Origin of the sequence: Variovorax sp. Root318D1 (assembly GCF_001424835.1) — a bacterium.
Taxonomy (GTDB): domain Bacteria; phylum Pseudomonadota; class Gammaproteobacteria; order Burkholderiales; family Burkholderiaceae_C; genus Variovorax.
Genome location: NZ_LMCQ01000024.1, coordinates 359,688 through 414,761, shown reverse-complemented (window position 1 = coordinate 414,761; position 55,074 = coordinate 359,688). Strand labels below are relative to the sequence as shown.

Below are 55,074 nucleotides of genomic sequence, written 5' to 3'. Positions count from 1 at the left end.
GCTCATGACCACGGCGTCTTCGCGCTTGTTGTCATGGGCCGGGTAGTAGCCCTTGCGCACGCCGACACTGCGGAAACCCTGGCGCACGTAGACGTCGAGCGCACGCTGGTTGCTCTGGCGCACTTCGAGCCAGAGCCATAGCGCGCCTTCGCCGCGCGACCATCCGGTCAGCGCGGCGAGCATCAGCGGCGCCCATCCCTGGCGCTGGAACGCCGGCGCCACCGTGAAGTTGAGCAGATGCACTTCGTCCACGCCCTTCATGGCGACGAAATAGCCGATCAGCGTTTCGCCGAGCATCGTCACCGGCGTGTTCAGCTCGGGCACGGAAACGGGCGCCAAGAGGCATTGGCAGTGGTAGCCCACCGCCATGGAATCGATGAAATTCGCCCGGGTCCACGGATGGCTGTAGGCCGTCTGTTCGACCGCGCAGACGGCATCGAGCCGCTCGACAGTGAGCGGTTCGAGGCGGGCTTCGACAGGCTGAAGAACGGCGCTCATGGTTTGACAACAGGTGGTGAAACCGCGACGGCAGCCGCCTTGATGGCAGCACGCTCATCGGTCGTTTGCGCCACTTTATCGCGAACATAGAGCGGCCAGGCATGTGCCGCGTCCACTGTGCGGCCGGCAGCCAGCAGCGCGGGCGCGAGGCGAAGCATGGCGGCGGCGGTCGGCAGTACTTCGTGGCGCGCCGCGGCGGGCGCCAGGCGCGTGCCGTAGGCGGCAAAAGCGTTGCCGGCAAGGCACCAGCCGGCGGGCACGTCGAGCGCTTCGGGCGCGAGCAGCAGCGGCTCGCCGCCATCGCCTTGCAGGGCGCCGAGCGCACCGCCACCGTCGAAATCGTAGCGCGCGGCATAGAGCTGGTCCATGCGCGCGTCGAGCGCGGCCACCACCTGGCGGGCGCCGAACGTGTGACGGGCCTCCTCGGCCACAGCCAGCAGCGTGTCGACAGGCAGCAGCCGCACGCCGGACCCGAAGGCCAGGCCCTGCGCCACCGAGCAGGCGGTGCGCAGGCCCGTGAAGGAGCCCGGCCCGCGGCCGAAGGCAATGGCGTCCAGCGCGGCCAGTTCGAGCCCGGCCTCGGCCAGCAATTGCAGGATGAGCGGGATCAGCGTGCTCGACGCCTGGGCGCCACCGGCGCCGCTGTGCGTGAACAGGCGTTCGCCGTGGCGCACCGCCACGGACAGGTGTTCGGTGCTGGTGTCGAAAGCCAGGAGCTTAAGCATCGCGTCGTCCCATGCCGGTGACTGGAACCGCGGGCATCGCGGCATGGCGGGCGCCGGAATTTGCCGATTTCTGCACGCCGAACAGGATGCCGGCGGTCACCAGCAGCAGGCCGGCCATCAGGTTCCATTGCAGCGGCTCGTCCAGCCAGATCACTGCGCCGAAGGCCGAGAGTCCGGGCACGAGCGCCGTGATCATGGTGCTGCGCACCGGTCCGAAGTACTGGATCATCTTCGTGAACGTGATGCCCGAGATGACGACCGAGCCCACGCCCTGGAACAGCATCTGGAACGCCACCTCGCCCCACGGTGCCGAACCGATGCGGCTCGCCACCGCACCGCCCGCCACCAGCAGGCTGTACACGGGCACATAGGTCAGCAGCGCGAAGACGGTGATGGCGATGGTCGCGCGCACGGCGTCGAGCCCACGGCGGCGCGCCACCACGCTGTAGCAGGCCCAGCAGAACGCGGCCGACATGAAGAGCAGGTCGCCCTTCCATACCTCGCCGCCCTCGAAGGCATGCAGCAGGCTGCGCCCGCCGACCACCAGATCGCCGGCCACGATCAGCGCCAGCCCGAAAGCGCGGGCGGGCGTGATGCGGTCGCGCAGCACCAGCGCGGCCAGCAGCGTGGTCCACAGCGGCAGGCTGCCGGGCATCAGCACCGAGGCGTGCCCGGCCGGCGCGAAGAAGAAGCCGCTGTAGGCCAGCGCGGCATAGGCCACGCCGCCTAAGATGCCGGCGCTGGCGGTCACGCGCAGCGACAGGGGCGAGAGGCCGAAGAGCGAGGAGGCAGTGGTGCCGTCCTTTTGCCGGAGGTCTTTCATGACCATCCAGGCGCCCCAGGGCACCAGCACCAAGCTGGCGCCGCAGATGCGCGCCAGCGCCAGGTCGAACGGGGTGAGCGAGCGCGCGGCCGAGGCCCGGGCGATCACGATGAAGGCCGTCCAGACCAGCACGGTGACCACGGCCGCTCCGATGCCGAGCGTGCGGGGCGAGAGGCGGGGCATGGCGGGCATCCCCCATTATCGAGGGCCCGCCCTTGGCCGCGCCGGCCAGGGGCGAATCGTCGCCGAATGCGGCGATCAGCCGCCGTCGCTGCGAAGGATGTCGAGCCCCGCCTTGCGCAGCGGCGCCAGCGCGGTCTCCGGCGTTTCCGGCGACACCAGCAGGCGGGTGGCCGCCGACACGGGGTTGACCATCCAGGCCGAGGCGGCGCCGATCTTTTCCGACGAGGCCAGCACCACCGTCTCGGCCGCGGCGGCCATGAGCGCGCGCTTGATCGCGGCCTCCTCGGCATCGCCGGTGGTCAGCCCGGCTTCGGCATGCACGCCGGTCACACCCAGGAAGCAGGTGTCGGCGTGGATGCGCGAGATGGCGTCCATCGCCGCCGCGCCCACCGCCACCATCGAATGCCTGAAGAGGCGCCCGCCGATCAGCACCACCTCGACGTCGGCGTGGCCCACCAGCTCGACCGCGACCGACGGGCTGTGCGTGACCACGGTGGCGCGCAGGTTCTTCGGCAGGTGCCGCGCCATCTGGACGGCCGTGGTGCCGCCGTCGATGAACACCACCTGCCCAGCCCGCACCAGGCGCGCCGCGGCACGGCCGATGGCCACCTTCTCCGCCGTTGCGAGGTGCAGCCGGCCCGCGAAATCGGCTTCGGCCCTGGCGAGCGGCAGCGCGCCGCCATGCACGCGCTGCAGCAGGCCCTCGGCCGCCAGCTCGCGCAAGTCGCGGCGAATGGTGTCTTCCGACAGCGCAAGCTCCTCGCTGAGCGACTTGGCGACGACGTTGCCGTCGCGCTGCAGGACCGAGAGGATGTGTTGCTTGCGCTGGCGGGTGAGCATCGGCCGATGGTAGCGGGCAAGCCCGCAAATTGCACGAATTTTCTTGTTTCTGCACGAATTTGCGCATAAGCTGCGTGCCATGAAACTTCAAGACCGCGTCCGGGTGCACGAAGTCACCCTGCTTTCCAACAACTGGTACACGCTGAAGACCACCGCCTTCGACTGGCGGCGCAACGACGGCCAGTGGCAGCGCATGCACCGCGAAACCTACGACCGCGGCAACGGCGCTACGCTGCTTCCATACAACCTGGCGCAGCGCACAGTGCTGTTGACGAAGCAGTTCCGCTATCCCGCCTTCGTCAACGGGCATGAAGACCTGCTGATCGAGGCGGCGGCCGGCCTGCTCGACAACGCCGCCCCCGAGGAGCGCATTCGCGCCGAGGTGGAGGAAGAACTGGGCTATAGGCTCGGCGCCGTGCACAAGATCCTCGAAGCCTTCATGAGCCCGGGCTCGGTCACCGAAAAGCTGCACTTCTTCATTGCCGAATACGACCCTTCGATGCGTATCGGCGACGGCGGCGGGCTGGCCGACGAGGGTGAGGACATCGAGGTACTGGAGCTAGGCATCGACGAAGCGCTGGCCATGGTGGCGGACGGTCGAATCGTCGACGCCAAGACGGTGATGCTGCTGTATCACGCGCAGTTGCATGTATTCGCGCCGAGATAATCGGCCGATGCGTCTTCTTCGCCGCTCCTTCCTTCGTACCGCCTGCGCCCTGTCCTTGACCGCATGGGCAGCCTCGAGTGCCTTTGCCCAGCAAGCTTTCCCGACCGAAGTGGAGACTGCCCTCGCGCGCGCCAAGGTGCCGCGCGATTCGGTGACGATGCTTGTTGCCGACGCCGACGGCGTGCGCCCGCCCCGGCTGGCCTGGCGCTCGCAGGTACAGGTCAACCCGGCATCGATCATGAAGGTGGTGACCACCTATGCCGCGCTCGACCTGCTGGGTCCGGCCTACAGCTGGAGCACGCCGGTCTACGTCGACGGCACGGTGAGCAACGGCGTGCTCAATGGCAATCTCTACATCAAGGGCCAGGGCGATCCCAAGCTGGTGCTGGAACGCGCCTGGCTGCTGCTGCGGCGTGTGCAGGGCCTGGGCATCACCACCGTGAGCGGCGACATCGTGCTCGACCGCAGCGCCTTCGAGAACACGATCGAGAACGACCCTGGTGCCTTCGACGGCGAGCCGCTGCGGCCCTACAACGCCTCGCCCGACGCACTGCTGGTCAACTTCAAGTCGGTCAACATGACCTTCACGCCCGAACGCGGCGGCCAGCAGGCGCGCGTGAGCTACGAGCCACCGCTGGCCAGCGTGTCGATGCAGCCCACAGTGGCGCTCGCGCCGGGCGAATGCGGCGACTGGCGCGCGGCGATCAAGCCCGACTTCAGCGATCCGAACCGCATCCGATTCACGGGTGCGCTTCCGGCCGCCTGCGGCGAAAAAAGCTGGGCCGTGGCGTACGCCGACCCGCGCACCTACGGCCTGCGCGCCATCGGCGGGCTGTGGGCCGAGATGGGCGGCCGCGTCGGCGGCCAGATGCGCGAAGGCCGGGTGCCAGCGGGCCTCCGGCCGGCCTTCGAATTCGCATCGCCGCCGCTCGCGGAAGTGGTGCGCGACATCAACAAGTACAGCAACAACGTGATGGCGCAGCAGCTGTTCCTCACGATCGGGCTCACGCAGAAGAACCGCGGCAGCTTCGAGGCCTCGCGCAGCGCACTGGGCCAGTGGTGGCGCGACCGCATCGGCACTGGCGAGGCGCCGCCGGTGTTCGACAACGGCTCCGGCCTGTCACGCGACGAGCGCATCAGCGCGGCGGCGCTCGGCAAGATGCTGCAGGTGGCGTGGCGCTCGCCGGTGATGCCGGAGCTGGTGTCGTCGCTGCCCGCCTCGGGCGTGGATGGCACGCTGAAAAGGCGCGCGTTGCGCTCGGGCGGCGCGGCCCACTTGAAGACGGGCTCTCTGCGCGATTCGGCCGGTGTGGCCGGGTACGTGCACGGCGCGAGCGGCCGGCGCTACGTGCTGGTGGCCATTGCCAACGGCGAGAACGCGGGGGCTGCGCGCGCTGCGTTCGACGCGCTGGTCGACTGGGCCTCGCAGGACAACTAAGCCGCCGGCCAGCGGCCGTGTACTGAAAAATTCTCCTAGGTATACGTGCCGCTTGCGTGCGTCGATGGTGCTGCACAGAATCGGACGCCCGTTCGGTTCGACTGACAAAACACCAAGAGGCACGCCTTGAACCAGCCCCAACGACCACCTTCGTCTCCGCTGCATCGGCTTTCGGCGCTCGTCGGCGTCACCTTGCTGCTGGCCGCCTGCGGTGGCGGTGGAGGCGGCGGCATCGGCATCAACGCGGGATTCCCGCCGCCGGCCGGCGACACCGGCCGCGGATCGGTCGTCACCGACCCGCCCGAGCAGACCGCCAAGCTGACGGCCGACCAGTTCAGGACCAACCTGCAGGCCACCGACCAGGGCAAGGCCTTGCTGCAGGTGGCCGGCACGCCCAGGTGCGGTGTCGAAGTACGCTACCTCGAATACCGCACGGTGGGCGGCAAGGGCGAGGCCACCAACGCGACGGCCGCGATCATGCTGCCGTCAGGGACCGACATCGGCTGCAACGGCGCGCGTCCCGTGGTGCTGTATGCGCACGGCACCAGCGCCGCACGCAACTACAACCTCGCCAAGTGGACCGATTCCACCCAGCCGGCCGCCGGCGAAGGCCTGACCATCGCCGCGATGTTCGCGGCGCAGGGCTACATCGTGGTGGCGCCCAACTACGCGGGCTATGACAAGTCGACGCTGCCCTATCACCCGTATCTCAACGGCGACCAGCAGGGCAAGGACATGGTCGATGCGCTCACGGCGGCGCGCAAGACGTTTCCGGGCATTGACGCGGCGGACGCGGGCTCGCTTCTGATCACCGGCTATTCGCAGGGCGGCTACGTTGCGATGGCGGCGCACCGCGAGATGCAGGCCACGGGCAGGGCGGTGACGGCATCGGCGCCGCTCTCGGCGCCCTCGGCCATCGGCCTGCTGGCGGACTACACCTTCCTGGGCTGGCCGGCGCTCGGCAGCACGCTCTTCGTGCCGCTGCTCTCGGCCAGTTGGCAGCAGCAGTTCGGCGACGTGTACGGCAGCACCGCCGACATCTACGAAGCGCAGTACGCCATCGGCATCGACACACTGCTGCCGAGCCTGACGCCCCTCACCACCCTGTATTCCAATGGCAAGCTGCCGCAGCTCGCGCTGTTTCCCGCTGGCGCAACGCCGGGGCCGGTGAGTCCGGAGCTGTCGATCTTCTATGGCCCCAACAACCTGATCCGCCAGACCTACCTGACGCAGGCCGCCGGGGACGTCCTGGCGAATCCCTGCCCCGGCAACGCGCTGCCCGCCACGGCCGCCTCGCTCAGCACGACGTCGCCGCTGGACTGCAGGCCAGCCGTGGGCTTCCGCAAGGCGGCGCGCGCCAACGACCTGCGCAACTGGCTGCCCGCCAGGCCGGTGCTGATGTGCGGCGGCGCCAACGACCCGACCGTCAATTTCCTGAGCACCCGCGCCACGGCCGGCTACTTCCGCGCACGCGGCATGCCCGCCGCCGCGCTGACGGTGATCGACCTGGAAGACACGGCCGCCACTGACGCCTACTCCACCGCGCGCGCCGGCTTCGCGCAGGCCAAGAGCATCCTCGCGCAGAACACCCCCGGCAGCGACGCCGACAAGCGGCAGGCCGTCACCCTGGCCTACCACGGCACGCTCGCAGCGCCGTTCTGCCTGGCCTCTGCCCGAGGTTTCTTCCAGGGCGTGCTGGCCGCCGGCGGTTAATAGGGGCTCGCTTCCAGAAATGGCGTGGAACCGGCTCTGCCGGGCCACTGGCATTGCCCCGGGGGGAGTTAGCCCATTGCGGCGCGCTGCAAGCGGTCGCGTACGCCTTCCCATTCGGGCGTATCGGGCGGCGTCTCGACCCAGATCAGCTTGACGCCCTCCGCGTCGAACTGGCGCAATACCGCGAACAGCTGGTGCGCACTGGCCACTGCATCGTCAGGCATGCGCCGCTGCAGCACGCGCTGCGAGGGGCTGCGCAGCTCAGTGCGCGACCACACCGCGATGTTGGCGGCGCCAGCGCCGAGCACGTCGAGCGCGGTCTGGATCGCCTTGGCGTCCATCAACCGCAGCTTGGCGTTGGGCGCGTAGTGGGCTTCCAGCGTGCCGGGGGCGCGCGGTTCAGGCGTCTCGAGCACCTCTCGGTTGCTCAGGCGCTCACCCAGGGCGGCCTCGATTTGCGCACGCGTGATCAGGCCCGGGCGCAGCAGCACCGGCGCGCCGCGGCTGCAGTCGACGATGGTCGATTCGATGCCCACCTCGCAGGCGCCGCCGTCGATCACCGGCAGTGAGTCGCCAAACTCGTCGACGACGTGCTGCGCCGTGGTCGGGCTGACGCGGCCGAAGCGGTTGGCGCTCGGTCCGGCAAGGCCCGGCACGCCCTGCTCGGCGCAGGCTTCGAGCAGCGCCCGCGCGACCGGGTGCGAAGGGCAGCGCAGGCCGATGGTGTCCTGCCCGCCGGCCGCCGCGGCAGCCACGCCGGGCTGGCGCGTGACGATCAGCGTCAGGGGGCCGGGCCAGAAGGCCTGCACCAGCTTCTGCGCGAAGGGCGGCAGCGGCTGCGCAAAGCGCGACAACGCTTCCGTGCCCTTGATGCCGGCCGCCACGTGGACGATCAGCGGATGGTCGGCCGGCCGGCCCTTGGCCTTGAAGATTCCACCCACGGCCATGTCGCTGGTGGCATCGGCGCCCAGCCCATAGACGGTTTCGGTCGGAAACGCGACCAGCCCGCCCGCGCGCAGCACGCGCACGGCTTCGGCAATGGCGTGGGGATCCTGCCCGTCGAGGATCATGCGAAATCGGCCGCCGTAAGGGGCGGCAGGCCGAGCAGAGTGGCGGCCTGGGAAGCCGCGGCGCGCACGCTTTCGAGCGTGGCGCCGGTGAGCGTCAGGTGGCCCATCTTGCGGCCTCGGCGCGGTTCGATCTTGCCGTACAGGTGCAGGTGCACGCCGGGCAGCGCGAGCACCTCGCTCCAGCGCGGCGAGGCCGGTTTGGTGCCGCCCGCGGTGAACCACAGGTCGCCGAGCAGGTTCAGCATGATCGCCGGGCTGTGCTGGCGCGGCTGGGCCAGCGGCAGGCCCGCGAGCGTGCGCACCTGCAGCTCGAACTGCGACACGTCGCAGGCCTCCATGGTGTAGTGGCCGCTGTTGTGCGGCCGCGGCGCCATTTCGTTCACCACCAGCGAGCCGTCGGTCAGAACGAAAAACTCGACGCACAGCACGCCGACGTAGTTGAGCCCGGTGGCAATGCTCTTGGCGGAATTGACGGCCGCCTGCGCCACGGTCTTGGGCATGTTCTGCGCATGCACCTCGGTCACGGCCAGGATGCCGTCGCGGTGCAGGTTGCGCTGGGGCGGAAAGTGCACGATCTGCCCGTCGCGGCCGCGCGCGACGATGACCGAGCATTCGAACTCGAGCGGCAGCATTTTCTCGAGTACACAGGGCACGCAGTGCGCAGCCTGCCAGGCATCGACCAGCTCGGCGCGCGTGGTCACGCGCTGCTGTCCCTTGCCGTCGTAGCCCAGGCGTGCGGTCTTCAGGATGCCGGGCAGCAGCCCGTCCTCACCGGCCGCGAGCTGGGCCGCGGTCTCGATGACCGCGTACGGTGCGCAGGCCACGCCGCAGCGCGTGAAATGGGCCTTTTCGGCGATGCGGTCCTGTGCGATGGCAATGGCGGCGGCATCGGGCGACACGGGCCGAGCGGCCGACAGCTTGTCCAGCGAGGGCGCCGGCACGTTCTCGAACTCGGTCGTGACCGCATCGGCCAGGCCCGCGAGCCGCGCCAGGCCGTCGACGTCGGCGTAGTCGGTGTGAATGTGGTGATGGCTCACCCGGCCGGCCGGGCTGTCGGCATCGGGGTCGAGCACGGCCGTGAAATAGCCCATGCGCTGGGCGGCATGGGCGAACATGCGGCCCAGCTGGCCGCCGCCGAGCACGCCGAGCGTGGCGCCGGGAAGAATGGGCAGGCCGTTGTTGGTCATAGCGCACCTCCGCCCTGCGGCGAAAAGGGGGATACGGCGGCGCCGTCCACCGGCGGCGGCAGCGCCATGGCTTCGGCCGCGGCCGTTTGCGCGGCGCGGAAAGCATCGAGCCTGGCGCGAAGCGCGGGGTCGTTCACCGCCAGCATCGCTACCGCGAACAGCGCCGCGTTGGCGGCCCCCGCATTGCCGATGGCAAAGGTGGCCACCGGCACGCCCTTGGGCATCTGCACGATGCTGTAGAGCGAATCGACACCCTGCAGGTGGCGACTGGCCACCGGCACGCCGAGCACCGGCACCGTGGTTTTCGAGGCCAGCATGCCCGGCAGGTGGGCCGCGCCGCCCGCGCCCGCGATGATGGCGGCAAGCCCGCGCCCGGCGGCGCTTTCGGCGTACGCGAAGAGCGCATCGGGCATCCGGTGGGCCGAGACCACCTTCGCTTCGTGCTGGATCCCGAATTGCTGGAGAATCTCGACCGCGTTGCGCATCGTCTCCCAATCGGAGCTCGAGCCCATCACTACACCGACCTGAATGGTTTCGTTCATGGTTTCAATTTTACGTTTCACCCCCAGCTGGTTCCGATGATCGACATCACTCTCGAAAATTTTCAGGCCGAACTGATCGAAGGCTCGGTCGCCACGCCAGTGCTGCTCGACATCTGGGCCGAGTGGTGCGGGCCGTGCAAACAGCTTGGCCCGGTGCTCGAAAAGCTCGAAACCGAGTACGCCGGTCGCTTCACGCTGGCCAAGCTCGACGCCGACAAGGTGCCGCAGATCTCGTCGCAGCTGTCCGAAATGTTCGGCGTGCGCAGCATTCCGTTCTGCGTGATGTTCAAGGACGGCCAGCCGGTCGACGGCTTCGTGGGCGCCATTCCGGCCGAGAAAATCCGCGAATTCCTCGACAAGCACGTGCCCGGCGCCGACGAAGCCGAGGCGGTTTCCGAGGGCGCGGCGGCCCAGGATGCCCTGGCCGAAGGCGATACCGAAGGCGCGCTGGAGCGGCTGCAGCATGCCGTGGCCACCGACCCGGCCAACGACGATGCCCGCTTCGACTACGTCAAGCTGCTGCTGCAGATGGGCCGCATCGACGAGGCCAAGGTGGCCTTTGCGCCGGTGATTGCCAAGACCACACTGGTGCGCCGCTTCGACTCGCTGCAGCGCTGGATGGACGCCATTGATTTTGCGGCGCCGCCATCGGGCCCCGCGCCTGAACTGGCCGACTTCGACGCCAAAATTGCCGCCACCAAACGCGACTTCGACGCCCGCTTCGGCCGCGCGCAGCTGCTGATGGATGCCCAGCGTTGGACCGACGCCATGGACGAGCTGCTCGAAATCCTCATGCGCGACAAGAGCTGGAACGAAGAACTCGCGCGCAAGACCTACATCGCGATCCTCGATCTCATCGAGCCGCCGAAGATCAAGGTAGCCGACGGGCAAATTCCACCGGACGATCCGGTGGTGGCCACCTACCGCCGGCGCCTCAGCAGCGTGGTGCTGAGCTGATCGACAAATTTGCGCATATTCGAATGCGCAGCTCTTAAAAGGCGACTCCCGAGTCGCTTTTTTTGTTGATTTCAATTCGCCGTCGACATCAGTCAGCGTACGCAAGGTCGTCCGCACCATAGTGGCAGGCGGCGCCGCCTTGGCGAGCCCAGGCGGCGTCGCATACGATGGCGCCGATTCAACTTGTTGCAATTGAGAAGGAAAAATCGGCCATGCGCTCCCTCGCCCGTCTCGCGCTCCCCGCCCTCGCGACCGCAATGCTGGCCGCCGCCCTGTCCGCCTGCGGCAGCGGCATCAGCCTCGACGAGCCGATCGAAGGTCCGGTCTGGCGTCTCGCGCAGTTGGGCGGCGAACCCGTGGCGACCGGCGGCGATGCGCAGATCCAGTTCGACCGCAGCAGCGGCCGCGTCAGCGGATCGGGCGGCTGCAACCGCGTTTCGGGTTCGTTCACGCGCAGCGGCATCACGCTGCGCATCGGCCAGCTGGCATCGACCCGCATGGCCTGTGCCGATCCGGTGCGCGGCGCCAACGAGGCGCAGTTCATGTCGGCGCTGCAGACCACCGCGAGCTACCGGCTCGCCGGTCCCGGGCAGCTCGCGCTGCTCGACGCGAGCGGCCGGACTGTGGCCACGCTGAACGCGGCAACACGCTGAACGTTGCTGCTGGGAGCGCTCTTCGCGCTCCTTTTCTTGCTCAGCCGGTGAGGCGTTCCAGCGCTTCGCGGTACTTGGCCGCGGTCTTCTCGATGACTTCGGCCGGCAGACGCGGCGCCGGCGGGGTCTTGTCCCAAGGCTTGCCATTGATCTTGGTGGCTTCGAGCCAGTCGCGCACGAACTGCTTGTCGTAGCTCGGCGGATTGGCGCCGGCGGCCAGCGCGGCCTGGTAGCCCTCAACCGGCCAGTAGCGCGAGCTGTCGGGCGTGAGCACTTCGTCCATCAGCACCAGCGTGCCGGCTTCGTCCAGGCCGAACTCGAACTTGGTGTCGGCGATGATCATTCCCTTGGCCAGCGCGATCTGCGCGGCGGTTTCGTAGATCTCGAGGCTGGTCTCGCGGATCTGCTGCGCCAGCTTGGGGCCGACGATCTCGACCACGCGGTCGTAGCTGATGTTCTCGTCATGCTCGCCGGCCGCGGCCTTGGCGGCGGGCGTGAAGATCGGGCGCGGCAGCTTGCCTGCGTTGGTGAGGCCCTCGGGCAGCGGCACGCCGCAGACCGAGCGGCTTTCCTGGTATTCCTTCCAGCCGCTGCCGGCCAGGTAGCCGCGCACCACCGCCTCGACCGGGATCGGCGTCAGGCGCTTGACCAGCATCGAGCGGCCGGTTACCTGCGGCACCTCTTCAGGCGTGACCGCGCTTTCGGGCGCGTCGCCGGTCAGGTGGTTGGGGCACAGCTGGCCCAGGCGGTCGAACCACCAAAGCGCCATTTTCGTGAGGATTTCGCCCTTGCCTGGGATCGGCTCGCCCATGATCACGTCGAAGGCGCTGAGCCGGTCGCTCGCAACCATCAGGATGCGGTCTTCGCCGACGGCGTAGTTGTCGCGCACCTTGCCGCGCGCAAGCAGGGGCAGGCTCTGGATGGAGGAGGTGTGGACGGTGGTCATGGGGCGTGCTGTGCGAAAACGGGTGGCGTGACGGGAAAAACGGATTGTGCGCGCAGAAAAAAGCCACCGCGAACGGTGGCCTGCGAATCGCGAAAAAAGTTTCTTTAGACGACTTCTTGCGCGAGCTCGCCCTTGGCGTATTTGGCGGCCACGACCTGCAGCGTGTCGCCCTTGATCTTGGCGCCCTGGCCTTCGCAGCCGAACTCGATGTAGCGCTGCTTGCAGATCAGCTTGGCGGCTTCGCGCGCGGGCTTGAGCCATTCGCGGGCGTCGAACTTCTCGGGGTTCTCGGCCAGGAACTTGCGCACCGCGCCGGTCATCGCCAGGCGGATGTCGGTGTCGATGTTGATCTTGCGCACGCCGTGCTTGATGGCTTCCTGGATTTCCTTCACGGGCACGCCGTAGGTTTCCTTCATGTTGCCGCCGTACTGGCGAATGATGGCCAGCAGTTCCTGCGGCACGCTTGACGAGCCGTGCATCACCAGGTGGGTGTTGGGAATGCGGCGGTGGATTTCCTTGATGCGGTCGATCGCCAGGATGTCGCCGGTGGGCTCGCGCGTGAACTTGTAGGCGCCGTGGCTGGTGCCGATGGCAATGGCCAGCGCGTCGATCTGGGTGCGCTTCACGAAGTCGGCGGCCTGCTCGGGATCGGTCAGCAGCTGCTCGCGCGTCATGGTGTCGTCGGTGCCGTGGCCGTCTTCCTTGTCGCCCTTCATGGTTTCCAGCGAGCCCAGGCAGCCGAGCTCGCCTTCGACGGTCACGCCCAGGCGGTGGGCCATGTCCGACACCTTCTTGGTGACGTCCACGTTGTAGTCGTAGCTTGCAATGGTCTTGCCGTCGGCCTCGAGCGAGCCGTCCATCATCACCGAGCTGAAGCCCAGGTCGATGGCGCCCTTGCAGACGTCGGGGTTCTGGCCGTGGTCCTGGTGCATGACCAAGGGGATGTTCGGGTACTGCTCGATGGCGGCCTGGATCAGGTGCTTGATGAACGCTTCGCCGGCGTATTTGCGGGCACCGGCACTGGCCTGCAGGATGACGGGCGCGCCGGTTTCCTTGGCGGCCTCCATCACGGCCTGGACCTGTTCCAGGTTGTTGACGTTGAAGGCCGGAATGCCGTAGCCGTTGGCGGCTGCGTGGTCCAGCAGTTCGCGCATCGAGACGAGTGCCATGGGAAATACCTCGCGGAAATAGGGGAAAAAGAAGGCGGAAAGACGAGAGAAAACTGCCGCAATTCTATCGAGCCCCCTTGTGGGACGGCACTGACAGGTACCTCAAGGTACCGGAAAGGGCGTGGCGGACGCCTCTAAATCGGCAGTTGCGTCGTCGACAGCACCTGCTTGAGCACCACGAAAGTCCGGATCTGACGCACGCCGGGCAGGTACAGCAACTGCTCGGCGTGCAGGCGGTTGAAGCTGTCGTTGTCGCGCGTTCGCACGAGCATGAAGTAGTCGAACTCGCCCGTGACCACATGGCATTCGAGGCAGCCGGACACCTTCTGCGCGGCCTTCTCGAAATCGGCGAACGAGTCGGGCGTCGAACGGTCGAGCACCACGCCGATCATCACCATCATGCCGAGCTCCAGGGCCTTGGCATCGAGCAATGCCACGATGCCCTGGATGAGCCCCGCGGCCTTGAGCCGCTCGACCCGGCGCAGGCAGGCCGGCGCGCTGAGATTGACCTTGGCCGCCAGCGCCACGTTCGAGACCGAGGCATCGCGCTGCAGGGCGCGAAGAATTGCGCGATCGGTCCGATCGAGCTCCACCGTCGCTTCGGCCGCCTGCGCCGGCGTGGTACGCAACTTTATTGTGCTCATCTCTTATTCTTTAAACCAAAAACACTCGGTCTGTCGATCTTGTCTTTTTTTTGCTCTCATTTCCATTGAAATTTGCAACCACGTTTCTCCGCCTTCTTTCTACGATCGATCTCATTCCTCCTCCCTTTTTCATTTCCTCTGGAGCACATCGATGAACCTCAAGAAATTTCCCCGCCATACCCTAACCTTCGGTCCCACGCCGATCCATCCGCTCAAGCGCCTGAGCGCGCACCTGGGCGGCGAAGTCGAGCTCTACGCCAAGCGGGAGGACTGCAACAGCGGCCTTGCCTTCGGCGGCAACAAGACCCGCAAGCTCGAATATCTGATTCCCGAGGCGATCGAGGGCGGCTACGACACGCTGGTGTCGATCGGCGGCATCCAGTCGAACCAGACGCGTCAAGTGGCCGCCGTGGCCGCGCACCTGGGCATGAAGTGCGTGCTGGTGCAGGAGAACTGGGTCAACTATTCGGACGCGGTGTACGACCGCGTCGGCAACATCGAGATGTCACGCATCATGGGCGCCGACGTGCGGCTGGACAACGCGGGCTTCGACATCGGCATCCGCAAGAGCTGGGAAGAAGCCATGGACGACGTGCGCAAGTCCGGCGGCAAGCCCTTTCCGATTCCGGCTGGCTGCTCGGAGCACCGCTACGGCGGGCTCGGCTTCGTCGGGTTTGCCGAGGAAGTGCGCCAGCAGGAAGCCGAGCTGGGCTTCAAGTTCGACTACATCGTGACCTGCTCGGTCACGGGCAGCACGCAGGCCGGCATGGTGGTGGGCTTTGCGGCCGACGGCAGGGCCGACCGCGTGATCGGCATCGACGCATCGGCCAAACCGCAGCAGACCTTCGAGCAGATCGTGCGCATTGCCCGGAGCACGGCCGAACTGGTCGAACTGGGCCGCGACATCACCGACAAGGACGTGGTGCTCGACCGCCGCTTCGGCGGTCCCGAATACGGCTTGCCCAACGAAGGCACGCTGGAATCGATCCGCCTTTGCGCACGCCTGGAAGGCATGCTGACCGACCCCGTGTACGAGGGCAAGTCGATGCACGGGATGATCGAGAAGGTGCGCCTGGGCGAATTCCCGGCTGGTTCGAAGGTGCTGTACGCGCACTTGGGCGGCGTGCCGGCCCTGAACGCCTATAGCTTCCTCTTCCGCAACGGCTGAGCGAACTCGGCTCGCGCGGCAGACACCCGCCGAGCCCGTCTCGTCTAGCCTTTCGACGATTTGTGCCGCTCCGTCAGCGGGGTTTGACGCGCACATACTCCCCAGAGGGCTTGGCAGACTTGTCTGCCCTGACACACAAGTGTCCGTCGCACAGCGTGACATCGGCCTCGTTGTAAGCCTTGAGCAATGTGGCAGAAATTTGGTTCTTTGCGATCTCGTCGTAGTAGTGACTTGATAACCAAACACCGCCCCCCAGCATCAACACCAGGCTGCCCAACGTGATGCCTGCAACCTTCCAGATCAGATGGCGGTGCAACGCCTCGGCACGTCGGAACTGCGCGCTCAAGGCAAGAGAAGCCTGATGGATTTGTTCGCCTGCTTCGCGCAGGCGCCGTTCATAGTCGGAAACCGGCCGCTCGATACCGCCGCGAACATCGGCAAGCACTGCCTCTGGCAGCCGGCTCAGCTGTTCGTTGACGGCCTGGCGCACCACGGCCGGCACCTGCTGGGAAAGTGTCCGCAGTTCCGAGCCGGATTGCTCGCATTGGCGCTCGAACTTTTCGACCAGTGCGCTCATCTTGCTGGCCAAGGCCAGCATGGATTGATCGTTCACTTTTATTTGGCTCGCCTGTTCCGCGCATCGATGGGTTCAATGGCGCATGACCATCACCGGCGCCTCCATTGCAGGCTGCTGCTGCGCTTGCGCCTGTTGTTGCGCAACCCATTGCTCCTGCCGATTCACCTCCGCGATTCCCTCTGCAATCACCTCTCGGCCCGGCGGCAGGTCCGCCAACGTCTGCTGCATTCTTCTGAAGGTGGCGACATCGGCGCTCAGCATGCGATCCAGAAACGCGGACAGGTCGTCGGTGGGTGAGGGCTCCTTGGATGGCGTCTGCGGCGTGCGTTGCGCTTCGCCTGTTGCTTCTGCAGGCGCGGCGCCAGGCAGCATGCGGCTCGCCGCGGCGTCACAGAATTGGCCGTAGGTTTGCCTGGTGTTCGATGTGATGTTGCCCCTGTTGTTCTGAGCCAGCGCAAAGGCGGCCGCCTCCATGACCTGGGTGGCCGTCATGTGGCCGGGTTCTTCCCGGGCGGCATCGGAAATGCGTCTGGCGATCAGGTGGTCGTGGCCTTCGCCGCGGCTGCCGTGCACCCCTTCACCGCGCCAGCGGGATTCCAGTTGGACTTCATGTTCCGTGAGGGGCCGTTGTTCGAGTTCGGCAGCCAAGCGATTGGTTTCCAGGATCTCATCGCGCACTTTGACTTCGTTGTAGTGGGCGTAGCCTTCGGTCAGGTGGCAGGCGCTCTCGTAAGCGGCCTTGTCTTTTCCCGTCAGGGCGTTGGAGCGCGCGGTCGCGATGGCGGCATTGGGTTCTTCAACGCGAAAGTGCCCGAGTTCGTGGGCCAGGATGCTGACCGTGCCTTCGGGGGTGTCGAAGCGGTCGGAGGCGATGTGGAGGTAGCCTGGGAAGTCCTTGCTCATCGGCGTGCTGTACTCGCCCGCACCGGTCCTGGGATTGACCTCTGCGGCGACGGTGTAGTCACTGGCTGCGTAAGCGCGCATGTCGGCCTTGAGGGTTTCCGACCTGTTGATCATCGCGAGTGCGTCCGGCGAAATGTTGTACGCCTTGAATTTGTTATTTTTGTCGGCCATCCACTCTGCTGTGATGGCTGTGGTAATCGTGCTCATTTCTTGCCTTCCTCCCTCTGATTTTTCAATGATTCGAGGTCGCGCTGGACGGTAATGCGTCCCACGCATTCGTAGTAGCTGAAATCGAATTCAACTCGCCCGTTGCTGGGCCCCTTGAAGAAGCGGGGAGTGACATAGAAGATGCCCTGGAGCTTTCCTGTTTGAAAGGGCGGCGATGGCACCACCCCTGGCAACGCCACAGCAGGCGCTACGGTACGGTGTGGCGAGACGGTAAAGCCATCGCCGAAGGTGGCGATCACATCCGCCAGTGTCACGCATGATTTCCTGATGTCGACGGCAAAGCTGAAGTACCTTTCCCCCCCAAACCTTGGCCTGTCGTCATCTGCACGCGTGTAGTAAAAGTTGCTGACCCCCGCTGGCAAATGTTGAATCTCTTCTGCCTTCCCCGCCCCCGCCGAGATTCGCCAAGGAACATTTCTGGACTCGCTGTAGTCCCGGTCGTTCTTGATCCCCAGGGTTTCATAAAACAGGTGGCTTGGATCGGAGAGGTCATCCGTCCGTGCGATGCACCAGGCCAGTTCGACGATCGGGTGCTTCGGCGGCCGGGCTTCGGCACTCTGAACCGCGCATGACGCTGCCGTCGAGGAGTTGAAATTCGACACCCCAGGCAGGACGCCGCACCCTACAACGGACACCGCCGTCGCCAAGGCCAGCAGCACCGCTTTGAATGCATGCAATTGCTTCATTGATGTTCCTGCCCTTCCGGATGTCGCGATCACATCCGCAGTGTCACGCAGGATTTCCTGGTGTCGGTTCAAAACCAACGCGCCTTTTCCCGCCGATCGTGAACTTATCGACGTCTATGCGTTGGAAGGGTTGAAGTTCGACACATCCGGCAAAACGCTCAACGGGCAGCGCCATCAGCAAGGCCGGCAGCATCGCCTTGGACGTAGCAATTGCCCATTAGATGTCCCCCGCCCTTCCGGCGTTCGAGACATCGTCAATACCGATCGATCAGCTCGCCCTGCAGATCTTCAGCATGTTGGTGCCGCCCGGGGCGCCCATCGGCTCACCGCAGGTAATTGCGTAGACATCGCCGGTCTGCACGATGCCGCGCTTCTTCAGGTGCGCTTCGGCCTGCTCGAGCGCGGTGTCGCGGTCGCTTTCCGAATCCATCAGCAGCGGGCGCACATTGCGGTAGAGCGCCATCCTGCGCTGCGTGGCAAGGCGCGAGGTCAGCGCGTACATCGGAATGTGCGCGCGGTGGCGGCTCATCCACAGTGGCGTGGAGCCGGACTCGGTGAGCGCCACGATGGCCTTGGCGCCGAGATGATGGGCGGTGAACAGCGCGCCCATGGCAATCGACTGGTCGATGCGGCTGTAGGTCTTGCCGCTGAAGTCGGCGTCGAGCATCTTGTCCTCGGCCGATTCGGCGGCTTCGCAGATGCGGCTCATCTCCTGCACGGTTTCGAGCGGGTAGCGGCCCGAGGCGGTTTCGGCCGAGAGCATCACGGCATCGGTGCCGTCGAGCACGGCATTGGCCACGTCGCTCACTTCGGCGCGCGTGGGCACGGGGTTGGTGATCATCGACTCCATCATCTGGGTCGCGGTGATCACCACCTTGTCCATGTCGCGCGCCATGCGGATCATCTTTTTCTGCAGCGCGGGCACGGCGGCATTGCCCACCTCCACCGCGAGGTCGCCGCGCGCCACCATGATGCCGTCGCTCGCGCGGAGGATTTCTTCCAGCTTGGGAATGGCCTCGGCACGTTCGATCTTGGCGATCAGGCCCGGCTTGTGGCCGAATTCGGCCGCCGCCACGTTGCAGAGCTGACGCGCCATTTCCATGTCGGTGGCGTTCTTGGGAAAGCTCACCGCCACGTAGTCGGCCTGGAAGCTCATCGCGGTCTTGATGTCTTCCATGTCCTTGGCCGTGAGCGCCGGCGCCGTGAGGCCGCCGCCCTGCTTGTTGATGCCCTTGTTGTTGGAGAGCTCGCCGCCTAGCTTCACGGTGGTGTGCACCGCCTCGCCGCGCACCGCGTCGACCGTGAGCACGATGAGGCCGTCGTTCAGCAGCAGCTTGTCGCCGGGGCGCACGTCGCGCGGCAGGTCCTTGTAGTCGAGGCCGACCGCGTCGGTGTCGCCGGGTTCGGTGCGCGAGGCGTCGAGCACGAACTTGGCGCCCGGCTCGAGCCAGACCTTGCCCTGGGCAAACTTGCCGACGCGGATCTTAGGGCCTTGCAGGTCGGCCATGATCGCCACTTCGCGGCCCGTCTTGCGGGCGGCCTCTCGCACCATGGCCGCGCGGTCGATGTGGTCCTGCGCCGTGCCGTGGCTGAAGTTGAGCCGCACCACGCTGACCTTGTTCAGGATCATCTGTTCCAGCAGCTCGGGCGTATTGGACGCCGGGCCGAGCGTGGCGACGATCTTGGTGGCGTGGCGGGGAAGGCGATCCGTGATCATTGAACAAGTCTCCGTTTTGTATTCTCTACTGTATACACTTTATGTGACTACAGGAAGTAGACGCGGCGCGCGCCGCCTGAAAAATCAACCCGCGGCACGCTTTGAAAGAATCTCGAAGGCCGGGAGCGTCTTGCCCTCGAGCACTTCGAGGAAGGCGCCGCCGCCGGTCGAGATGTAGCCGACCTGCTTTTCGATGCCGTACTTGGCAATGGCCGCGAGCGTGTCGCCACCACCGGCGATCGAGAAGGCGCTGCTGTCGGCGATAGCTTGCGCGATGGCCTTGGTGCCGCCCGCGAAGGCATCGAACTCGAACACGCCCACCGGGCCGTTCCAGACGATGGTGCCGGCTTCGCGCAGCTGCGCGGCCAGTTGCGCGGCGGTCTTGGGGCCGATATCCAGGATCAGGTCATCGTCGGCCACGTCGTTCGCGTCCTTCACCGTGGCGGGCGCGTCGGCCGCAAAGGTCTTGGCCGTGACCACGTCCACCGGAATCGGCACGTCGGCGCCGCGCGCACGCATGGATTCGATCACCGCCTTGGCCTGGTCGATCAGGTCGGGCTCGGCCAGCGACTTGCCGATCTTGAGGCCGGCCGCGAGCATGAAGGTGTTGGCAATGCCGCCGCCGACGATCAGCTGGTCGACGTTGGCCGACAGGCTCTTGAGGATGGTGAGCTTGGTGCTCACCTTGGAGCCCGCCACGATGGCCACCAGCGGCCGCTTGGGCAAGGCCAGCGCCTTGGAGATGGCGTCGATTTCGGCCGCGAGCAGCGGGCCGGCTGCGGCAATCTTGGCGAACTGCGCGATACCGTAGGTGGTGGCTTCGGCGCGGTGGGCGGTGCCGAAGGCGTCGTTCACGTAGATGTCGGTGAGCGCGGCGAGCTTGCGGGCCAGCGCTTCGTCGTTCTTCTTCTCGCCCTTGTTGACGCGGCAGTTCTCGAGCAGCACGACCTGGCCGGGCTTCACGTCGACGCCATCGACCCAGTTGGCCACCAGCGGAACCTCGCGGCCCAGCAGTTCACCCAGGCGCTTGGCCACGGGAGCCAGCGAGTCCTCGGGCTTGAATTCGCCTTCGGTCGGGCGGCCCAGGTGCGAGGTGACCATCACGGCGGCGCCGGAATCGAGCGCCAGCTGGATGCAGGGCACCGAGGCGCGGATGCGCGTGTCTTCGGTGATGTTGCCCGCGTCGTCCTGCGGCACGTTGAGGTCGGCACGGATGAAGATGCGCTGGCCGGCGGCCTTGCCCTGCGCGCAGAGGTCGGTGAATCGAATGACGTTCATGGATCTGGAAGTGGTGGAAGACAAGTCGCCTGCATTGTAGGTTTCGCTCCGCGGCGGCCCTACCCGCGTGATGCCGCACGCCGATGCTTTTCAGGCGCCTTTTTGCTGCTCTCGCGCAAAGCGCTCGAGGACCTCGACAAAGCTCGCGGCGGCGGGCGAGAGGGTGCGCCGCGCGGCGCTGTAAACGCAGACCTCGCGGTGGAAGTCGGGCGACTCGAGCCGCACCATTTGCAGGCCGTGGGCGCGCACCAGCGGCGCCGAATAGGTCGGGCACACGGTGAGGCCCAGGCCCGAGGCCACCATGCCGAGCGCCGTGGTCATGTACGACACCTCCTGCGTGGCCGGGCGCAGCATGTAGTCGCGCTCCGCGGGCGCCAGTTCGGGCAGCACGCGCTGGCGGAAGTCCCGCGTGGGCGCGATGAAGGTGTAGGGCTCGAGCTCGTGCCAGCGCACCTTGCGGCGCTTGGCAAAGGCATGGCCGGGCGGGCAGATCAGCCAGTGCCGGTCGCGCAAGAGGGTGCGGCGCTCGATGGCGGCATCCACCGCCACGTCCTGCCCCACCGCAAGCTCCACGTCGCCGGCCATCACGCCGGCCAGCAGGTGCTCCGGCAGCGTGTCGGCCAGGCGCACGTCGACATCGGGATAGGCCTGGCGGTAGACCGCAATCACGCGCGGCATCAGCGTGCAGGCCATGAGTTGGGGCGCTGCAAGACGCAACACACCTTTCTTCTTGTCACGCAAATCCGTCACGCCGGCCACCGCGGTCGTGAGGTCGCCGAGCAGGCGGTGCACCGAAGGCAGGAACTCGCGGCCGGCTTCCGAGAGCTGCACGCGGCGCGTGTGGCGGTCGAGCAGCTGGACGCCCATTTCACGCTCGAGTTCGCGCACCAGCACGCTGAGCGCCGACTGCGTGAGGTGCAGCTGCTGCGCCGCGGCAGTGAAGCTGCCGGTTTCGGCCACGGCCGCGAAGGCGCGCAACTGGCGCAGGGTTAGATTCATATGGTTATTTCATCAATGGATGAATTAATTTCGATTGCATCATAAGACGCGGCATCGCCCAATCACGGCTTACCGGAGACAAGCCATGCCGACGACTGCCAACGCGGCCCCGCCAGTTCGCGGGCTGCATCATTTCGCCTGGCGCTGCCGCGACAGCGAGGAAACCCGCCGCTTCTACGAGGACCTGCTGGGCCTGCCGCTCGCCCACGTCATCAAGAGCGACCACGTGCCGAGCACGGGCGAGTACTGCCCCTACGTGCACATCTTTTTTCAGATGCGCGATGGCTCGTACATCGCCTTCTTCGACCTGGGCGACGACGTTGCCGCACTGCCTTCGCCCAACACGCCCGCATGGGTGAACCATATTGCGCTGCGGGTCGACTCGGTGGACGACCTGCTCGCCGCCAAGACGCGGCTCGAAGGCGCGGGCGTGGAAGTGCTGGGCGTGACCGACCATCACATCATCGAGTCGATCTATTTCTTCGACCCCAACGGCATCCGCGTGGAACTCACCACGCCGACCGTGCCGCAGGCCGAGATGGATGCGCATGCGCGGCGCGCCCGCGCGGACCTCGATGCGTGGACCGCACGCAAGGCGGAGCTTCGTGCAGCGAAAGGCGATGCGAATGTCTGAACTGCAACTCGCCGTCATCGATGTGAAACCCGGAGCGGCCCTGGAAAGCCAGTCGGGCCTGCAGATGCTGCGCCCGCGCATCTACGGCGCGTTTCGCGCGCCGCTGGGGCCGAAAAAGATCGCGGCCATCGTGATGCACCCGACCAGCAACTTCATGGGCCACTACCTGATCGGCCCGCTGGCGGAGCGCGGCATCTGCTGCATGGGATTGAACTCGCGCTACGTGGGCAACGACACGGTGCTCTTGATGGAGCGCGCCATCCAGGACCTGGGCGCCGGCGTGCAGTACCTGCGCGCGGCCGGCTACGAAAAGGTGTTTCTCATCGGCAACTCGGGCGGCGCGGCGCTCGCGAGCCTCTACCAGGCGCAGGCCGAGAAGCTCACGGCCACGCACCTGCCCGATGGCGACCCGACCCACCTGCACCCGAGCGACCTGCCGCCGGTGGACGGCATTGCGCTGTGCGCCGCGCACCTGGGCCGCACGCGGCTGATGCGCGACTGGATCGATCCCTCTGTCACCGACGAGCACGACCCGCTTTCGGTGGACCCCGAGCTCGACATGTATGACCCGCGCCACCGCGTGCCCTACGACGCCGAATTTCTGGCGCGGTTCAGCGCGGCGCAGAAGGCACGGCTCAATCGCATCGAGCAATGGTGCGTCGAACGCCTCGCATTGCTTCGGAACACGCCGGGCGCTCCGCGCGACCAGGCCTTCATCGTCTACCGCACGCACGCCGATCCGCGCTGCGTCGATCTTTCGCTCGACGCCAACGACCGCCTGCCGGGCAGCGTGTGGGGCGATGCGCGGCAGGTGAACTATTCGGCCAACGCGATGGGGCGCACCACCTCGCTCACGGCCTTTCTTTCGCAATGGTCGTCGCGCTCGCAGGCCGACGGGCCCACCAACCTCGCGCGCACCACGGTGCCCAAGCTGCTGCTGACCTACACGGGCGACCAGTCGACCTTTCCGAGCACGCGCGATGCGTGGCTGGCCGCCGGCGGCGCGCGCATCCGCAACGTCGACATCGTGGGCGGCAACCACTATCTCGCGGGCCAACCCGAGCTGGTGCCCAAGGCGGCGGATGCGATCGCCGAATTCGCCCACGCGCTGTAGAAGAAACATGGAAAGCTTTGCATTTGCGCCGGCCTACGAGCTTCCGAGCTGGCCCTTCACGCCGCCGCCCGAATTGGGCAGCCCCCGAATCGTCCGGCACCCGATCGTGATCGTCGGCGCCGGGCCCTCGGGCCTCACGCTGGCCTGCGACCTGGCGCAACGCGGCGTGCGCGCCGTGCTGCTGGACGAAGACGACACCGTCGGCGTGCGCGGCGCCTCGTCGCGAGGCATCTGCTATGCGCAGAAGAGCCTTGAGATTTTCGAGCGCCTGGGCATCTACGAGCGCATCGCGGCCAAGGGCGTGACGTGGTCGTTCGGGCGCACCTTCTCGGGCGAACAGGAGGTCTACAACTTCAACCTGCAGGCGAACAGCGTCTCCAGGCAGCCGCCGTTCATCAACCTGCAGCAGTTCTATCTCGAGTGGTTCCTGGTCGAGCGCATTCTCGAACTCGGGCTCACCGACCTGCGGTGGAAGAGCCGGGTGACGCGCGTGGAGCCCCTCGGCGACGGCGTGCGCATCGACGTCGAGACACCCGCGGGCCGCTACACGATCGAGGCCGACCGGCTGATCGACGCCACGGGCGCCAACAGCCCGATCCGCACGCAGCTCGGCATCGATGCGCACTCGTCACGCAGCACCGACCGCTGGTGCATCAGCGACGTGCGCTTCAAGAAGCCGTTGCCGGTCGAACGATGGACCTGGGTCGACGCCCCCTTCAACGAAGGCCGCGGCGTGTGGCAGCACCTGATGGCCGACGGCGTGTGGCGCATCGACTACCAGATGCCCGAGGACTGCGACACGGCCACCATCAGCCAGCCCGAAGTGGCGGGCGCGCGGCTGCGCCAGCAGCTCGGGCCGGACGTGGAGTTCGAGTTCGTGTGGATCGGCCCATATGGCTACCGCGACCATCTGCTCGACAGCTTCCGCCACGGCCAGGTGTTCTTCATCGGCGATGCCGCGCACGTGGTGAGCCCCTTCGGCGCCCGCGGAGGCAACAGCGGCATCCAGGACGCCGCAAACCTCGGCTGGAAGCTCGCGCTGGCCCTGCAAGGGCAGGCCGGCGATGCGCTGCTCGACAGCTACGACGCCGAACGCCAGCCCGCGGCAAGGCAGAACCTCGAAGTGACGAGCCGCTCGGCGCGCTTCCTCGCGCCGCGTTCGCCGGCCGAGCACACGCTGCGCCGCGCCGTGGTGGCGCTGGCTGCGCGCCACCCGTTCGCGCGGGCGCTGGTGAACACCGGCCGCATGTCGGTCGCCAACGACTATCCGTCCGCGCCCCAATTGCCCGAGGGTGGGCGCACCGTGCAGAACCTGCCGCTGCGCTGGGCCGATGGGCGCGAGACGACGCTGATGCAATTGCTGGCCGAGGGCACGCGGTGCATTGGGCTATGGCTAGCACCGACACGCGCCGAAGCTGAAGCGGCATTGGCAGCGACCGCCTCGCTTCCCTTTCAGTTGCTGACCATCGGGGGCGACAGCGGCCTGCCGGCGCTGCAGGCCGACGACCGGCTCACCAGCCACCTGGGTCTTCGCGAGGCGGGTAGCTTCGCGCTCGTGCGCCCCGATGCCTACCGCGCCGCATTGCTCGCGCACGCCTCGCCCGATGCGATCGCGGCTGCGTTGCGCACGGCCCTTGCCCAGGACACCACCCCATGATCACCGAGCCCCGCATCCCCGACCCCGACGGTTTCTACGCGGCCTTGCTCGCCGCGCATGAAGGCCTGGACGGCGCGCAGAGCGCCGATCTCAACGCCCGCATTGTGCTGCTGCTGGCCAACCAGTGCGGCGACCAGGACGTGCTGCTGGCCTGCATCCGTGCGGCGGCCGAAGACTCCCCAACAAGCAAAGCCCCATGAACGCCAACGTCTCCTTCGCCTCTGCCTCCGACACGCGCGAGCAGAAGCCTCGACTCCGGGAACTCGCGCCCGGCGTGTACGGCTACATCAGCGATTTCGATCCGAACTGCGGCTTCGTCGTCGGCGACGAGCAGGTGGTGCTGATCGACACGCGCCCCACACCGCGCATGGCGCGCGACTTTCTCGCCGCCATCCGCACGGTGACCGACAAGCCCATCAAGACCATCGTGCTTACGCACTACCACGCGGTGCGCGTGATGGGCGCCAGTGCCTTCGACGAGGTCGAGGCCATCGTCGCCAGCAACGGCACGCTCGACTGGATCCGCACGCGCGGACAGGCCGATTTCGATTCGGAGGTCGGCCGCTTTCCGCGCCTGTTCGCGGGCGTGGAAGAGATTCCGGGCCTCACGTTCCCGACGATGAGCTTCGAGCGCGAGATGAGCCTGTGGCTCGGCCCGCGCCCGGGCCTCGGCCGTGAGCTTCGCTTGATGGCACTGGGCCGCGGCCATTCGAGCGGCGATACGGTGGCGTGGCTGCCCGACTGCGGCGTGCTGTTTTCGGGCGACGTGGTGGAGAACCACTGCGGCGTGTATGCGGGCGATGCCTACATCGGCGACTGGGCCGGCACGCTCGACGCCGTCCTTGCGCTGAAGCCGCGCGTGCTGGTGCCGGGACGCGGCGCGGTGCTGCAGGACGAAGCCGCTTGCGCCGAGGCCATCGGGCTCACCAAGGCGTTTCTCGGGACGTTGCTGGGCAGCGTGAAGGCCGGCATTGACGCAGGCGAAACGCTCAAGGACTGCTTCGCGCGAGCAGAGGCAGCGATGGCGCCGCGCTTCGGCACCTGGCCCGTGTTCCAGCACGTGCTGCCCTTCGACGTATCGCGCGCCTATGACGAGCTGCGCGGCATCGAGCATCCCGTGGTGTGGACAGCGGAGCGCGACCGCGAGCTCTGGCAGACGCTCCGCGGCGATTGACCCGCGAACGATTTCAAGACAAGCAACGGAGACAAAAGACGATGAAACGCTTCCTTCCCCTCCTGGCCGCAGCCCTCGCGCTGGCCGCCAGCCCCTTTGCATCCGCGCAGCAGCCGGCGGCCTACCCGAGCCAGCCCGTGAAATGGATCGTGCCCTACGTGGCCGGCGGCGGTACCGACAACCTTGCGCGGGCGCTGGCGGAGGCGATGCAGCCATCGCTCGGGCAGCCGCTGATCATTGACAACCGGCCGGGCGCATCCACCAACATCGGCGTGTCGGTGCTGATGCAGGCCAAGCCCGACGGCTACACGATCATGCAGGCCGAGAACGCGGCGCTGCTCTTCAACGAGCACATGTTCGCCAAGCTGCCCTACAAGCCCGCGAGCGATTTCACGTACATCGGCACCATCGGCCGCTTTCCGGTGGCGCTGGTCGTGCACCCCGACTTTCCCGCGAAGAACGTGGCCGAGTTCGTGCGCTACGTGAAGGCCAACCCGGAGAAGGTGAGCTACGCCTCGCCGGGCAACGGCTCGCCGCACCACATGGCGATGGAGCTCTTCAAGCAGAAGGCGGGGGTCAACATCACGCACGTGCCCTACAAGGGCGCCGCGCCCGCCATGACCGACGTGATGGGCGGCCAGGTGCCGACGATGATGCTCGACCTGGCTTCGGGCCTGCCGATCATCAAGGCGGGCAAGGTGCGCGTGCTCGCGATCGCGCTGCCGCAGCGCGCCAGCGCACTGCCCGACGTGCCGACCTTCATGGAAGCCGGCTTCAACGATGTCAATGCTTATGCCTTCCACGGCCTGATTGGCCCGGCCGGCATGCCGCCCGACGCGGTGGCGCGCATCAACGGCGAACTGCACAAGGCGATGAAGGCACCGAAGGTGGCGAAACTGTTCGCGGAATTCGGCTTCGAGCCACTTCCGGGCACGCCGCAGGAGTTCTACAAGCTCTCGCGCGCCGAAAGCGAGCGCTGGGGCAAGATCATCCAGGCCGCCGGCGTGAAACTGGATTGAAAGAGCCCCCCGGCTTTTCATTCCGCTTCGCTGCGTGTAACTCCACCCCCCGAGGGGGAGGCGCGGCCCGCCTTGGGGCGGCCCGGCGGCGGCCGCCGGCTACCAGCCGAGCCCCAGGTGCAAGGGCAGGTACACCGCCATGCCCGCCAGCATCGTGCCGAACACGCCGCGCCGCCAGTAGTAGTAAGCGGCGCCGACCACTGCGGCGTACAGGCGGGCGTCGTGCAGCGTGGTGATGAGGTGGCCCTGGGTCATCACGATCTCGGGTGCGATCACGCCCGCGAGCGCGGCGGCCGGTGCGTAGTGCAAGGCGCGATGCGCCCACTCGGGCAGGCCCCAGGGCCGGTCGAGAATGAAAAAGAAGCAGCGGGTGAGCACGGTGACCGCGGCCAGGCCGACGATCACGCCCAGGGTCCACCAGTCGGTGGTCGCGCTCACTTGTCGTCCTCCGCGTCGGGGTCGAGCCCGAACTGCTTTTCGAGCCAGAAGCACAGCAGCACCGCCACGCCGATGGCCACCACGATGTTGAGCTTGAGCGGCAGGGCATAGGCGGCCACGGCGGTGACGCTGGCAATCAGCGCGGCCAGCACACGCAGCCGCGTGGTCGCCATCGAGCAGACGATCGCCACCAGGCTCAGCACGCCAGCAAAGCCGAGTCCCCAGTTCTGCGGAATGAAATTGGCCAGTGCGATGCCCAGGAGGCTCATTCCCATCCAGGAGCACCAGGTCACGAAGTAGTTGCCGGTGAGGTAGGCCTCCTGAGCCTTCTGCTCATCGCCGACGAGCGGCGGATGGGGGTATTTTCTTGTGAAGAGGGCGTAGCTAAGGTCGGCCGTGAGATAGCCGTGCGTCATGCGGCGCCAGCGCGGCATGTGCATCAGGTAGGGCCGCAGGTGCAGGCTGAACACCACGAAGCGCAGGTTGACGCAAAAGCCCGTGGCCAAGATCACCCAGGCGGGCGCGCCCGCGAACAGCAGCGGAATGGCCGCAAGCTGGGAGCTGCCGGCGTAGACCAAGAGCGTCATGGCCACCGACTCGAGCACGCTCATGTTCGACTTGACCATGGCCACGCCCGTCATCAGGCCCCAGGCGCCGATGCCCAGCGCGGCCGACGACATATCGCGCATGCCCGCGCGAAATTCCGGGCGGCGGCGGATGGCGGCGGACAGGAACATCAGCCGAAGCGCTGCCCGGGCTTCAGGTCGAAGCCGCGCAGGAAATCGGCCACGGCCAGGCGCTTGCCGCCGGGACGCTGGAGTTCGGTCGCCATCACGATGGAGTCGCCCGCCGCCACCGCCACGCCGGCGTCGGTCACGGCCAGGAGAGTGCCCGGCGCGGCCGACACTTCGGCCGCGACCGCGTGCGCGGACCAGAGCTTGATGGTCTCGCCGTCGAGCGGGCTGTTGGCGCCCGGAAAGGGATCGAATGCGCGAATGCGCCGCACGATGGCCTCGGCGGGCTGGTTCCAGTCGATCTGGGCTTCGTGCTTCTCGACCTTGTTGGCATAGGTGACGCCATCGGTCGGCTGCGGCGTGCGCGTCAACTGGCCGATGCTGGCCAGCGCCTGGACGATCATGCGGCCGCCCAGCTCGGCCAGGCGGTCGTGCAGGCGGGCGGTGTTGTCGCCGCCGATGTCGACCGCTTCGCGCAGCAGCATGTCGCCCGTGTCCAGGCCGGCGTCCATCTGCATGATGGTGATGCCGGTCTGGGCGTCACCGGCTTCGATGGCGCGGTGGATTGGCGCTGCGCCGCGCCAGCGCGGCAACAGGCTGGCGTGGATGTTGAGGCAGCCGAACTTCGGCAGATCGAGCACCCAATGCGGCAGGATGAGCCCATAGGCGGCGACCACCATCACGTCGGGCTGCGCTGCTAGAAGGGCCTCGCGTGCGGCCGAGGCATCTTCCGGGTACTTGCCGTCCAGGCGCAGGCTGCGTGGCTGCGCCACCGGCCAGTGGTTGGCCACGGCGCATTGCTTGACGGGCGAAGCCTGCAGCTTCATGCCGCGGCCCGCGGGCCGGTCGGGCTGGCTCAGCACCAGCGTGATTTCATGGCCGGCGGCGGCAATGGCTTCGAGCGCGACGCGCGCGAACTCGGGCGTGCCCGCGAAAACGACTTTCAGCGGGGTCAATCGCGGATCCGATCGAGTTCGAGATCGTCCCCCGTGTGATAGCGGCGAACCACGCCCGTCGGATCGATGTAGATATAGAGCATGCGGCGCTCGTTCACTGCCTTGTAGCGCCAGGTCCAGACGGTGCCGTCGAAGGAGCTGACGCGGCTGGTTTCATAAGGCCGGCCATAGAAGGCGAGCACGTCGTTCTGGCGCCATTGGTCGACCTTGATGTCGTGGCCGAAGCGTGCCTCGTTGAGCACCTGGGTGACGGAAACCACCTTGCCCGAAGCGTCGACGTCGATGTCGGTGACTTCGAAACCCGCCGGCATGCGCGAATACTGGAGCCGCTCCCCGCCGCCGTTGAGCGGATAGCGGCCCGTGGGCGCGCCGAGGCGTTGCAGAGTTTCGGCGGCGGTGGTCCCGGGAACGATGCGCGTCGGTTCGCTGGCGCAGCTGGCCAGGACGACGAAGAAACCCGCGGCAAGCAGGCAAGCCCAGGGCCGCAGGGACGGCATGGTCACGCCCGGCCCTCTTTGGCCTCTTCCCGCTGCTGCTTGAGCAGCTTGCTCTTGATGCGGTTGCGCTTGAGCGGCGACAGGTATTCGACGAACACCTTGCCCAGCAGGTGGTCTAGCTCGTGCTGGACGCACACCGCCAGCAGGCCATCGGCCTCGATGGTGCGCATTTCGCCATTCTCGTCCAGCGCCTGAACCTTGACCGACGTGGAGCGCATGACGCCGTCGTAGATGCCGGGCACCGACAGGCAACCCTCTTCGTTCAGCACTTTTTCGTCGCTGGCCCAGATAATCTCGGGGTTGATGAGAACGATCGGCTCGTTGCGCTCCTCGGAAACATCTATGACGACCAGCCGTTCATGCACGTCGACCTGGGTCGCGGCCAGTCCGATGCCGCTGGCGTCGTACATGGTCTCCAGCATGTCGGCAACCAGCGCCTTGATGCGTGCGTCCACGCCCTGCACCGGCTTGGCCACCGTGTGCAGGCGCTTGTCCGGGTAACTCAGAATGATTCGTTTGGCCATGAAAAAGGGGGAAAGTTGTGGCTATTTTCGCCAATTCCGCGACGCGATGAGCCGGGATCGCCTGAAAACGTTGCCCTCCCAAGGGCTTCGGGCGCAGAATTCGTAGCAAATTGTGAGATTCGTATGTGCACCGATACTTGGTGCGCTCACCCATCCAGACATGAAAAAGCTCCGAACCCCTGTCCGCCAGCGCACGCACCTTTTCGCCACGTTGGCAGCCCTTGCAGTGATCAGCAGCGGCACGACGGCGTGGGCGCAAAACTATCCCGTCACCCCGCAGCAGCGCGCAACTGCCCAGCAGACCGCCCAGAACGGCGTTCCGTTGAGCGAACTCGCGCCCACTGCGCCTGACGAATACACGGTCAAGCCCGGCGACACGCTGTGGGCCATTTCGCGCCTCTACCTGCTGCGCCCCTGGCGCTGGCCGGAACTTTGGGGCATGAACATCAGCGAGATCGCCAATCCGCATCGTATCTACCCAGGCCAGGTGCTGTACCTGGACAAGACCGGCGGCCGCGCACGGCTGACGATGCGCCGTGGCGCGGGGGGCAGCGGCGACGGCGGGACCATCAAGCTGTCGCCGCGCACGCGCTTCGATTCGCTGGCCGGCATGGCGCTGCCCACGCTCAATCCGAGTGTCATCGAGCCCTTCCTGAGCGAGCCGATCGTGGTGGATTCCGACACGCTGCAAAGCGCGCCGCGCATCGTGGCCGGCAACGACAGCCGCGTGCTGCTGTCGCGCGGCGACCGTGCCTATGCGCGCGGCAATGCCGAGACGCCGCTGCTCGAAGCGCCGGGCCCGTTGAAGAACTTCCGCGTGTTCCGCAGCGCCACGCCGCTCAAGGACCCGGGAACCGGCGAAATCCTCGGCTACGAGGCGCAGTACCTCGGCAAGGCGCAGCTCAAGCGCGGTGAATCGACCACGGTCGAGACCCAGAAGGACAAGGACGTCATCACCGTGGTGCCGGCCAGCATCGACATCATCGCGGCGCGCGAGGAGATCCGCGCCGGCGACCGCCTGCTGCCAGAGCCGCCGCGCCAGCTCCTGAGCTACGTGCCGCGCGCGCCCTCCACGCAAGTCGAAGGCCGAATCATCTCGGTCTACGGCAACGCGGTGCAGTTCGCGGCCCAGAACCAGGTGGTGGCCATCAACAAGGGCACCCGCGATGGCGTCGACAGCGGCCATGTGCTGGCCATTCTGAAGAACGGCGAAACCATTCTCGACCGGACCGGCGAGCGCAAGGAAACGATCAAGCTCCCGAACGAGCGCATCGGCCTCCTGATGGTGTTCCGGCCGTTCGAAAAGGTGTCGTACGCGCTGGTGCTCGAAATCACCGACACCCCGCGCGCCGGCGACTTCCTCGTCAACCCCTGAACTTTTCGCTTTCATTCATTTGGAACGCGCAGAACTCGCAGGCTGGCTGCGGCTTTCACTGACGCCGGGCATCGGCGACGGGGCCGCGCGCCGGCTGTTGGCGGCCTTCGGCCTGCCCGAGAAAATTTTTGCGGAGACCAGCGCCGCGCTCCGGCAAGTCGTGTCGGCGGCACAAGCCGATGCCTTGCAGCAGGCGCCGCACGGCCTCCAGGCCCAGATCGACCAGACCTGGCAATGGCTGCAGCCTACCGCCGATGACGGCGCCACGACGCGCCGCCTGGTGACGCTGGGCGATGCGGGCTACCCCGCGTCGCTGCTCGAAATGGCCGACCCGCCGCTCATGCTCTATGTGCTCGGCGCCGCGGCCTTCGACCTGACGCAGCTCGACAACAGCATTGCAGTGGTGGGCAGCCGCAACCCCACACCGCAGGGCGCGGCGAACGCCCGCGCCTTTGGGCGGGCACTGGGCGAAGCCGGCTTGCCCGTGGTGTCCGGGCTGGCGCTAGGCGTCGACGGGGCCGCACACCAGGGCGCGCTCGATGCCGCCGGAGACGCGCCGCGGCTTGCCACGGTGGCCGTGGTGGGAACCGGCCTCGACCGCGTCTATCCCGCCCGGCACCGCGACCTGGCGCATCGCATCATGGCGAACGGGTTGATCGTGAGCGAGCTGCCGCTCGGCACGCCCCCGCTCACGCAAAATTTTCCGAAGCGCAACCGCCTGATCGCCGGCCTGGCCCGCGGCACGCTGGTGGTCGAGGCCGCGCTGCAATCGGGCTCGCTGATCACCGCCCGGCTCACCTCGGAGCAAGGCAAGGAAGTGTTCGCCATTCCAGGATCGATCCACTCGCCGCAATCGCGCGGCTGCCATGCGCTGATCCGCCAGGGTGCGAAGCTGGTCGAATCGGTGAACGACATCCTCGAAGAATTGCCGGCGCTGCGCGCGGCCGGCGGCGCCGCGCCGGGTTTGTTCGAGAACGCGGACACGAAAGATCCGGCTTCCTCCATCGGACCGGAGAATCCGCTTCTGGAAGCGCTCGGCTTCGACCCCGTGAGCCTCGACGCATTGAGCGCGCGCACCGGCTGGAGCGCCGCGGCGCTGCAGGCCAAGATGCTCGAACTCGAGCTCGACGGCCATGTCGCGCGGCTGCCCGGCGGTCTGTTTCAAAGAGCTGCGGCGGCATAGCCCCTGGTCTGCCGAGCCCAGCACGCAAAGCTTGCGGGCGGACGACCGGCTTCGGCTATATTGGGCTCATGTTCGAAGTGCTCGTGTTTGTCTACGAAAACTATTGGCGCGGCGATGCCTGCCCTGAACCCGGACAACTGGGCCGCAAGCTCAGCGCGCACGGTTTCGAGGCAGAAGAAATTCGCGATGCGCTGCAATGGCTCGACGGCCTGAGCCTTGCAACGCAGGGCTTGCAATTCGAGCGAAGCGCCATCGACGAGGCGGTCGCCACGGTCACGCTGCGCGGCGCACCGGAGCCCGCCTTGCCGCAGTCGGACAACGCCATGCGGGTCTATTCGCAGGCCGAGCAGGAGCACCTGGGCGCCGATTGCCTCGGTTTCATCCGCTTTCTCGAGTCGTCGGACGTGCTGTCTTGCGGCTTGCGCGAGATCGTCGTCGAACGGGCCATGGCCGCGCCGGGCGACCCGGTCGCGCTCGACGAGCTCAAGATCATCGTGCTGATGGTGCACTGGAGCACGGGTATCGAGCCTGACGCGCTGGTGCTCGACGAGCTCTGCGAAAGCCGCGAAGGCCGCGTAGCGCACTAAGCGCTAGTTCAACAGCCGTTCTGGATTGGCATCCAGCTTGGCCAGCGCCTCGCGCGTAGCGCGCACCGTGAGGGTTTCTTCCTCGGCGGGCACCAGCAGCCCGGCCTGCAGGTAGTTGGCCAGCCGGCCGACCTGAATCAGGAAGCTGCGGCCGTCGGCCGTTGCAAACAGGTGCAGTTGCTTGCGGTCGCTGCGCCAAACGAATTGCACCTGGCTCACGCGGTCGTTGTGATCGAGCATGAACCAGTTGCCCACCTCGAGTTCGTGGGCCCACGCCAGCATGTCTTCGGCCGGGGCGCCGCCCGCGATGTCGGCCACCACCTCGATCGAAGCCGCATCCATGCCCAGCAGCAATTCGATGCTGTTCGCGTCGAGCGGCAGGCTGGAGGCGCCGCCGTCGTCGCTGACGAAATCTTCCAGGTGCGCCAGGCGCTCGGCCATGGCCTCGATCTTGGCCGCGGGAATGGCTTCGGTTTTGGAGAGGAAGGCATCGGACAGGGTCGCACCGATGGTCTTGATGTGCACTTCTTGCGGCTCGTCGATGATGCCGAGCAAGGTCATGCCCAGGCGCAGGCGCTGCAGCAGCTGCGGCAGGTCCTGGATCACGCGGGCGCGGTCGGCGCGGTTGGGCTTGGCGCTTGCGGCCCACACCAGTTCGGAGGCCACGCGCTTGAGCATCACCGTCTGCTCGCCCTGTGCGCCATAGCGCAACGCGGCAATTGCCAGCACCTCGGCCCAGACCTTGAAGAGGAACTCGCGGATCTCTTCGCGCACCGGCATGTCGTTGAGCATCTTGCGCAGCTCGATGGTGTACTGGATCGCCATCGTTTCCTTCTGCTCGACCTGCTGCGCCACGCTCATGACGCGCTGGGTGGCGTCGCTCTGCGTGAGATAGCGGCTCAGGAATGCGACGAACTCGTCGAACACCAGCTTGAAAACGCGCTGGCCGGTCTCCGGGTACTGTTCGATCACCTGCACCACGCGCCGGATCTCGCCCTCGAGCGCACTGCCCGAGATGGCGGCCGCATCGAAGCCCATCACGCAGGAGCCCATGCGGTCGATCAGCATGCGTGCCGGGTGCTGCAGCGTGCCGAAGAATTCGGGTTCGGCAATGGCCACGCGCAGCACGGGCATTTGCAGCCGCGCAAACCAGACACGCGCCGAGAAAGGAATGCGCTCTTCCGCGAGGATGGCCTGGAACATGAGCGCCACGATCTCGACCGTGGCCTTGTCGGCAGTGGTCGGCGCCCTTTTCTTGAGTTCCGCGCTGCGCCGCCGCAGGTCGACCGAAGCCTGCTGGATGACGGTGGCCTGCTGCTCCCCGGAACCATCCATGTACTGCGTGGCGGCCATCCTGTAGGCGGCTTCGGCTTCGGCAATGAGTCCCGCAAAGGTCTTGGAGGCAGCGCGCGAAGAAGCCCCGCCGGCGATGCCCGGTCCGGCACCTGGCTCGCGTCCATCCATTCCGGTTGTCGTCGGGGAGGAGGAGGCGTTGGACACGTCTGCGCCGATGCGGGCGGCCACGAAGCGTTTGAGGCTCAGGAGCGCCGTCTGCGCGCGCTGGCGGGCGAGCATCAAGGGCGAACCGCCGGTGGTCATCGCCGGTACCGAAGGCGCGAACCCTCGCGGCTGCGACGGCGCATCGAAGCCTTGCCGGTGCACGGCGCCAGCGGCCTGGGGCGCGCCCGCAGCCTGCGGCGCAGCGGCGGCGTACGGAGACCCGGGCACCGTCGAAGGCCCGCCGCCACCCGCACCGCTGCCGGAAGCGCCCGTGCGCCGGACAAAGCTCTTGAGATCGATCTCGGGCATCACACCCTGCGAAATCAGGAACGCGTTGGCGTCTTCGTAGGCCTTGACGACCACGCCGACGAGCTGCTGCTGCACGGTGTCCTGCACCCGCGCCCACAGCGTACGGCTCAAGCCGGCGGCCAGCCACTGGTCGACCAGCAGCTTGGCCAGCGATTCGGGCCGGAGCACGTCGTTGGCGTCGAGTTCGCTGGAGCCTTCCAGGTGCTGGATGCGCAGCCGAAGGTCGCTGAGTTCGAAGCTGGCCTTGTCGTGGATCACCTGCGCCAGGCGCGATGCAAGAATACTGCTCTCCATCGCGTCGTCGTCGATGAGCTCGAGCCGCAGCTTCGCGTTCGACGACACACCGTGCGCCGCGCCGGCAGCACCGGCCGACTTGCGCCAGCCCGATTGTGCAAGCGCCACCCAGTGGGAGGCCTGGGCCTGGAAGGCCACGAAGTCATCGCGGCTCTCCTGCATGGAACGCGCATTGCCCATTTCCGAAGCCTGTTGCGTCAGGCGGTCCCTGATGGCTTGCGCCACCGGGGCGAACACGCCCCCGGTCGCCAGAACGAAGCGCTCGCGCGTTTCGCGTGCGAGCTGCAGGGAAGAGGCGGACCGCGCAATGCTCATTGAAGGATCGGGAAGACCAGTGGGGCTCTGTGGGTTGGCGACAACCGGGAGCTTGCTTCGGGAAACGCAACCGCACAAGTGTGCATCACCTGCGGCATTTTCGCTGGATCGCGCGGCGCGTTTCTCTCGAATTCGGTGGGGGTCAGACCACCGCGCCGGCGTTCGGATCGTCCGGACCGCCGTCGCGCTTGACCGGGCCCTTGACGAGATCCTCGCGCTTGACGCCGAGCCACATGGCAATGGCTGCCGCGACAAAGGCCGACGAATAGATGCCGAACAGGATGCCGATGGTCAGCGCCAGCGCGAAGTAGTGCAGCGTCGGGCCGCCAAAGAAGAACATCGAGAGCACCACCAGCTGCGTCGAGCCGTGCGTGATGATGGTCCGGCTGATGGTCGAGGTGATCGCGTTGTCGATGATCTCGACCGTGTTCATCTTGCGGTAGCGGCGGAAATTCTCGCGCACGCGGTCGAAGATCACGACCGACTCGTTGACCGAGTAACCCAGCACCGCCAGCACCGCCGCCAGCACCGCGAGCGAGAACTCCCACTGGAAGAACGCAAAGAACCCCAGGATGATCACCACGTCGTGCAGGTTGGCCAGCACGGTGGCCACGGCGAACTTCCATTCGAAGCGGAACGCCAGGTAGATCATGATGCCCACCACCACCATGCCCAGCGCCTTGAGGCCGTTGGTGGTGAGCTCGTCGCCCACCTGCGGGCCGACGACCTCGATGCCGCGCTGCGTGGCCGACGGGTCGACCGCCTTGAGAGCCTGCATCACCTGCGCGCTCTGCTGGTCGGAGTTCATGCCCTTTTGCGCAGGCAGGCGGATCTGCACGTCGCGCGAGGTGCCGTAGCTCTGCACCTGCACGTCCGGATAGCCGAGCTTGCCGATGGCCTCGCGCACCTTGCCGATGTCTGCGGACTGCTGGTAGGCCACTTCCATCACGGTGCCGCCCGTGAACTCCACCGACAGGTGCAGACCGCGGTGCAGCAGGAAGAACACCGCCAGCGCGAAGGTGACGAAGGAGATGATGTTCAGCACCAACGCGTGGCGCATGAACGGGATGGTCTTGTGGATGCGGAAGAATTCCATGGCGCTTGTCCTTGACCTTTACTTGCCTTCGGCCACGGCGTTGCCGTCGGTCTTGGGCCGCCACACAGTGCCGATCGACACCGTCTTGAGCTTTTTCTTCTGGCCGTACCAGAAGTTGACGAGGCCGCGCGAGAAGAACACGGCGGAGAACATCGAGGTGACGATACCGATGCAGTGCACCACCGCAAAGCCGCGAATCGGCCCGGAGCCGAAGGCCAGCAAGGCAATGCCGGCGATCAGCGTGGTCACGTTGGAATCCAGAATGGTGCCCCAGGCGCGGTCGTAGCCGGCATGGATGGCCGCCTGCGGCGAAGCGCCGTTGCGCAGTTCTTCGCGCACGCGCTCGTTGATGAGCACGTTGGAGTCGATGGCCACGCCGATGGCCAGCGCCATGGCCGCGATGCCGGGCAGCGTGAGCGTAGCCTGCAGCATCGAGAGAATGGCCACCAGCAGCATCAGGTTGACGGCCAGCGCAATCGACGAGAACAGGCCGAACAGTGCGTAGTAGGCGCACATAAACACCATGATGGCCAAGAAGCCATACATCACGCTCTTGAAGCCCTTCTCGATGTTGTCGGCGCCCAAGCTCGGGCCGATGGTGCGTTCCTGGATGATTTCCATCGGCGCGGCCAGCGAGCCGGCGCGCAGCAGCAGCGCGAGGTCATTGGCCTCGACCACGTTCATCGAGCCCGAAATCTGGAAGCGGTTGCCGAGCTCCCCGTTGATCGACGGGGCCGTGAGCACTTCGCCCTTGCCCTTCTCGAAGATCAGCATGGCCATGCGCTTCTTGAAGTTCTCGCGGCTCACGTCGCGCATGATGCGGCCGCCCTTGGCGTCCATGGTCAGGTCGACCTTGGGCTGGTTGGTCTGCTGGTCGAAGCCGGGCTGCGCGTCGGTGAGGTTTTCGCCGGTGACGAGCACCTGCTTCTTCACGATCACCGGACGGCCGTCGCGTTCGAAGAATTTCTCGGAGCCGAAGGGCACCGGGCCGCCGCTCAGTTCGGCCGCGCGGCCTTCGGGGCTTTCATCGACCAGGCGCATTTCGAGCGTGGCGGTGCGCCCCAGGATGTCCTTGGCCTTGGCCGTGTCCTGCACGCCGGGAAGCTGCACCACGATGCGGTCGAGGCCCTGCTGCTGGATCACCGGCTCGGCCACGCCGAGTTCGTTGATGCGGTTGTGCAGGGTGGTGATGTTCTGCTTCAGGGCCGCATCCTGCAGCCGGCGCGCGGCTTCAGGCTTGATGGTGGCCGTGAGGCGCCAGACGTTGCCGTCCTGGGTGTCGGTGGTCGTGAGATCCTGGAACTGGTCCTGGATCAGCTGCTTGGCAGTTTGCAGCGCGGCCGCGTCGCGGAACGAAACCTCGATCGTCTGGCCGTTGCGGTTCACCGAAGTGCCGCGGATGCTCTTGTCGCGGAAGGTCGTTCGCAGGTCGCCCGCGAAGGACTCGGCCTTCTTGTCGATGGCGCCCTTCATGTCGACCTGCAGCAGGAAGTCGACACCGCCGCGCAGGTCGAGGCCGAGGTACATCGGGAACGCGTGCAGCGCCGTGAGCCAGGCCGGCGAACGCGAAACCAGGTTGAGCGCCACCACGTAGGAAGGATCTGCCGGATCGGGCACCAGCGCGCGCTGCACCGCATCGCGCGCTTTGATCTGCTCGTCGGCGGTGGCGAAGCGCGCGCGCAGCGAGCCACCCTCGAGCGTGAACCGGTCGGGCACGACACCCGCTGTTTTCAGCGCCTCCTCGACCCGCGCCTGCGTGGCCGCGTCGACCTTGACGGTCGACTTGGCCGCGGACACCTGCACCGCCGGTGCTTCGCCGAAGAAATTGGGCAGGGAATAGATCAACCCCACAAGCAGCACGATCACGAGGATCGCGTACTTCCAGACCGGATAACGGTTCATGAGAAAGCGCTTTTCAGAAACGAGACACGGCGTGACTTGAGGCCTTGCGCACAAAGCGCAAGACCGGTCGCGCTTTGATTTTGATTACTGCTTGACAGCGCCCTTGGGCAGGACCTGGACCACAGCGCTGCGCTGGATCTTGACTTCCACGCCATTGGCGATTTCAAGGCCGAGGTACTGGTCGCCGATGGAGGTGATCTTGCCGAGCACGCCGCCGGCGGTGGCCACCTCATCGCCCTTGGCGAGGGCTTCGATCATGGCCCGGGCTTCTTTCTGGCGCTTCATTTGCGGGCGGATCATGACGAAATACAGCACCACGAACATCAGCACCAGGGGCAGCATGCTGCCGAGCGAGGACAACATGTCGCCACCACCGGAAGCAGCGGGCGCGGTTTGGGCGAAAGCAGAGGAAATGAACAAGAGAGTCTCCAGCAGAGAGAAGAGTAATGTCAGAAGCGCGAGCAGGGCTCGCGGTTCCGCGGCCCTGTGAAAAAGGCTGCGAACCAGCGCTTGAAGCGGCATCGGCCGCGAACAGCACCGGGCATTGTATTCGTGGCAACGCCCCGCGCTCCGCGCTTATCCGGCGCGGGGGGCAGGGCTTTCCAGGGGCGCCAGCCGCGCCTCCTCTGCTCTTCTTTGAATAGCAGCGTTCTTTGAATGGCAGCCGCGGCAGCCGGCCGGCCGCCGCGGGCGCCTTCCTTCAGAAACTCAGGCGGCCGAGCGCTGCACCGGCTGCGGGTTGCGCCACTTGGCGAGCAGCTCGCTCCAGCGGGTGCGGGCAGCAGCCAGGTTGCGATCCTTCACGTGGCCGTAACCGCGGATCTGCTCGGGCAGGCTGGCAATCTCCAGCGCCAGCGCGTGGTTCTCGGCGTTGAGTTCGGCAATCACCTCGTCGATGGCGGCGCGGTACTCGCCGATGAGCGCACGCTCGGTCTTGCGTTCTTCGGTGCGTCCGAAGATGTCCAACGCCGTGCCGCGCAGGCCCTTGAGCCGCGCCAACAGCCTGAAGCCGGTGAGCATCCAGGGGCCGAACTTCTGCTTTTGTAGTTCGCCCTTGTTGTTCTTCTTGGCGATGATGGGCGGCGCCAGGTGGTAGTTGAGCTTGAAGTCCTTGCCCATCTGGCCTTCGAACATGCCTTCTACCCGGTCGAGGAAGGCGCGGTCGGTGTGCAGGCGCGCCACCTCGTATTCGTCCTTGTAGGCCATGAGCTTGAACAGGTAGCGGGCCACCGTTTCGGCGAGCGCTGTCTTGCCCAGTACCGATTCGGCCTGCCGGACCTTGCCCACGAACTGACGGTACTCGTCGGCGTAGGCCGCGTTCTGGTAGCCCGTGAGAAATTCGACCCGGCGCGCCACCAGGCTGTCGACGGTTTCGCGCTTCTTGAACTCGACCACCTGGCCAGGGCGCACGCGCTTTTGCAGCGCGGCCGGATTCGCGGCCGCCTGGCGGCCCCATGCGAAGGCGGCCTTGTTGTTGTCGATGGCCACGGCGTTGAGTTCGATGGCGCGCATCAGCGACTCCAGCGCCAGCGGGATCCAGCCCTTTTGCCAGGCAAAGCCCAGCAGCATCGGATTGGCGTAGAGGCTGTCGCCCATCAGCGTGGTAGCGGCGGCATCGGCGTCGAAGGTGCCGAGCGCCTCGGCGCCCACGACGCGCGCGATCTGGTTCGCGCAGTCGTCCTGCGGATTCACCCAGTTGGCGTTGCGCACGAAGGCGGCCGTCGGCGTGCTGTGCGTGTTGAGCGCCACGTGCGTGCGGCCCTCGCGCATGCGGGCCAGGGTTTCGGCGTTCACGGCCACCAGCGGATCGGCTGCCAGGATCAGGTCGGCCGCGGCGGTGCCCACGCGCGTGGTCCGGATCGCGTCCTGCGATGCGCCGATGAGCGCGTGGCTCCAGGTGGCGCCGCCCTTTTGCGCCAGGCCGGCCGCGTCTTGCGTGACGATGCCCTTGCCCTCGATGTGCGCCGCCATGCCCAGCAGCTGGCCAATGGTGATGACGCCCGTGCCGCCGACACCAGCCACCACGATGCCCCACACCTGGTCTTGCGCCAGCGCCGGCACGGCCGGTTCCGGCAACGGACCGAGCTCGAGCGGCGAATCGGCCTTGTTCCTGGACTTTTTCTTGAGCTGACCGCCTTCGACCGTGACGAAGCTGGGGCAGAAGCCCTTGAGGCAGCTCATGTCCTTGTTGCAGCTGCTCTGGTTGATGGTGCGCTTGCGGCCGAACTCGGTTTCGAGGGGCTCGACCGACAGGCAGTTGCTCTTCACGCTGCAGTCGCCGCAGCCTTCGCAGACCAGGTCGTTGATGACCACGCGCTTTGCCGGATCGACGGCCGTGCCCCGCTTGCGGCGGCGGCGCTTCTCGGTGGCGCAGGTCTGGTCGTAGATGATGGCGGTGGTGCCGGCGATCTCGCGGAACTCGCGCTGGATCTCGTCGAGCAGGTCGCGGTGCTTCACCGCTACGTGGTCGCCGGGGATGTTCACGCCTTCGTACTTCTCGGGCTCGTCGGTCACGATGACGACCTTCTTGGCGCCTTCGGCATGCAGGCTTTCGGCAATCTGCAGCACCGAGTGGCCTTCGGGCCGCTCGCCGACCTGCTGGCCGCCGGTCATGGCCACCGCGTCGTTGTAGAGAATCTTGTAGGTGATGTTCACGCCCGCCGCGATGCTCTGCCGGATGGCGAGCAGGCCGCTGTGGAAGTACGTGCCGTCACCCAGGTTCGCGAAGATGTGCTGGTCGGTGGTGAAAGGCTGCTGGCCCACCCACGGCACGCCCTCGCCGCCCATCTGCGTGAAGCCGATGGTGGAACGGTCCATCCAGGTGGCCATGAAGTGGCAGCCAATGCCGCCCATCGCGCGCGAGCCTTCGGGCACCACGGTGCTGGTGTTGTGCGGGCAGCCCGAGCAGAACCAGGGCTGGCGGTCGGCGCCCTGCACGCCGCCCACCTTGAGCACTTCCATCGAGCGCTCCTTGGCTTCGAGGATGGCCATCTGCGCATCGATGCGCGCATGCATGTCGGCGCCGGCCTGGTCCAGGATGCCGAGCTTGCGAAGGCGCTGTGCAATGGCCTTGGCGATGAGTGCCGGGTTCAGGTCGGCGTTGGCGCGCAGCAGCGTGTTGGCGGTGGGATTGGGCATGGCCCATTCGCCGCCGGAAAAATCGCCGTCGAGCTCGTTGAACTTGCCGAGCACGGTGGGGCGCACGTCGGCGCGCCAGTTGTAGAGCTCTTCCTTCAGCTGGTATTCGATGACCTGGCGCTTTTCTTCCACCACCAGAATCTCTTGCAGGCCGGTGGCGAAGTCGCGCGTGAGCTGCGCCTCGAGCGGCCACACCACGCCCACCTTGTGCAGCCGGATGCCCAGCTGGCGGCAGGTGGCGTCGTCCAGGCCCAGGTCGATCAGGGCCTGGCGGGTGTCGTTGTAGGCTTTGCCGCTGGCCATGATGCCGAAGCGGTCGTTCGGACCTTCGATCACGTTGTGGTTCAGCCGGTTGGCGCGGATGTAGGCCAGCGCGGCATACCACTTGTAGTGCATGAGCCGGGCTTCCTGCTCCAGCGCGTGGTCGGGCCAGCGGATGTGCAGGCCGCCGGGCGGCATCTGGAAATCGGTGGGAATGACGATCTCGACGCGGTCCGGGTCGATCATGGCCGTCGCGCTCGACTCCACGATTTCCTGGATCGTCTTCATGCCCGACCAGACCCCCGAGAAGCGGCTCAAGGCAAAGGCGTGGATGCCCAGGTCGAGAATTTCCTGCACGTTGGTCGGAAAGAACACCGGCGTGCCGCAAGCCTTGAAGATGTGGTCGCTCTGGTGCGCGGCCGTGCTGCTCTTCGAAATGTGGTCGTCGCCCGCCACCGCGATCACGCCGCCCCATTCGGTGGTGCCCGCCATGTTGGCGTGCTTGAAGACGTCGGAGCAGCGGTCCACGCCCGGGCCCTTGCCGTACCAGATGCCGAAGACGCCGTCGAACTTGTTGGTGCCGGCGGGCGAGAAGCCCAGCTGCTGGGTGCCCCATAGAGCCGTGGCAGCGAGCTCTTCGTTCACGCCAGGCTGGAAGACAATGTTCTGTTCCTTCAGGAACTTGCTGGCCTTCCACAGCGCCTGGTCGTAGCCGCCGAGCGGAGAGCCGCGGTAGCCGCTGATGAAGCCTGCCGTGTTCTTGCCGGCCTGCTTGTCGCGCAGGCGCTGCAGCATCGGTAGCTTGACCAGCGCCTGCACGCCGCTCATGAAAGCGCGGCCATAGTCCAGCGAGTACTTGTCGTCGAGCGTGACGGTTTCCAGCGCCTTGCGAATGTGCTCGGGCAGCGGTGCGTTCATGTGTCTGTCTCCGTTTGGCAGGGCCTGGTGGGCCTGGCTGATTGGCTATGGGTCTGTGCCCGGTAGGGCGCGAGCCCATGATCACGCAAAGTGTATGCCGGGGTACGCGACAGGTGTTTGCGTTCTTCGCCTCTAAAAACCGCCTTTCAGAAAGAATCTTGCTTAAGATTGCCGATTATGGAAAGCATTGACAAGTTCGACCTTGCAATCCTGCAAGAACTGCAGGCCGACGGCCGCCTGACCAACGCCGAGCTTGCGCAGCGCGTGGGGCTCTCGGCCGCGCCCTGTTGGCGCCGGGTGCGCGCGCTGGAAGAAGCCGGCTTCATCAAGGGTTACCACGCCGAGATCGACCGCCACAAGATCGGGCTTGGCGTGCTCGCTTTCGTGCGCGTGGACACCGAGCGCGTCACCAATGAAGCCACCCGCAAGCTGGAAGAGGCGATCCGCAAGATGCCCGAGGTGGTGGCCTGCCACTACATCAGCGGCACCGGCACCTTCGAGCTGCAGGTGGTGGCACAGGACCTGAACGGCTTCTCGGCCTTCGCGCGGCAGCAGCTGATGAACCTGCCGAACGTGAAGGACCTGCACACCAGCTTCTCGCTGGGCGAGGTGAAGGCCAGCAGCGCCCTGCCGCTCGGACACCTAGCACGCTAGCTGCACAAGGGCCGACGGGCCCTGGCGCTCCGCCTTGCCGGCGCCACGCCCCTCCTTCGGATTGCCGGTTTTTCGACCGGTCTCGATGTCATCGGCACAATCGGGCCACATGCCACCGATATCGCCCGACGAGACACCCATTCCCCCCGCGCGGCCGCAGCCACCGAAGTTTGCGGCGCTCGTGCCGCTCAAGCTGCCCGTGTTCCGCATGCTGTGGAGCACCTGGCTCATTGCCAACATCTGCATGTGGATGAGCGACGTGGCGGCGGCGTGGATGATGACCTCGCTGACCACGTCGCCCATCTGGGTGGCGCTGGTGCAGTCGGCCTCCACCTTGCCGGTGTTCCTGCTGGGCCTGCCCAGCGGGGCGCTGGCCGACATTCTCGACCGCCGGCGCTGGCTGGTGGCCACGCAGTTCTGGCTCGCGGGCACGGCCATCGTGCTGTGCGCGGCCATCGCGCTGGACATGATGACCGCGCCGCTCCTGCTGGCGCTTACGTTCGCCAACGGCATCGGGCTGGCGCTGCGCTGGCCGGTGTTCTCGGCCATCGTGCCCGAGCTGGTGCCACGGCCGCAGCTGCCGGCGGCACTGGGACTCAACGGCATCGCGATGAACGCCTCGCGCATCATCGGACCGCTCACGGCCGGCATGCTGATTGCCAGCGCGGGCAGCGTCTGGGTATTTGCGCTCAACGCGGTGCTGTCGGTGGCCTCGGGCTTCGTGGTGCTGCGCTGGCGGCGCGAGCACAAGCCCAATCCACTGGGCCGCGAGAAGCTCATCAGCGCGATGCGCGTGGGGGTGCAGTTCGTCTGGCAGTCGCAGCGCATGCGGGCGGTGCTCTCGCGCATCACGATCTTCTTCTTCCACTCCACGGCCCTGCTCGCGTTGCTGCCGCTCCTGGCGCGCAATCTGAAGGGCGGCGGTGCCGGCACCTTCACGCTGCTGCTGGCCGCCATGGGCTCGGGCGCGATCATCGCGGTGCTGTTCCTGCCCCGGCTGCGCCAAGCGCTGACGCGCGACCAGCTGGTGCTGCGCGGCACGGTGCTGCAGTCGCTCGCCACCGCGGTGATGGCCTTTGCCCCCAATGCATGGGTGGCGGTGCCGGCGATGTTCTTCGGCGGCATGGCATGGATCACCGTGGCCAATTCGCTCTCGGTGTCGGCGCAGCTTGCGCTGCCCGACTGGGTGCGCGCACGCGGCATGTCGACCTACCAGATGGCGATCATGGGTGCGAGCGCGATCGGCGCAGCACTCTGGGGCCAGGTGGCGACCGTCACGTCGCTCTACTTGAGCCTCGCCATCGCCGCCGCCAGCGGCACGCTGCTGATGCTGGTGGCCCTGCGCTGGGTGACCGACGGCGTCGGCGAAGACGACACCCGCCCCGCCGAAGCCGGCTGGGCCGCCGGCCCGCCGGCCGAGGCGCCGCAGGAAGACGGCCGCGTGGTGATCACGGTCGAATACCTGATCGAGCCGGCGCGCGCCGCGGCATTTCACCTCGTGATGCAGCAGACCCGCCGCGCGCGCCTGAGCCAGGGCGCGATCGGCTGGGAGCTGCTGCACGACATCGCGCAGCCCAGCCGCTATGTGGAGCAGATCGTCGACGACTCGTGGACCGACCACCTGCGGCGGTTCAACCGCGCCACGGCCAGCGACATGGCCCTGAGGGAGCGCCGGCTCGCATTCCACATCGGCGAGGCACAGCCGGTGGTCACGCGCTACATCGTTCGGCGCTGAGCGGCGGCAGCGCCGTCAGTGGAAGAACAGCAGCCGCGTCAGGAGGGTGTGGCCGGCCTCCTCCGCCATCAGCCAGACCAGGACCAGCAGGCACAGCGGCGGCACCAGGATGGCATAGACCAGCGACAGCCGCTCCCAGGCCATGTGCATGAAGACGGCAACGATCAACCCCGCCTTCAGCAACATGAAAATGATGATCAGGGTCCAGCGCAGATACCCCTCGAAATGGAAGTAGTCGACCATGTACGACATTGCGCTGAGCACGAACAGCAGCCCCCAGATCTTGAGATAGAGGCTGATCGGATGTTGTTGGCCTGAGACGGGAGTCATGGTCGTCCTCACCAGAGATAGAACAGCGCAAAGATGAACACCCACACCAGGTCCACGAAGTGCCAGTACAGGCCGGCAATCTCGACGATCTGGTAATTGCCGGCCTTGTCATAGTCGCCGCGGATCAGCTTGAAGGCCACCACGAACAGGAAGACCACGCCGGCCGACACGTGGAGCCCGTGAAAGCCCGTGATCATGAAGAAGGCCGAGCCGAACTGCGCCGCGCCCATCGGGTTGCCCCACGGCCGCACGCCCTCTTCGAGGATCAGCTTGGACCATTCGAAGGCCTGCATGCCGACGAAGAGTTCGCCGAAGGTCGCGGTCACGAGCATCAGCGTCGCGGCGTTCAGGCGGTCGCCGCGGTAGGCGAAATTGACGGCCATTGCCATCGTGCCGCTGCTGGTGATGAGCACGAAGGTCATGATCGCGATCAACAGCAGCGGTATGTCGGCGCCCCCTACCTGGAGCGCGAACACCTCGCTCGGGTTGGGCCACGGCACGGTGGTCGAGACGCGCACCGTCATGTAGCCGGTCAGGAAGCAGCTGAAGACGAAGGTGTCGCTGAGCAGGAAGATCCACATCATCGCCTTGCCCCACGAGACGTGGAACGCCTGGCGATCGGAAGACCAGTCGGCAACCAGCCCGCGCCAGCCGCTGGCGGCGATCTCGGGAGTCAACGGCGTTGCTGCGACGGTTGCGGTGTTGTTCATGAAACGCCTCCTCAGGATGTGCCGCAGATGAAGCGCGCCACGTCCGGCGTCACCCAGCCCAGCAGTGCGAACAGCACCAGCCACACCGCCAGCATGAAGTGCCAGTAGCGCGCGCACAGCGCAATGCGCCATGCGGCCCCGGCAGGATCGGGCCATGCGGCCTGCGCCGTCCATGCCCACCCGACCAGCCCACCCGCGAGGTGGAGCCCGTGCATGGCGGTCAGCAGATAGAAGAAGCTGCCCGCAGGGTTGCCGGCCGGCATGACCTGCGCGCCGAGCAGCGCCTGCCAGGCCCATAGCTGCCCGCCCAGGAAGGCCACCGCGCAGAAGCCGCCGGCAAGCAGCAGGCGACGGGCCCGCGTCGGATCGCGGCCGCGCGACGCGCCAACGGCCCATTGCAGCGCCGCGCTGCCCGCCACGAGCAGGGCCGAGCTGAGCCAGAGTTGCCACGGCAGTGCGATCGTGATTGCATCGTCACCGCTCATGCGCATCACGTAGGCGACGATGAAAAGAGAGAACAGCGCGGTGGCCACGCCCATGAAGACCCACAGGCCAATGCTGGCCGCGCTCGCATGCGCATCGCGAGGGCGGCCGCCGTGGGGCGAGTTGGCCTGGAAGCGGTTCAGTGCGGCAGTCATTGGGCAACCTCCGTGCTCCGCACTGCGGTGCGAGCCCCCTTCGGAACGGCCGATCGGGGGCTCATGCCGGTGCTCCCGGGGCCTCGCTCTGGCCCTCTGGCTCGGGTTTGCCGGGCCCGGCTTGCGGTGGCGCGTTCTGCGGAATGAAATCTTCCGCCGCACCCGGCTCTGCGTAGGCATAGGCCCACCTGTAGACCACCGGCAGCCGCGGGCCCCAGTTGCCGTGGCCCGGCGGCGTGGCGGGCGTCTGCCATTCAAGCGAGGCGGCGCGCCACGGATTGGCGCCGGCCGGCTGGCCGCGCCAGGCACTCCAGGCAAGGTTGAAGATGAACAGCAACTGCCCCACGCCGACGATCAACGCGACCACAGTGATGAACTCATTCATGGTGAATGCCGAAGGCGGAATGAAGTCGTAGCCGTCGAAGTTGTAATAGCGCCGCGGCATGCCCAGCACACCGAGGTAGTGCATCGGAAAGTAGATCGCGTAAGTGCCGAGGAAGGTGATCCAGAAATGCAGCTTTCCGAGCCGGTCGTCCAGCATGCGGCCGGTGACCTTGGGGAACCAGTGGTAGATGCCGCCGAACACCACCAAGAGCGGCGCCACGCCCATCACCATGTGGAAGTGCGCCACCACGAAGTAGGTGCCGGACAGGGGGATGTCCACGCTCACGTTGCCGAGGAACAGCCCGGTCAGTCCTCCGATGAGGAAAGTGCACAAGAAGGACAGCGCGAACAGCATCGGCACCGTCAGGTGAATGTCGCCGCGCCACAGCGTCAGGAGCCAGTTGTAGACCTTGATCGCGGTGGGCACCGCGATGATCAGCGTCGTGGTCGCGAAGAAGAAGCCGAAGTACGGATTCATGCCGCTCACGAACATGTGGTGCGCCCAGACGACCACGCTGAGTCCGCCGATGGCGATGATGGCCCACACCATCATGCGGTAGCCGAAGATGCACTTGCGCGCGTGCACGCTGATCAGGTCGGAGACGATGCCGAACGCTGGCAGCGCCACGATGTAGACCTCGGGATGGCCGAAGAACCAGAACAGGTGCTGGAACAGCAGCGGGCTGCCGCCCTTGTAGCCGGTCAGCTGCCCCATCGACACCAGCGCCGGCATGAAGAAGCTGGTGCCTACCGTCCGGTCGAGCAGCAGCATCACGCCGCTGACGAACAGCGCCGGGAAGCCGAGCAGCGCAAGGATGGTGGCCACGAAGATGCCCCACACCGTGAGCGGCATGCGCAGCAGCGTCATGCCTTCGCAGCGCGCCTGCAGCACGGTGGTCACGTAGTTGAGGCCGCCCATGGTGGTCGCTACGATGAAGATCACCAGCGACACCAGCATCAGGATGATGCCCCCGGTATGGCCCGGCGTGCCGGGCAGGATCGACTGCGGTGGATACAGCGTCCAGCCCGCACCCGTGGGGCCGCCCGCAACGAAGAAGCTCGCCATCAGGACCACCACCGACAGCAGGTACACCCAGAAGCTCAGCATGTTGAGGTAAGGGAAGACCATGTCCCGCGCCCCCACCATCAGCGGAATCAGGTAGTTGCCGAAGCCGCCCAGGAACAGCGCCGTGAGCAGGTAGATCACCATGATCATCCCGTGCATGGTCACGAACTGGTAGTAGCGCTCGGCGTTGATGAACTCGAACTGGCCGGGAAAGCCAAGCTGCAGGCGCATCAGGTTGGACAGGACCACGCCCACCACGCCCACCGCGATGGCGGTGCAGGCGTACTGGACGGCGATCACCTTGTGATCCTGGCTCCAGACGTAGCGGGTGAGGAAACTTTGCGGCGCGGGATGCCCGGCGTCGTCGTCGTGGGGCATGGCGTGCCCCGTGGGCGCGGGAGAGTTCATCGGGGAGCCCTCTGTTCGGCGGCAGCCTGCGCCGGCGGGCTGCCCAGACTCTGGATATAGGCCACCAGCGCGGCCAGCTCTTCTTCGGTCAACTCGACTTTGGGCATGACCGGCGGGAAGCCCTTCACATGGCGCGCCTGCGGATCGAGGATGAAGCTGCGCAAAAAGGCTTCGTCGACCAGCGCAGTGGAGCCGTCCGCCATGGTTTCGGTCTTGCCGTACAGGCCCTTCCAGGTCGGTCCCACCCGTGGGCTGCCGTCGATCGTGTGGCAGGCCACGCAACCCTTGCTATCCGCCAGCGCGCGCCCCTGCTGGACGCGTGCGTCGCCGCCAGCCGGCACGGCACCGACCGAGGCCTCGGGCGCCTTGATCTGCGACTTGGCGAAGGTCGGCAGCGCCGCCTGCCAGGCCCCGTACGCCGCCGGGTCCTCCACCACCACGTGGCCGCGCATGTTGGGATGCCCCACGCCGCACAGCTGCGCGCAAAGCGCTTCATAGCGGCCCGCGACGGTCGGCGTGAACCAGAAGCGGCTGACCTGCCCCGGCACCGTGTTCATCCGGGCGCGGAAGTTCGGCACGAAGAAATCGTGCAGCACGTCGTGCGAGCGCATCAGCACCAGCACCGGCTTGCCGAGCGGCAAATGCACCTCGGGGCCTGCGATCAGCAGGTCGTCCTGCCCGGTCCGGTCGGCGGGGTCGATCCCGAACGGATTGGTAGCGCTGAAGAAGCGCGCATCGGTCGCGCCCAGCTTGCCGTCCTCGCCCGGGAAGCGGAAACGCCATTGCCATTGCTGAGCCAGCACCTCCAGCACAAGCGCATCGCGGGGCTCCCTGACATAGTTCGCGTACACCAGGAGACCGGGCGCCAGCAACGCCATGATGGCGACCGTGGTGCCGCCTATCAGCCAGCGCTCGAGTTTCCTGTTCTCGGGCTCATGCGCCGCGCGGTGCCCCGCGCGATGGCGGAAGCGCACCAGCATGTAGGCAATGAACACGTTGATGACGATGAAGAAGATGCCCGTGATCGCCAGCGTGATGCCGAGGGTGTCGTCCATCAGCTTCCAGTTCGAAGCAAGGGGCGTCGTCCACCACGGATTGAAAACGTGAAACAGCACCGAGCCGGCCACGATGAGCAAGAGGGCAACGGCCATGGTCATGTGCGTTCCCTCGGCTCTGCATAGGCTCAGGAACTCATTCGCGCTTCAGAGGAACGCCGGAACCTGGGGCTCTTCACCCTCGAACCGGGCTTCGGGATGCGCGGACTGCAGCAGCGCCTCGATGTCCCGCACGCGGGAACGCGGCAGGTCCACCATCAGCAGGATCTGGCCATTCGCGATGGCGCCTTCGAAGCGTTGCAGCCTGGGACTTGGAATGGAAATGCCGACCATGCTGGCCGACCAGGCGCCGATCAGGCCACCCAGGATGGCCACCGACACCGCCACCTCCCATTCGGGGTCGTCGCCGACGATCGGAAACATCAGCGCGGCCACGAGGCCAAGGACGATGCCGCAGGCACTGCCGACCACCCAGCCGGTCTTGGCTGCGTGAACGAGGTCGGAGGTTTGCCATACGTTGGCCGCATGGAGCCCGGACATGTCCATGCCTTCGGGTCCGGCGAAATGAATGCGCGCCACGTCGACGCGCGCCCGGACCAGATCGTCCATTGCCCTTCTGGCGCTCGCCAAGTCGGGCATCAACCAGTAGATGCGTCTTTTCACAGCATCCCCCTTTCGTCTTGCGACGAGTCAAGGAACCATGAAACGACTTATATGCCCAAGCCGAGCGGCCATCAAGTAGGTGCGGCACTTCGGGCGAGGGCGATTGGAGGTACCTATACGCCGACCTTTTTTTGACCGAACGGATAATTTAGATCATCATCGCGGCCTTACTGCCCGTCACCAGGAGGTACGCCACGATGAACCCGGTCCCCTTGCGCAGCCGCTTCTGGTCCGACCTGACCAGCGAAGAGTTCTCCCGCCTCGACCGCGAACGGCTCATCGCCGTGCTGCCGGTGGGCGCCACCGAGCAGCACGGCCCCCATCTGCCGATGTCGACCGACACGGCCACCATCGACGGCATGGTGCGCGCCACGCTGCCGCACCTGCCCGACGACCTGCCGGTGCTTTTTTTGCCGACCGTGCCCTACGGCAAGAGCAACGAGCATTCGCGCTACCCGGGCACGCTCACTGTCTCGGCCACCACGCTGATCTCGCTGTGGAAGGACATCGGCGCCTGCGTTGCCAAGGCCGGCGTGCGCAAACTGGTGCTCTACAACAGCCACGGCGGCCAGATGAGCGTGATGGACATCGTGGCGCGCGACCTGCGCGAGGAGCACGGCATGATGGTCGTCGCCGCCAACTGGTACACGCTGGGTTTGCCGGAAGGGCTCTTCACCGCGCATGAAGGCAAGCACGGCATCCACGCAGGTGATCTCGAAAGCTCGGTGATGCTGCACCTCACGCCCGACTACGTGCGCAAGGACCAGTTCCAGAACTTCAGCTCGATGACCGAACAGCTGGCCGCCGAAAACAAGTTCCTCTCCATCACCCCGAGCGGCAAGCTCGGCTGGCAGATGCACGACATCAATCCATCGGGCGCGGCCGGCGATGCCACGCGCGCCACGGCCGAGAAGGGCGCCGCGGTGCTCGACCACGTGGGCCGCCGCTTCGTCGAGCTGCTGCATGAAGTAGACCGCTTTCCGCTCTCGCGCCTTGCCAACGAGCCGGCCTGGAAATGACCTCTGAACTCACGCCCCCGCTGGTCAGCCTGCGCCACGTCAGCAAGCGCTTTGCCAACGGCACGCTCGCACTGCAGGGCATGACGCTCGACATCGGCGAACACGACTTCATCAGTTTTCTCGGGCCCTCCGGCTGCGGCAAGAGCACCGCGCTGCGGCTGATCGCCGGGCTCACCCGCCTCAGTTCGGGCGAAATGCAGTGGTCCGGCGCCAACACGGGCAAGACGCAGAGCGACCGCGACCTGGGCTTCGTGTTCCAGGAGCCCACGCTCATGCCCTGGGCCAAGGTGTTCGACAACGTGTGGCTGCCGCTCAAGCTCGCGGGCCAAAGCCGCGACGCGGCCGCACCCGTCGTGCGGCAGGTGCTGGAGATGGTAGGCCTCTCGCGCTTCGCCGATGTGTACCCGCGCGAACTCTCGGGCGGCATGAAGATGCGCGTGTCGATTGCGCGCGCACTTGTCACGCACCCGCGCCTCCTGCTGATGGACGAGCCCTTTGCCGCGCTCGACGAGATGACGCGCATCAAGCTCAACAACGACCTGCTGGCCATCTGGCGCGAGCATCGCTTCTCGGTGGTGTTCGTCACGCACAGCGTGTACGAGTCGGTGTATCTCTCGAACCGCATCGTGGTGATGGCGGCGCGGCCCGGCCGCGTGATCGACGAGAGCCGGATCGACGAACCCTATCCGCGCGGCGAGGACTTTCGAACCTCGAGCCGCTACAACGCGCACTGCACGGCGGTGTCGCGGTCCCTGCATGGAGCGCTGCATGACATCGATCACTGAGCCTGCGGTGCCGGCCGACGTGCCAATGGATGCCGCGGATGCCGCGCCCTCCGAAGCGATGCTGCGCGCGCACGAAGACAAGCTGCGCCGGCGCGAATCGATGCTGCGCATCGCGGTGCCGGCCGGCATCGTCATCGTGCTGCTGCTGGCGTGGGAATGGATGGTTCGCGCCAACGGCATTCCGCACTACATCCTGCCCGCACCTTCGCTCATCCTGCGCACGCTGTTCGACAACTGGGGCTCGCTCTCTAGCGCGCTGTGGTTCACCGTCAAGCTCACGCTGCTTGCGCTCGGCGCGGCCATCGTGGGCGGCGTGCTGCTGGCGATTGCGTTCGCGCTCTTCAAGTGGGTGGAGATCGGCCTGTTCCCGATCGCGGTGATCCTGCAGGTGACGCCGATCATCGCGATCGCGCCGCTGATATTGATCTACGTATCGAGCACCACCGCGGCGTTGCTGCTGTGCGCATGGATCGTGGCCTTCTTCCCGATCCTGTCGAACACCGTCATCGGACTGAAAAGCGCTGACAGCAATCTGCGTGACCTGTTCCAGCTCTACAAGGCCTCGCCGTGGCAGACCTTCCGCTACCTGCTCGCACCCAGCGCGCTGCCGTACTTCATGGCCGGCCTGAAGATCGCGGGCGGGCTGAGCCTGATCGGCGCGGTGGTGGCGGAGTTCACGGCCGGCACCGCCGGCAAGGAGACCGGGCTGGCTTCGCGCATTCTCGAATCGAGCTTTCGCACCGAGATCCCGATGATGTTTGCGGCGCTGCTGCTGGTGTCTCTGCTCGGCATCGTGATCTTCATCGTGTTCGCCGCGTTGTCGCGCTTGGTGCTCGGCCACTGGCACGAGAGCGAGATGCGCCGTGAACGCTAGGACCATCGTGCCTGCTGTCGATTGGGATGCCGTGCGCCAAGACCTGCGCGGCCTCAATGTGATCACCGCGCCGAGCCAGCGCAAGCAGCTCTCCAAAGACTTCTACTGGTACAGCCCCATCCTCACGGCGCAGCTCGCGGGCTGCGTGGCCGACCTCGTCGTCAAGGTCAGCACCGAGGACGACGTGCGCCAGGTCGCGGCCACGGCCGCAAAGTGGAAGCTGCCGCTCACCGTGCGTGCGGGCGGTACCGGCAACTACGGCCAGTGCGTGCCGCTCGAAGGCGGCATCGTGCTCGACGTGACGCAGATGTGCCGCGTGCTCGACATCCAGCCCGGCCGCATTCGCGTGGAGGCCGGCGCGCGCATGCACGACATCGACCTTGCGGCGCGCGAGACGGGCCAGGCGCTGCGCATGTGGCCCTCGACCTGGCATGTGGCCAGCATCGGCGGCTTCATTGCGGGCGGCTTCGGCGGCATCGGCTCGTTTCGCCACGGCATCCTGCGCGACCCCGGCAACCTGCTGCGCGCGCGCGTGATGACCCTGGAGCGCGAGCCGCGCGTCATCGAACTGCAGGGCGACGAGATCCAGCAGGTGCACCACGCCTACGGCACCAACGGCGTGATCCTGGACGTCGAAGTCGCGCTGAGCCCGGCCGTCGAATGGGTGCACTGCACCGTGTTGTTCGAAACATACCGCGGCGCGCTGGCCTTCGCCGTCGCGGCGCAGGCACCCACGCTCGACATCTTTCTGCTCTCGACGGTCGAGGCGCGCTTCTCGCCTTACTACACGGCGATGCGCGACCGCTTTCCGCGCGACCGGCATGCGGCGTTCGCCATGGTCTCGCCCGATTCGATGACCGGCTTCCGCGCGCTCGCTGCCGCGCATGGCGGCACCATTTCCGTCGCAGGCACCGAGACCGAGCTGCTCGCCGACGGCCTGCCACCCGCGTATGAATGCGCGTTCAACCATACGACGCTGCAGGCGCTGAAGGCAGACCGCGGCTGGACCTACCTGCAGGTCGCCTACGCGCAGCCCTTCGATCCGTTGGTAGTCGAGCGCCATCTGCAAATCTTCGGCGACGACGTGCTGCAGCACCAGGACTTCGCCCGCGCCAACGGCGAGTGCGGCACCTTCGGCATCCTGCTGGTGCGCTGGAAGGGCGAAGCCCATCAGTACGACGTGATCCGCGAGATCGAGTCGCAGGGCGGCTGCAAGATCTTCAACCCGCATGTCGTCACCATCGAGGACGGCGGCATGAAAACCATCGACACGCAGCAGATCGAATTCAAGAAGTGCAGCGATCCGATGGGGTTGATGAACCCTGGAAAGACGCGCGGCTGGACTTCCGACATGGCTGTCGAGCATTGAAATGAATGCTTGCTTTGTTGTCCGTCGCGTTGGATTCGAGGGCTGCTGTTCAGGGCGCGCTCCCGCCGACGGGGTACCTTTCTCCGCGAATGTCCCCCGGCCTGCGGCCTCCTCCTTTATTTCGCTGCGCAAGGCACCCCATCGACGG

Annotated in this window: 53 protein-coding genes (1 of these 53 cut by a window edge); 21 read left to right on the top strand and 32 right to left on the bottom strand. The window is 66.5% G+C overall.

All coding sequences use genetic code 11. The features are described 5' to 3' along the window. From rimI to ASC78_RS24790, 4 genes are all read right to left on the bottom strand, one after another. Positions 1–498, bottom strand: the 5' portion of a protein-coding gene (gene rimI, locus ASC78_RS24805) for a ribosomal protein S18-alanine N-acetyltransferase (protein ID WP_055807776.1). Its footprint begins 45 nt before the window's first position; only the first 498 of its 543 coding nucleotides appear in the window; the start codon lies at positions 496–498; the stop codon falls past the left edge of the window. Next, positions 495–1,223 (bottom strand): tRNA (adenosine(37)-N6)-threonylcarbamoyltransferase complex dimerization subunit type 1 TsaB, encoded by a 729-nt coding sequence (tsaB, locus tag ASC78_RS24800; protein WP_055807773.1) that lies wholly within the window; start codon positions 1,221–1,223, stop codon positions 495–497. Before tsaB ends, rimI begins: the two co-directional genes overlap by 4 nt. Then, the gene (locus tag ASC78_RS24795; protein ID WP_055807771.1) at positions 1,216–2,238 is read right to left on the bottom strand and encodes a DMT family transporter; all 1,023 of its coding nucleotides are present in this window, start codon (positions 2,236–2,238) and stop codon (positions 1,216–1,218) included. The genes tsaB and ASC78_RS24795 overlap by 8 nt, the downstream gene beginning before the upstream one ends. A 66-nt stretch (positions 2,239–2,304) precedes the next feature. Further along, positions 2,305–3,069 carry a DeoR/GlpR family DNA-binding transcription regulator gene (locus ASC78_RS24790; protein WP_055807769.1) on the bottom strand — a complete coding sequence of 255 codons (765 nt, stop codon included), beginning with the start codon at positions 3,067–3,069 and terminating at the stop codon, positions 2,305–2,307. A gap of 79 nt (positions 3,070–3,148) precedes the next feature. On the opposite strand from ASC78_RS24790, the gene ASC78_RS24785 reads away from it, so the two are divergent. From ASC78_RS24785 to ASC78_RS24775, 3 genes are all read left to right on the top strand, one after another. Continuing rightward, on the top strand, positions 3,149–3,736 hold the full coding sequence (locus ASC78_RS24785) for a GDP-mannose pyrophosphatase (RefSeq protein ID WP_055807916.1): 588 nt from the start codon (positions 3,149–3,151) through the stop codon (positions 3,734–3,736). A gap of 7 nt (positions 3,737–3,743) precedes the next feature. Beyond that, the gene (gene dacB, locus ASC78_RS24780; protein WP_055807767.1) at positions 3,744–5,174 is read left to right on the top strand and encodes a D-alanyl-D-alanine carboxypeptidase/D-alanyl-D-alanine endopeptidase; all 1,431 of its coding nucleotides are present in this window, start codon (positions 3,744–3,746) and stop codon (positions 5,172–5,174) included. Positions 5,175–5,300: 126 nt separating this feature from the next. Beyond that, the gene (locus ASC78_RS24775; protein ID WP_055807765.1) at positions 5,301–6,887 is read left to right on the top strand and encodes an alpha/beta hydrolase family protein; all 1,587 of its coding nucleotides are present in this window, start codon (positions 5,301–5,303) and stop codon (positions 6,885–6,887) included. A gap of 68 nt (positions 6,888–6,955) precedes the next feature. On the opposite strand, the gene ASC78_RS24770 is transcribed toward ASC78_RS24775, so the two are convergent. The 3 genes from ASC78_RS24770 to purE are packed head-to-tail and all read right to left on the bottom strand — an operon-like array spanning position 6,956 to position 9,686. Beyond that, complete coding sequence (locus ASC78_RS24770; RefSeq protein ID WP_055807763.1) at positions 6,956–7,957, bottom strand: L-threonylcarbamoyladenylate synthase; 1,002 nt, start codon at positions 7,955–7,957, stop codon at positions 6,956–6,958. Continuing rightward, complete coding sequence (locus ASC78_RS24765; protein WP_055807761.1) at positions 7,954–9,144, bottom strand: 5-(carboxyamino)imidazole ribonucleotide synthase; 1,191 nt, start codon at positions 9,142–9,144, stop codon at positions 7,954–7,956. The genes ASC78_RS24770 and ASC78_RS24765 overlap by 4 nt, the downstream gene beginning before the upstream one ends. Further along, complete coding sequence (gene purE, locus ASC78_RS24760; protein WP_055807759.1) at positions 9,141–9,686, bottom strand: 5-(carboxyamino)imidazole ribonucleotide mutase; 546 nt, start codon at positions 9,684–9,686, stop codon at positions 9,141–9,143. Before purE ends, ASC78_RS24765 begins: the two co-directional genes overlap by 4 nt. 36 nt (positions 9,687–9,722) lie before the next feature. On the opposite strand from purE, the gene ASC78_RS24755 reads away from it, so the two are divergent. Together ASC78_RS24755 and ASC78_RS24750 are read left to right on the top strand one after the other, a co-directional pair. Beyond that, positions 9,723–10,643 (top strand): tetratricopeptide repeat protein, encoded by a 921-nt coding sequence (locus ASC78_RS24755; protein WP_055807757.1) that lies wholly within the window; start codon positions 9,723–9,725, stop codon positions 10,641–10,643. A gap of 212 nt (positions 10,644–10,855) precedes the next feature. Next, entirely contained in the window at positions 10,856–11,296 is a 441-nt protein-coding gene (locus ASC78_RS24750) for an META domain-containing protein (RefSeq protein ID WP_055807915.1), read from the top strand. Positions 11,297–11,336: 40 nt separating this feature from the next. On the opposite strand, the gene ASC78_RS24745 is transcribed toward ASC78_RS24750, so the two are convergent. From ASC78_RS24745 to ASC78_RS24735, 3 genes are all read right to left on the bottom strand, one after another. Then, positions 11,337–12,242 (bottom strand): phosphoribosylaminoimidazolesuccinocarboxamide synthase, encoded by a 906-nt coding sequence (locus ASC78_RS24745; RefSeq protein WP_055807755.1) that lies wholly within the window; start codon positions 12,240–12,242, stop codon positions 11,337–11,339. Positions 12,243–12,346: 104 nt separating this feature from the next. Next, entirely contained in the window at positions 12,347–13,411 is a 1,065-nt protein-coding gene (gene fba, locus ASC78_RS24740) for a class II fructose-bisphosphate aldolase (protein WP_013544161.1), read from the bottom strand. A gap of 134 nt (positions 13,412–13,545) precedes the next feature. Further along, positions 13,546–14,055 (bottom strand): Lrp/AsnC family transcriptional regulator, encoded by a 510-nt coding sequence (locus tag ASC78_RS24735; protein WP_055807753.1) that lies wholly within the window; start codon positions 14,053–14,055, stop codon positions 13,546–13,548. A 151-nt stretch (positions 14,056–14,206) separates the two neighbouring features. Here ASC78_RS24735 and ASC78_RS24730 point away from each other — a divergent pair, with 151 nt between their 5' ends. Next, positions 14,207–15,223 carry a 1-aminocyclopropane-1-carboxylate deaminase gene (locus tag ASC78_RS24730; RefSeq protein WP_055807751.1) on the top strand — a complete coding sequence of 339 codons (1,017 nt, stop codon included), beginning with the start codon at positions 14,207–14,209 and terminating at the stop codon, positions 15,221–15,223. A 73-nt stretch (positions 15,224–15,296) separates the two neighbouring features. Here the strand turns inward: ASC78_RS24730 and ASC78_RS24725 are convergent, their stop codons facing one another. The 6 genes from ASC78_RS24725 to ASC78_RS24700 form a co-directional block, all read right to left on the bottom strand. Further along, a complete protein-coding gene (locus tag ASC78_RS24725; protein WP_055807749.1) occupies positions 15,297–15,821 on the bottom strand; it encodes a hypothetical protein in 525 nt (174 codons plus the stop codon). Between the two features lie 51 nt (positions 15,822–15,872). Further along, positions 15,873–16,910, bottom strand: a complete 1,038-nt coding sequence (locus ASC78_RS27810; protein ID WP_055807747.1) for a hypothetical protein — start codon at positions 16,908–16,910, stop codon at positions 15,873–15,875. Continuing rightward, positions 16,907–17,617 carry a hypothetical protein gene (locus ASC78_RS24715; RefSeq protein ID WP_055807745.1) on the bottom strand — a complete coding sequence of 237 codons (711 nt, stop codon included), beginning with the start codon at positions 17,615–17,617 and terminating at the stop codon, positions 16,907–16,909. Before ASC78_RS24715 ends, ASC78_RS27810 begins: the two co-directional genes overlap by 4 nt. Before the next feature lie 268 nt (positions 17,618–17,885). Continuing rightward, on the bottom strand, positions 17,886–19,334 hold the full coding sequence (gene pyk, locus ASC78_RS24710; RefSeq protein WP_021012969.1) for a pyruvate kinase: 1,449 nt from the start codon (positions 19,332–19,334) through the stop codon (positions 17,886–17,888). 84 nt (positions 19,335–19,418) lie between these two features. Then, positions 19,419–20,612: a phosphoglycerate kinase gene (locus tag ASC78_RS24705; protein WP_055807743.1), complete on the bottom strand. Its 1,194-nt coding sequence runs from the start codon at positions 20,610–20,612 to the stop codon at positions 19,419–19,421. A 90-nt stretch (positions 20,613–20,702) separates the two neighbouring features. Next, complete coding sequence (locus tag ASC78_RS24700; RefSeq protein ID WP_055807742.1) at positions 20,703–21,611, bottom strand: LysR family transcriptional regulator; 909 nt, start codon at positions 21,609–21,611, stop codon at positions 20,703–20,705. Between the two features lie 85 nt (positions 21,612–21,696). On the opposite strand from ASC78_RS24700, the gene ASC78_RS24695 reads away from it, so the two are divergent. The 6 genes from ASC78_RS24695 to ASC78_RS24670 are packed head-to-tail and all read left to right on the top strand — an operon-like array spanning position 21,697 to position 27,209. Continuing rightward, positions 21,697–22,245: a VOC family protein gene (locus ASC78_RS24695; protein ID WP_055807740.1), complete on the top strand. Its 549-nt coding sequence runs from the start codon at positions 21,697–21,699 to the stop codon at positions 22,243–22,245. Continuing rightward, complete coding sequence (locus ASC78_RS24690; RefSeq protein ID WP_055807737.1) at positions 22,238–23,359, top strand: alpha/beta hydrolase family protein; 1,122 nt, start codon at positions 22,238–22,240, stop codon at positions 23,357–23,359. Before ASC78_RS24695 ends, ASC78_RS24690 begins: the two co-directional genes overlap by 8 nt. A gap of 7 nt (positions 23,360–23,366) precedes the next feature. After that, on the top strand, positions 23,367–25,016 hold the full coding sequence (locus tag ASC78_RS24685; RefSeq protein ID WP_055807735.1) for an FAD-dependent oxidoreductase: 1,650 nt from the start codon (positions 23,367–23,369) through the stop codon (positions 25,014–25,016). Beyond that, entirely contained in the window at positions 25,013–25,216 is a 204-nt protein-coding gene (locus tag ASC78_RS24680; RefSeq protein WP_055807733.1) for a DUF2783 domain-containing protein, read from the top strand. The genes ASC78_RS24685 and ASC78_RS24680 overlap by 4 nt, the downstream gene beginning before the upstream one ends. Then, positions 25,213–26,190, top strand: a complete 978-nt coding sequence (locus ASC78_RS24675; protein ID WP_055807731.1) for an MBL fold metallo-hydrolase — start codon at positions 25,213–25,215, stop codon at positions 26,188–26,190. Before ASC78_RS24680 ends, ASC78_RS24675 begins: the two co-directional genes overlap by 4 nt. Before the next feature lie 41 nt (positions 26,191–26,231). Then, complete coding sequence (locus tag ASC78_RS24670) at positions 26,232–27,209, top strand: Bug family tripartite tricarboxylate transporter substrate binding protein (RefSeq protein WP_055807729.1); 978 nt, start codon at positions 26,232–26,234, stop codon at positions 27,207–27,209. 99 nt (positions 27,210–27,308) lie between these two features. Here ASC78_RS24670 and ASC78_RS24665 read toward each other — a convergent pair whose 3' ends face one another. From ASC78_RS24665 to def, 5 genes are read right to left on the bottom strand one after another with little or no spacing between them, the layout of a single operon-like run. Next, positions 27,309–27,647, bottom strand: coding sequence for an AzlD domain-containing protein (locus ASC78_RS24665; protein ID WP_055807726.1), 339 nt, complete (start codon positions 27,645–27,647; stop codon positions 27,309–27,311). Beyond that, a complete protein-coding gene (locus ASC78_RS24660) occupies positions 27,644–28,384 on the bottom strand; it encodes an AzlC family ABC transporter permease (RefSeq protein ID WP_055807723.1) in 741 nt (246 codons plus the stop codon). The genes ASC78_RS24665 and ASC78_RS24660 overlap by 4 nt, the downstream gene beginning before the upstream one ends. Continuing rightward, positions 28,384–29,328 carry a methionyl-tRNA formyltransferase gene (gene fmt, locus ASC78_RS24655; RefSeq protein WP_055807912.1) on the bottom strand — a complete coding sequence of 315 codons (945 nt, stop codon included), beginning with the start codon at positions 29,326–29,328 and terminating at the stop codon, positions 28,384–28,386. The genes ASC78_RS24660 and fmt overlap by 1 nt, the downstream gene beginning before the upstream one ends. A gap of 5 nt (positions 29,329–29,333) precedes the next feature. After that, positions 29,334–29,834, bottom strand: coding sequence for a hypothetical protein (locus ASC78_RS24650; protein WP_055807720.1), 501 nt, complete (start codon positions 29,832–29,834; stop codon positions 29,334–29,336). Between the two features lie 2 nt (positions 29,835–29,836). Continuing rightward, positions 29,837–30,358, bottom strand: a complete 522-nt coding sequence (gene def, locus ASC78_RS24645) for a peptide deformylase (protein WP_055807717.1) — start codon at positions 30,356–30,358, stop codon at positions 29,837–29,839. A 160-nt stretch (positions 30,359–30,518) separates the two neighbouring features. Between def and ASC78_RS24640 the strand changes: the two genes are divergently transcribed. From ASC78_RS24640 to ASC78_RS24630, 3 genes are all read left to right on the top strand, one after another. Beyond that, a complete protein-coding gene (locus ASC78_RS24640) occupies positions 30,519–31,733 on the top strand; it encodes a LysM peptidoglycan-binding domain-containing protein (protein WP_055807714.1) in 1,215 nt (404 codons plus the stop codon). A gap of 19 nt (positions 31,734–31,752) precedes the next feature. After that, positions 31,753–32,916 carry a DNA-processing protein DprA gene (gene dprA, locus ASC78_RS24635; RefSeq protein ID WP_055807711.1) on the top strand — a complete coding sequence of 388 codons (1,164 nt, stop codon included), beginning with the start codon at positions 31,753–31,755 and terminating at the stop codon, positions 32,914–32,916. A gap of 68 nt (positions 32,917–32,984) precedes the next feature. After that, the gene (locus ASC78_RS24630; RefSeq protein WP_055807708.1) at positions 32,985–33,503 is read left to right on the top strand and encodes a DUF494 family protein; all 519 of its coding nucleotides are present in this window, start codon (positions 32,985–32,987) and stop codon (positions 33,501–33,503) included. 3 nt (positions 33,504–33,506) lie between these two features. Here the strand turns inward: ASC78_RS24630 and ASC78_RS24625 are convergent, their stop codons facing one another. The 5 genes from ASC78_RS24625 to ASC78_RS24605 all read right to left on the bottom strand — a co-directional run bounded on the left by ASC78_RS24625 (position 33,507) and on the right by ASC78_RS24605 (position 43,236). Next, positions 33,507–35,921, bottom strand: a complete 2,415-nt coding sequence (locus ASC78_RS24625) for a DUF1631 family protein (protein WP_055807705.1) — start codon at positions 35,919–35,921, stop codon at positions 33,507–33,509. A gap of 142 nt (positions 35,922–36,063) precedes the next feature. Continuing rightward, entirely contained in the window at positions 36,064–37,017 is a 954-nt protein-coding gene (secF, locus tag ASC78_RS24620) for a protein translocase subunit SecF (RefSeq protein WP_055807702.1), read from the bottom strand. Positions 37,018–37,035: 18 nt separating this feature from the next. Beyond that, entirely contained in the window at positions 37,036–38,919 is a 1,884-nt protein-coding gene (gene secD / locus ASC78_RS24615) for a protein translocase subunit SecD (RefSeq protein ID WP_055807700.1), read from the bottom strand. A gap of 84 nt (positions 38,920–39,003) precedes the next feature. After that, on the bottom strand, positions 39,004–39,339 hold the full coding sequence (gene yajC / locus ASC78_RS24610; protein ID WP_055807698.1) for a preprotein translocase subunit YajC: 336 nt from the start codon (positions 39,337–39,339) through the stop codon (positions 39,004–39,006). Between the two features lie 288 nt (positions 39,340–39,627). Beyond that, the gene (locus ASC78_RS24605) at positions 39,628–43,236 is read right to left on the bottom strand and encodes an indolepyruvate ferredoxin oxidoreductase family protein (RefSeq protein ID WP_055807695.1); all 3,609 of its coding nucleotides are present in this window, start codon (positions 43,234–43,236) and stop codon (positions 39,628–39,630) included. A 177-nt stretch (positions 43,237–43,413) separates the two neighbouring features. Here ASC78_RS24605 and ASC78_RS24600 point away from each other — a divergent pair, with 177 nt between their 5' ends. Both ASC78_RS24600 and ASC78_RS24595 read left to right on the top strand, forming a co-directional pair. Continuing rightward, on the top strand, positions 43,414–43,890 hold the full coding sequence (locus ASC78_RS24600; protein WP_055807692.1) for an Lrp/AsnC family transcriptional regulator: 477 nt from the start codon (positions 43,414–43,416) through the stop codon (positions 43,888–43,890). Positions 43,891–43,999: 109 nt separating this feature from the next. Further along, positions 44,000–45,625, top strand: coding sequence for an MFS transporter (locus ASC78_RS24595; protein ID WP_055807910.1), 1,626 nt, complete (start codon positions 44,000–44,002; stop codon positions 45,623–45,625). A 15-nt stretch (positions 45,626–45,640) separates the two neighbouring features. Here the strand turns inward: ASC78_RS24595 and ASC78_RS24590 are convergent, their stop codons facing one another. From ASC78_RS24590 to ASC78_RS24565, 6 genes are all read right to left on the bottom strand, one after another. Continuing rightward, a complete protein-coding gene (locus tag ASC78_RS24590) occupies positions 45,641–45,955 on the bottom strand; it encodes a cytochrome C oxidase subunit IV family protein (RefSeq protein ID WP_055807689.1) in 315 nt (104 codons plus the stop codon). An 8-nt stretch (positions 45,956–45,963) separates the two neighbouring features. Continuing rightward, entirely contained in the window at positions 45,964–46,665 is a 702-nt protein-coding gene (locus ASC78_RS24585) for a heme-copper oxidase subunit III family protein (RefSeq protein ID WP_055807686.1), read from the bottom strand. 11 nt (positions 46,666–46,676) lie between these two features. After that, positions 46,677–47,303: a bb3-type cytochrome oxidase subunit III gene (locus ASC78_RS24580; protein WP_055807683.1), complete on the bottom strand. Its 627-nt coding sequence runs from the start codon at positions 47,301–47,303 to the stop codon at positions 46,677–46,679. A gap of 61 nt (positions 47,304–47,364) precedes the next feature. Next, on the bottom strand, positions 47,365–49,131 hold the full coding sequence (gene ctaD / locus ASC78_RS24575) for a cytochrome c oxidase subunit I (protein WP_055807681.1): 1,767 nt from the start codon (positions 49,129–49,131) through the stop codon (positions 47,365–47,367). A 26-nt stretch (positions 49,132–49,157) separates the two neighbouring features. Then, positions 49,158–50,318 (bottom strand): cytochrome c oxidase subunit II, encoded by a 1,161-nt coding sequence (locus ASC78_RS24570; protein WP_055807677.1) that lies wholly within the window; start codon positions 50,316–50,318, stop codon positions 49,158–49,160. Positions 50,319–50,363: 45 nt separating this feature from the next. Beyond that, complete coding sequence (locus ASC78_RS24565) at positions 50,364–50,879, bottom strand: hypothetical protein (protein WP_055807673.1); 516 nt, start codon at positions 50,877–50,879, stop codon at positions 50,364–50,366. 197 nt (positions 50,880–51,076) lie between these two features. Here ASC78_RS24565 and ASC78_RS24560 point away from each other — a divergent pair, with 197 nt between their 5' ends. The 4 genes from ASC78_RS24560 to ASC78_RS24545 are packed head-to-tail and all read left to right on the top strand — an operon-like array spanning position 51,077 to position 54,926. Further along, positions 51,077–51,898 carry a creatininase family protein gene (locus ASC78_RS24560; protein ID WP_055807671.1) on the top strand — a complete coding sequence of 274 codons (822 nt, stop codon included), beginning with the start codon at positions 51,077–51,079 and terminating at the stop codon, positions 51,896–51,898. Then, positions 51,895–52,683, top strand: a complete 789-nt coding sequence (locus tag ASC78_RS24555; protein WP_055807668.1) for an ABC transporter ATP-binding protein — start codon at positions 51,895–51,897, stop codon at positions 52,681–52,683. Before ASC78_RS24560 ends, ASC78_RS24555 begins: the two co-directional genes overlap by 4 nt. Next, positions 52,667–53,557, top strand: coding sequence for an ABC transporter permease (locus tag ASC78_RS24550; protein ID WP_200934363.1), 891 nt, complete (start codon positions 52,667–52,669; stop codon positions 53,555–53,557). Before ASC78_RS24555 ends, ASC78_RS24550 begins: the two co-directional genes overlap by 17 nt. Next, positions 53,547–54,926, top strand: coding sequence for an FAD-binding oxidoreductase (locus tag ASC78_RS24545; protein ID WP_055807663.1), 1,380 nt, complete (start codon positions 53,547–53,549; stop codon positions 54,924–54,926). Before ASC78_RS24550 ends, ASC78_RS24545 begins: the two co-directional genes overlap by 11 nt. The last annotated feature ends 148 nt before the right edge of the window (positions 54,927–55,074 follow it).

Excerpts from the sequence above, each read along its gene's own strand:
- ASC78_RS27810 (WP_055807747.1), bottom strand. The coding sequence starts at position 16,910 with ATGAGCACGATTACCACAGCCATCACAGCAGAGTGGATGGCCGACAAA.
- ASC78_RS24580 (WP_055807683.1), bottom strand. The coding sequence starts at position 47,303 with ATGACTGCCGCACTGAACCGCTTCCAGGCCAACTCGCCCCACGGCGGC.
- ASC78_RS24750 (WP_055807915.1), top strand. The coding sequence starts at position 10,856 with ATGCGCTCCCTCGCCCGTCTCGCGCTCCCCGCCCTCGCGACCGCAATG.
- ASC78_RS24685 (WP_055807735.1), top strand. The coding sequence starts at position 23,367 with ATGGAAAGCTTTGCATTTGCGCCGGCCTACGAGCTTCCGAGCTGGCCC.
- ASC78_RS24705 (WP_055807743.1), bottom strand. The coding sequence starts at position 20,612 with ATGAACGTCATTCGATTCACCGACCTCTGCGCGCAGGGCAAGGCCGCC.
- ASC78_RS24790 (WP_055807769.1), bottom strand. The coding sequence starts at position 3,069 with ATGCTCACCCGCCAGCGCAAGCAACACATCCTCTCGGTCCTGCAGCGC.
- ASC78_RS24585 (WP_055807686.1), bottom strand. The coding sequence starts at position 46,665 with ATGAACAACACCGCAACCGTCGCAGCAACGCCGTTGACTCCCGAGATC.
- ASC78_RS24670 (WP_055807729.1), top strand. The coding sequence starts at position 26,232 with ATGAAACGCTTCCTTCCCCTCCTGGCCGCAGCCCTCGCGCTGGCCGCC.
- fba (WP_013544161.1), bottom strand. The coding sequence starts at position 13,411 with ATGGCACTCGTCTCGATGCGCGAACTGCTGGACCACGCAGCCGCCAAC.
- ASC78_RS24695 (WP_055807740.1), top strand. The coding sequence starts at position 21,697 with ATGCCGACGACTGCCAACGCGGCCCCGCCAGTTCGCGGGCTGCATCAT.
- ASC78_RS24745 (WP_055807755.1), bottom strand. The coding sequence starts at position 12,242 with ATGACCACCGTCCACACCTCCTCCATCCAGAGCCTGCCCCTGCTTGCG.
- ASC78_RS24785 (WP_055807916.1), top strand. The coding sequence starts at position 3,149 with ATGAAACTTCAAGACCGCGTCCGGGTGCACGAAGTCACCCTGCTTTCC.
- ASC78_RS24590 (WP_055807689.1), bottom strand. The coding sequence starts at position 45,955 with ATGACTCCCGTCTCAGGCCAACAACATCCGATCAGCCTCTATCTCAAG.
- ASC78_RS24700 (WP_055807742.1), bottom strand. The coding sequence starts at position 21,611 with ATGAATCTAACCCTGCGCCAGTTGCGCGCCTTCGCGGCCGTGGCCGAA.
- ASC78_RS24605 (WP_055807695.1), bottom strand. The coding sequence starts at position 43,236 with ATGAACGCACCGCTGCCCGAGCACATTCGCAAGGCGCTGGAAACCGTC.
- ASC78_RS24640 (WP_055807714.1), top strand. The coding sequence starts at position 30,519 with ATGAAAAAGCTCCGAACCCCTGTCCGCCAGCGCACGCACCTTTTCGCC.
- dacB (WP_055807767.1), top strand. The coding sequence starts at position 3,744 with ATGCGTCTTCTTCGCCGCTCCTTCCTTCGTACCGCCTGCGCCCTGTCC.
- ASC78_RS24680 (WP_055807733.1), top strand. The coding sequence starts at position 25,013 with ATGATCACCGAGCCCCGCATCCCCGACCCCGACGGTTTCTACGCGGCC.
- ASC78_RS24650 (WP_055807720.1), bottom strand. The coding sequence starts at position 29,834 with ATGCCGTCCCTGCGGCCCTGGGCTTGCCTGCTTGCCGCGGGTTTCTTC.
- ASC78_RS24625 (WP_055807705.1), bottom strand. The coding sequence starts at position 35,921 with ATGAGCATTGCGCGGTCCGCCTCTTCCCTGCAGCTCGCACGCGAAACG.
- ASC78_RS24755 (WP_055807757.1), top strand. The coding sequence starts at position 9,723 with ATGATCGACATCACTCTCGAAAATTTTCAGGCCGAACTGATCGAAGGC.
- ASC78_RS24560 (WP_055807671.1), top strand. The coding sequence starts at position 51,077 with ATGAACCCGGTCCCCTTGCGCAGCCGCTTCTGGTCCGACCTGACCAGC.
- ASC78_RS24555 (WP_055807668.1), top strand. The coding sequence starts at position 51,895 with ATGACCTCTGAACTCACGCCCCCGCTGGTCAGCCTGCGCCACGTCAGC.
- tsaB (WP_055807773.1), bottom strand. The coding sequence starts at position 1,223 with ATGCTTAAGCTCCTGGCTTTCGACACCAGCACCGAACACCTGTCCGTG.
- ASC78_RS24765 (WP_055807761.1), bottom strand. The coding sequence starts at position 9,144 with ATGACCAACAACGGCCTGCCCATTCTTCCCGGCGCCACGCTCGGCGTG.
- ASC78_RS24630 (WP_055807708.1), top strand. The coding sequence starts at position 32,985 with ATGTTCGAAGTGCTCGTGTTTGTCTACGAAAACTATTGGCGCGGCGAT.
- ASC78_RS24725 (WP_055807749.1), bottom strand. The coding sequence starts at position 15,821 with ATGCTGGCCTTGGCCAGCAAGATGAGCGCACTGGTCGAAAAGTTCGAG.
- ASC78_RS24660 (WP_055807723.1), bottom strand. The coding sequence starts at position 28,384 with ATGTTCCTGTCCGCCGCCATCCGCCGCCGCCCGGAATTTCGCGCGGGC.
- ASC78_RS24735 (WP_055807753.1), bottom strand. The coding sequence starts at position 14,055 with ATGAGCACAATAAAGTTGCGTACCACGCCGGCGCAGGCGGCCGAAGCG.
- ASC78_RS24595 (WP_055807910.1), top strand. The coding sequence starts at position 44,000 with ATGCCACCGATATCGCCCGACGAGACACCCATTCCCCCCGCGCGGCCG.
- def (WP_055807717.1), bottom strand. The coding sequence starts at position 30,358 with ATGGCCAAACGAATCATTCTGAGTTACCCGGACAAGCGCCTGCACACG.
- pyk (WP_021012969.1), bottom strand. The coding sequence starts at position 19,334 with ATGATCACGGATCGCCTTCCCCGCCACGCCACCAAGATCGTCGCCACG.
- ASC78_RS24570 (WP_055807677.1), bottom strand. The coding sequence starts at position 50,318 with ATGACCATGGCCGTTGCCCTCTTGCTCATCGTGGCCGGCTCGGTGCTG.
- ASC78_RS24600 (WP_055807692.1), top strand. The coding sequence starts at position 43,414 with ATGGAAAGCATTGACAAGTTCGACCTTGCAATCCTGCAAGAACTGCAG.
- ASC78_RS24690 (WP_055807737.1), top strand. The coding sequence starts at position 22,238 with ATGTCTGAACTGCAACTCGCCGTCATCGATGTGAAACCCGGAGCGGCC.
- ASC78_RS24550 (WP_200934363.1), top strand. The coding sequence starts at position 52,667 with ATGACATCGATCACTGAGCCTGCGGTGCCGGCCGACGTGCCAATGGAT.
- purE (WP_055807759.1), bottom strand. The coding sequence starts at position 9,686 with ATGAACGAAACCATTCAGGTCGGTGTAGTGATGGGCTCGAGCTCCGAT.
- ASC78_RS24715 (WP_055807745.1), bottom strand. The coding sequence starts at position 17,617 with ATGAAGCAATTGCATGCATTCAAAGCGGTGCTGCTGGCCTTGGCGACG.
- ASC78_RS24730 (WP_055807751.1), top strand. The coding sequence starts at position 14,207 with ATGAACCTCAAGAAATTTCCCCGCCATACCCTAACCTTCGGTCCCACG.
- ASC78_RS24795 (WP_055807771.1), bottom strand. The coding sequence starts at position 2,238 with ATGCCCGCCATGCCCCGCCTCTCGCCCCGCACGCTCGGCATCGGAGCG.
- ctaD (WP_055807681.1), bottom strand. The coding sequence starts at position 49,131 with ATGCCCCACGACGACGACGCCGGGCATCCCGCGCCGCAAAGTTTCCTC.
- secD (WP_055807700.1), bottom strand. The coding sequence starts at position 38,919 with ATGAACCGTTATCCGGTCTGGAAGTACGCGATCCTCGTGATCGTGCTG.
- ASC78_RS24675 (WP_055807731.1), top strand. The coding sequence starts at position 25,213 with ATGAACGCCAACGTCTCCTTCGCCTCTGCCTCCGACACGCGCGAGCAG.
- ASC78_RS24770 (WP_055807763.1), bottom strand. The coding sequence starts at position 7,957 with ATGATCCTCGACGGGCAGGATCCCCACGCCATTGCCGAAGCCGTGCGC.
- secF (WP_055807702.1), bottom strand. The coding sequence starts at position 37,017 with ATGGAATTCTTCCGCATCCACAAGACCATCCCGTTCATGCGCCACGCG.